This is a genomic window from Mucilaginibacter calamicampi, from assembly GCF_042676765.1.
GTDB classification, from domain to species: domain Bacteria; phylum Bacteroidota; class Bacteroidia; order Sphingobacteriales; family Sphingobacteriaceae; genus Mucilaginibacter; species Mucilaginibacter calamicampi.
The window spans coordinates 1-57,671 of record NZ_JBHTHU010000022.1 but is presented as its reverse complement, the minus strand read 5'-3'; the positions used below and the strand labels follow the sequence as shown (position 1 = coordinate 57,671).

General features: G+C 43.6%; 51 protein-coding genes (1 of these 51 running past the window's edge). 27 read left to right on the top strand and 24 right to left on the bottom strand.

Annotated elements, in window-relative coordinates:
* The 4 genes from ACFQZS_RS17740 to ypfJ all read right to left on the bottom strand — a co-directional run.
* Window positions 1-444: the start of an N-acetylmuramoyl-L-alanine amidase gene (locus ACFQZS_RS17740; RefSeq protein ID WP_377102318.1), read on the bottom strand. 450 nt of this gene lie to the left of the window's left edge; 444 of the gene's 894 nt are visible here — the first part of the coding sequence; its start codon is at window positions 442-444; its stop codon lies beyond the left edge, outside the window.
* Entirely contained in the window at window positions 441-1,283 is an 843-nt protein-coding gene (dinD, locus tag ACFQZS_RS17735) for a DNA damage-inducible protein D (protein ID WP_377102317.1), read from the bottom strand. The genes ACFQZS_RS17740 and dinD overlap by 4 nt, the downstream gene beginning before the upstream one ends.
* Before the next feature lie 56 nt (window positions 1,284-1,339).
* Entirely contained in the window at window positions 1,340-1,756 is a 417-nt protein-coding gene (locus tag ACFQZS_RS17730; protein WP_377102316.1) for a DUF4476 domain-containing protein, read from the bottom strand.
* A gap of 121 nt (window positions 1,757-1,877) precedes the next feature.
* Window positions 1,878-2,726: a KPN_02809 family neutral zinc metallopeptidase gene (gene ypfJ / locus ACFQZS_RS17725; RefSeq protein WP_449288898.1), complete on the bottom strand. Its 849-nt coding sequence runs from the start codon at window positions 2,724-2,726 to the stop codon at window positions 1,878-1,880.
* A 189-nt stretch (window positions 2,727-2,915) separates the two neighbouring features.
* Between ypfJ and ACFQZS_RS17720 the strand changes: the two genes are divergently transcribed.
* From ACFQZS_RS17720 to ACFQZS_RS17685, 8 genes are all read left to right on the top strand, one after another.
* Window positions 2,916-3,449, top strand: a complete 534-nt coding sequence (locus ACFQZS_RS17720; protein ID WP_377102314.1) for a 30S ribosomal protein S16 — start codon at window positions 2,916-2,918, stop codon at window positions 3,447-3,449.
* A gap of 176 nt (window positions 3,450-3,625) precedes the next feature.
* Window positions 3,626-4,150, top strand: coding sequence for a ribosome maturation factor RimM (rimM, locus tag ACFQZS_RS17715; protein WP_377102313.1), 525 nt, complete (start codon window positions 3,626-3,628; stop codon window positions 4,148-4,150).
* 71 nt (window positions 4,151-4,221) lie between these two features.
* The gene (locus ACFQZS_RS17710; protein WP_377102312.1) at window positions 4,222-4,668 is read left to right on the top strand and encodes a hypothetical protein; all 447 of its coding nucleotides are present in this window, start codon (window positions 4,222-4,224) and stop codon (window positions 4,666-4,668) included.
* A 5-nt stretch (window positions 4,669-4,673) separates the two neighbouring features.
* The gene (locus ACFQZS_RS17705) at window positions 4,674-4,874 is read left to right on the top strand and encodes a helix-turn-helix transcriptional regulator (RefSeq protein WP_377102311.1); all 201 of its coding nucleotides are present in this window, start codon (window positions 4,674-4,676) and stop codon (window positions 4,872-4,874) included.
* 102 nt (window positions 4,875-4,976) lie between these two features.
* On the top strand, window positions 4,977-5,654 hold the full coding sequence (trmD, locus tag ACFQZS_RS17700; RefSeq protein ID WP_377102310.1) for a tRNA (guanosine(37)-N1)-methyltransferase TrmD: 678 nt from the start codon (window positions 4,977-4,979) through the stop codon (window positions 5,652-5,654).
* Between the two features lie 154 nt (window positions 5,655-5,808).
* The gene (gene rplS, locus ACFQZS_RS17695) at window positions 5,809-6,162 is read left to right on the top strand and encodes a 50S ribosomal protein L19 (protein WP_377102309.1); all 354 of its coding nucleotides are present in this window, start codon (window positions 5,809-5,811) and stop codon (window positions 6,160-6,162) included.
* A 285-nt stretch (window positions 6,163-6,447) separates the two neighbouring features.
* Entirely contained in the window at window positions 6,448-7,467 is a 1,020-nt protein-coding gene (locus ACFQZS_RS17690; protein WP_377102308.1) for a ParM/StbA family protein, read from the top strand.
* A 1-nt stretch (window position 7,468) separates the two neighbouring features.
* On the top strand, window positions 7,469-8,098 hold the full coding sequence (locus tag ACFQZS_RS17685; RefSeq protein ID WP_377102307.1) for a bactofilin family protein: 630 nt from the start codon (window positions 7,469-7,471) through the stop codon (window positions 8,096-8,098).
* Window positions 8,099-8,104: 6 nt separating this feature from the next.
* Here ACFQZS_RS17685 and ACFQZS_RS17680 read toward each other — a convergent pair whose 3' ends face one another.
* Genes ACFQZS_RS17680 through ACFQZS_RS17665 form a run of 4 tightly spaced genes read right to left on the bottom strand, consistent with a single transcriptional unit; the run spans window position 8,105 to window position 10,736 of the window.
* A complete protein-coding gene (locus ACFQZS_RS17680) occupies window positions 8,105-8,767 on the bottom strand; it encodes a phosphatidylserine decarboxylase family protein (protein ID WP_377102306.1) in 663 nt (220 codons plus the stop codon).
* Between the two features lie 21 nt (window positions 8,768-8,788).
* Window positions 8,789-9,595 carry a phosphatidate cytidylyltransferase gene (locus tag ACFQZS_RS17675; protein ID WP_377102305.1) on the bottom strand — a complete coding sequence of 269 codons (807 nt, stop codon included), beginning with the start codon at window positions 9,593-9,595 and terminating at the stop codon, window positions 8,789-8,791.
* 6 nt (window positions 9,596-9,601) lie between these two features.
* Complete coding sequence (locus ACFQZS_RS17670) at window positions 9,602-9,808, bottom strand: hypothetical protein (protein ID WP_377102304.1); 207 nt, start codon at window positions 9,806-9,808, stop codon at window positions 9,602-9,604.
* Between the two features lie 7 nt (window positions 9,809-9,815).
* On the bottom strand, window positions 9,816-10,736 hold the full coding sequence (locus tag ACFQZS_RS17665; RefSeq protein WP_377102303.1) for a CPBP family intramembrane glutamic endopeptidase: 921 nt from the start codon (window positions 10,734-10,736) through the stop codon (window positions 9,816-9,818).
* A gap of 42 nt (window positions 10,737-10,778) precedes the next feature.
* Here ACFQZS_RS17665 and dusB point away from each other — a divergent pair, with 42 nt between their 5' ends.
* Entirely contained in the window at window positions 10,779-11,789 is a 1,011-nt protein-coding gene (dusB, locus tag ACFQZS_RS17660; RefSeq protein ID WP_377102302.1) for a tRNA dihydrouridine synthase DusB, read from the top strand.
* 113 nt (window positions 11,790-11,902) lie between these two features.
* Complete coding sequence (gene apaG, locus ACFQZS_RS17655) at window positions 11,903-12,289, top strand: Co2+/Mg2+ efflux protein ApaG (protein WP_377102301.1); 387 nt, start codon at window positions 11,903-11,905, stop codon at window positions 12,287-12,289.
* Between the two features lie 73 nt (window positions 12,290-12,362).
* On the opposite strand, the gene ACFQZS_RS17650 is transcribed toward apaG, so the two are convergent.
* On the bottom strand, window positions 12,363-13,958 hold the full coding sequence (locus ACFQZS_RS17650; protein ID WP_377102300.1) for a glucuronyl esterase domain-containing protein: 1,596 nt from the start codon (window positions 13,956-13,958) through the stop codon (window positions 12,363-12,365).
* Window positions 13,959-14,217: 259 nt separating this feature from the next.
* Complete coding sequence (locus tag ACFQZS_RS17645; protein WP_377102299.1) at window positions 14,218-14,946, bottom strand: zinc metallopeptidase; 729 nt, start codon at window positions 14,944-14,946, stop codon at window positions 14,218-14,220.
* Between the two features lie 93 nt (window positions 14,947-15,039).
* On the opposite strand from ACFQZS_RS17645, the gene ACFQZS_RS17640 reads away from it, so the two are divergent.
* Window positions 15,040-16,182, top strand: a complete 1,143-nt coding sequence (locus ACFQZS_RS17640) for an NAD(P)/FAD-dependent oxidoreductase (protein ID WP_377102298.1) — start codon at window positions 15,040-15,042, stop codon at window positions 16,180-16,182.
* Between the two features lie 489 nt (window positions 16,183-16,671).
* Here ACFQZS_RS17640 and ettA read toward each other — a convergent pair whose 3' ends face one another.
* Window positions 16,672-18,354, bottom strand: a complete 1,683-nt coding sequence (gene ettA, locus ACFQZS_RS17635; protein ID WP_377102297.1) for an energy-dependent translational throttle protein EttA — start codon at window positions 18,352-18,354, stop codon at window positions 16,672-16,674.
* 567 nt (window positions 18,355-18,921) lie between these two features.
* On the opposite strand from ettA, the gene ACFQZS_RS17630 reads away from it, so the two are divergent.
* Complete coding sequence (locus tag ACFQZS_RS17630; protein WP_377102296.1) at window positions 18,922-21,300, top strand: ABC transporter permease; 2,379 nt, start codon at window positions 18,922-18,924, stop codon at window positions 21,298-21,300.
* A gap of 387 nt (window positions 21,301-21,687) precedes the next feature.
* On the opposite strand, the gene ACFQZS_RS17625 is transcribed toward ACFQZS_RS17630, so the two are convergent.
* Window positions 21,688-23,424, bottom strand: a complete 1,737-nt coding sequence (locus ACFQZS_RS17625) for a phospho-sugar mutase (protein ID WP_377102295.1) — start codon at window positions 23,422-23,424, stop codon at window positions 21,688-21,690.
* Between the two features lie 238 nt (window positions 23,425-23,662).
* Here ACFQZS_RS17625 and ACFQZS_RS17620 point away from each other — a divergent pair, with 238 nt between their 5' ends.
* The 6 genes from ACFQZS_RS17620 to ACFQZS_RS17595 all read left to right on the top strand — a co-directional run bounded on the left by ACFQZS_RS17620 (window position 23,663) and on the right by ACFQZS_RS17595 (window position 31,660).
* The gene (locus ACFQZS_RS17620; protein WP_377102294.1) at window positions 23,663-24,622 is read left to right on the top strand and encodes a TIGR01212 family radical SAM protein; all 960 of its coding nucleotides are present in this window, start codon (window positions 23,663-23,665) and stop codon (window positions 24,620-24,622) included.
* Between the two features lie 126 nt (window positions 24,623-24,748).
* On the top strand, window positions 24,749-25,981 hold the full coding sequence (locus ACFQZS_RS17615; RefSeq protein WP_377102293.1) for an acyltransferase family protein: 1,233 nt from the start codon (window positions 24,749-24,751) through the stop codon (window positions 25,979-25,981).
* An 11-nt stretch (window positions 25,982-25,992) separates the two neighbouring features.
* The gene (locus tag ACFQZS_RS17610; protein WP_377102292.1) at window positions 25,993-27,324 is read left to right on the top strand and encodes an acetylxylan esterase; all 1,332 of its coding nucleotides are present in this window, start codon (window positions 25,993-25,995) and stop codon (window positions 27,322-27,324) included.
* A 10-nt stretch (window positions 27,325-27,334) separates the two neighbouring features.
* Complete coding sequence (locus tag ACFQZS_RS17605; protein WP_377102291.1) at window positions 27,335-28,648, top strand: alpha/beta fold hydrolase; 1,314 nt, start codon at window positions 27,335-27,337, stop codon at window positions 28,646-28,648.
* Between the two features lie 5 nt (window positions 28,649-28,653).
* The gene (locus tag ACFQZS_RS17600; protein WP_377102290.1) at window positions 28,654-29,502 is read left to right on the top strand and encodes a hypothetical protein; all 849 of its coding nucleotides are present in this window, start codon (window positions 28,654-28,656) and stop codon (window positions 29,500-29,502) included.
* Between the two features lie 22 nt (window positions 29,503-29,524).
* The gene (locus ACFQZS_RS17595) at window positions 29,525-31,660 is read left to right on the top strand and encodes a tetratricopeptide repeat protein (protein WP_377102289.1); all 2,136 of its coding nucleotides are present in this window, start codon (window positions 29,525-29,527) and stop codon (window positions 31,658-31,660) included.
* Window positions 31,661-31,664: 4 nt separating this feature from the next.
* Here ACFQZS_RS17595 and ACFQZS_RS17590 read toward each other — a convergent pair whose 3' ends face one another.
* The 3 genes from ACFQZS_RS17590 to ACFQZS_RS17580 all read right to left on the bottom strand — a co-directional run bounded on the left by ACFQZS_RS17590 (window position 31,665) and on the right by ACFQZS_RS17580 (window position 33,867).
* A complete protein-coding gene (locus ACFQZS_RS17590) occupies window positions 31,665-32,747 on the bottom strand; it encodes a hypothetical protein (protein ID WP_377102288.1) in 1,083 nt (360 codons plus the stop codon).
* A gap of 84 nt (window positions 32,748-32,831) precedes the next feature.
* Window positions 32,832-33,047 (bottom strand): DUF2442 domain-containing protein, encoded by a 216-nt coding sequence (locus tag ACFQZS_RS17585; protein WP_377102286.1) that lies wholly within the window; start codon window positions 33,045-33,047, stop codon window positions 32,832-32,834.
* A gap of 94 nt (window positions 33,048-33,141) precedes the next feature.
* Window positions 33,142-33,867 carry a YebC/PmpR family DNA-binding transcriptional regulator gene (locus ACFQZS_RS17580; protein WP_377102285.1) on the bottom strand — a complete coding sequence of 242 codons (726 nt, stop codon included), beginning with the start codon at window positions 33,865-33,867 and terminating at the stop codon, window positions 33,142-33,144.
* Between the two features lie 200 nt (window positions 33,868-34,067).
* Here ACFQZS_RS17580 and ACFQZS_RS17575 point away from each other — a divergent pair, with 200 nt between their 5' ends.
* On the top strand, window positions 34,068-34,898 hold the full coding sequence (locus ACFQZS_RS17575) for a hypothetical protein (RefSeq protein ID WP_377102284.1): 831 nt from the start codon (window positions 34,068-34,070) through the stop codon (window positions 34,896-34,898).
* A gap of 180 nt (window positions 34,899-35,078) precedes the next feature.
* Here ACFQZS_RS17575 and ACFQZS_RS17570 read toward each other — a convergent pair whose 3' ends face one another.
* Window positions 35,079-36,020, bottom strand: a complete 942-nt coding sequence (locus ACFQZS_RS17570) for an NAD-dependent epimerase/dehydratase family protein (RefSeq protein ID WP_377102283.1) — start codon at window positions 36,018-36,020, stop codon at window positions 35,079-35,081.
* Window positions 36,021-36,188: 168 nt separating this feature from the next.
* Between ACFQZS_RS17570 and ACFQZS_RS17565 the strand changes: the two genes are divergently transcribed.
* Window positions 36,189-37,196 carry an aspartate-semialdehyde dehydrogenase gene (locus ACFQZS_RS17565; RefSeq protein WP_377102282.1) on the top strand — a complete coding sequence of 336 codons (1,008 nt, stop codon included), beginning with the start codon at window positions 36,189-36,191 and terminating at the stop codon, window positions 37,194-37,196.
* Window positions 37,197-37,374: 178 nt separating this feature from the next.
* On the opposite strand, the gene ACFQZS_RS17560 is transcribed toward ACFQZS_RS17565, so the two are convergent.
* The 4 genes from ACFQZS_RS17560 to ACFQZS_RS17545 all read right to left on the bottom strand — a co-directional run bounded on the left by ACFQZS_RS17560 (window position 37,375) and on the right by ACFQZS_RS17545 (window position 43,865).
* Complete coding sequence (locus ACFQZS_RS17560) at window positions 37,375-38,490, bottom strand: glycoside hydrolase family 43 protein (RefSeq protein WP_377102281.1); 1,116 nt, start codon at window positions 38,488-38,490, stop codon at window positions 37,375-37,377.
* A 60-nt stretch (window positions 38,491-38,550) separates the two neighbouring features.
* Window positions 38,551-39,807, bottom strand: coding sequence for an alpha/beta hydrolase-fold protein (locus tag ACFQZS_RS17555; protein ID WP_377102280.1), 1,257 nt, complete (start codon window positions 39,805-39,807; stop codon window positions 38,551-38,553).
* Window positions 39,808-40,114: 307 nt separating this feature from the next.
* Window positions 40,115-43,015 (bottom strand): aminomethyl-transferring glycine dehydrogenase, encoded by a 2,901-nt coding sequence (gcvP, locus tag ACFQZS_RS17550; RefSeq protein WP_377102278.1) that lies wholly within the window; start codon window positions 43,013-43,015, stop codon window positions 40,115-40,117.
* Between the two features lie 133 nt (window positions 43,016-43,148).
* On the bottom strand, window positions 43,149-43,865 hold the full coding sequence (locus ACFQZS_RS17545; RefSeq protein ID WP_377102277.1) for a pyridoxine 5'-phosphate synthase: 717 nt from the start codon (window positions 43,863-43,865) through the stop codon (window positions 43,149-43,151).
* Between the two features lie 360 nt (window positions 43,866-44,225).
* Between ACFQZS_RS17545 and ACFQZS_RS17540 the strand changes: the two genes are divergently transcribed.
* Both ACFQZS_RS17540 and ACFQZS_RS17535 read left to right on the top strand, forming a co-directional pair.
* Window positions 44,226-47,252 (top strand): outer membrane beta-barrel protein, encoded by a 3,027-nt coding sequence (locus tag ACFQZS_RS17540; protein WP_377102276.1) that lies wholly within the window; start codon window positions 44,226-44,228, stop codon window positions 47,250-47,252.
* 108 nt (window positions 47,253-47,360) lie between these two features.
* The gene (locus tag ACFQZS_RS17535; protein ID WP_377102275.1) at window positions 47,361-47,843 is read left to right on the top strand and encodes a phosphatidylglycerophosphatase A family protein; all 483 of its coding nucleotides are present in this window, start codon (window positions 47,361-47,363) and stop codon (window positions 47,841-47,843) included.
* A 173-nt stretch (window positions 47,844-48,016) separates the two neighbouring features.
* On the opposite strand, the gene ACFQZS_RS17530 is transcribed toward ACFQZS_RS17535, so the two are convergent.
* Window positions 48,017-48,409 (bottom strand): VOC family protein, encoded by a 393-nt coding sequence (locus tag ACFQZS_RS17530; protein WP_377102274.1) that lies wholly within the window; start codon window positions 48,407-48,409, stop codon window positions 48,017-48,019.
* 107 nt (window positions 48,410-48,516) lie between these two features.
* Here ACFQZS_RS17530 and ACFQZS_RS17525 point away from each other — a divergent pair, with 107 nt between their 5' ends.
* From ACFQZS_RS17525 to ACFQZS_RS17515, 3 genes are all read left to right on the top strand, one after another.
* Window positions 48,517-49,680, top strand: a complete 1,164-nt coding sequence (locus ACFQZS_RS17525) for a helix-turn-helix domain-containing protein (RefSeq protein ID WP_377102273.1) — start codon at window positions 48,517-48,519, stop codon at window positions 49,678-49,680.
* Between the two features lie 69 nt (window positions 49,681-49,749).
* Window positions 49,750-50,109 carry a DUF3471 domain-containing protein gene (locus tag ACFQZS_RS17520; protein ID WP_377102272.1) on the top strand — a complete coding sequence of 120 codons (360 nt, stop codon included), beginning with the start codon at window positions 49,750-49,752 and terminating at the stop codon, window positions 50,107-50,109.
* A gap of 5 nt (window positions 50,110-50,114) precedes the next feature.
* Complete coding sequence (locus ACFQZS_RS17515) at window positions 50,115-50,852, top strand: hypothetical protein (RefSeq protein ID WP_377102271.1); 738 nt, start codon at window positions 50,115-50,117, stop codon at window positions 50,850-50,852.
* 74 nt (window positions 50,853-50,926) lie between these two features.
* On the opposite strand, the gene ACFQZS_RS17510 is transcribed toward ACFQZS_RS17515, so the two are convergent.
* The gene (locus ACFQZS_RS17510) at window positions 50,927-52,429 is read right to left on the bottom strand and encodes a carboxylesterase/lipase family protein (protein ID WP_377102270.1); all 1,503 of its coding nucleotides are present in this window, start codon (window positions 52,427-52,429) and stop codon (window positions 50,927-50,929) included.
* 38 nt (window positions 52,430-52,467) lie between these two features.
* On the bottom strand, window positions 52,468-53,394 hold the full coding sequence (locus tag ACFQZS_RS17505) for a helix-turn-helix domain-containing protein (RefSeq protein ID WP_377102269.1): 927 nt from the start codon (window positions 53,392-53,394) through the stop codon (window positions 52,468-52,470).
* 114 nt (window positions 53,395-53,508) lie between these two features.
* Here ACFQZS_RS17505 and ACFQZS_RS17500 point away from each other — a divergent pair, with 114 nt between their 5' ends.
* Together ACFQZS_RS17500 and ACFQZS_RS17495 are read left to right on the top strand one after the other, a co-directional pair.
* Complete coding sequence (locus ACFQZS_RS17500; protein ID WP_377102268.1) at window positions 53,509-54,327, top strand: SDR family NAD(P)-dependent oxidoreductase; 819 nt, start codon at window positions 53,509-53,511, stop codon at window positions 54,325-54,327.
* Window positions 54,328-54,545: 218 nt separating this feature from the next.
* On the top strand, window positions 54,546-54,935 hold the full coding sequence (locus ACFQZS_RS17495) for a hypothetical protein (RefSeq protein WP_377102267.1): 390 nt from the start codon (window positions 54,546-54,548) through the stop codon (window positions 54,933-54,935).
* Window positions 54,936-55,346: 411 nt separating this feature from the next.
* On the opposite strand, the gene ACFQZS_RS17490 is transcribed toward ACFQZS_RS17495, so the two are convergent.
* Window positions 55,347-57,494: a hypothetical protein gene (locus tag ACFQZS_RS17490; RefSeq protein ID WP_377102265.1), complete on the bottom strand. Its 2,148-nt coding sequence runs from the start codon at window positions 57,492-57,494 to the stop codon at window positions 55,347-55,349.
* Window positions 57,495-57,671: the final 177 nt, after the last annotated feature.

Here is a 57,671-nt window from a genome sequence, read left to right as displayed (position 1 = left end):
ATGGTTTGATCGCATATAATCATTCACCATATGAAATATTTTACCGTCTTTGCCAATAACATAATGCGCGCTTACCTCGGTGCGCAGCAGTGTAAAAGTGCGTAACGTTTGTTGTACAGAATCTTGAGCGGTGTAATGAAGAATAACAAAATTAGCTTTGCGGATACCAAAGTTTACGGATGCCACCCACTCAGAAGGAACGGCAATGGCTCCTGTACTATCATACAGCATAGCAGGGTTTTGCTGCTTAAGTATGCTTAGTAATGAGTCTGCTTTAGTTACGTAAAACTTGTCGGTAACGTCAAACTGTTTAGCAACCACCGGTACAGGTGGCGCGTCGGGCGGTTGCACAGCTTTGGGCGACTGTACAACTTTGGGCGAACAGGCATAGAAAAAGACGGACACAAATAAAAACGTAAAGTAGCGATGGTTTTGTCTCATCATTTTTTGCGGGTTTTTCCTGTCTTCACAATTTCCTTGCCATCATTCTCCAATCTCCGTTCCAACTTTTTAATGTCTTCGGCAGCAGGTAAAGCTTCTGGTTTTACACCTCGTTGCAGTAAAATATCGCGCACCGCTTTGTTGTTATCTATATGTTCCTTAGAAATAGATTGTTGGCCCAACAAGTCTTTATCAATAACATTGTGGCTTGTCAACTCATTAGCAAAGTCTTTCGCTTTTATAGTTAATGTTGGAAGGAAATCTGCTAAAGGCTTGGCGGACGAGACACCCAGCTTTTTCTTCATATCGCCGGTACTGAATCCACCAAACAAAGCTTGATCTCCTTTTGACCTGATTAGGGCAAAGCCGGTGTTATCAACACCACGCTCATATAAAATACCAGATAGTTTTTTTTCCGATTTAGATAGTTTTTCACGCGCGGTAATTCTCTCAACATCAATTAAACGTTGTTCAATTATTTCTTGTTTACGGGTTTGTACGGCAAAATACGTTTGGGCAAAAGCGATAGCTGGTTTTGCTGAATCGCCATTTTGTGCTATTAGATAGCATGCGTAACGGGTTAGGGCAATGTCATCAATTTCTCGCTGCGCTCCCTTTGCCAAAACTATCATTTTCTTGATATCACGAAAATGATCACTAACTACAGCATCGGAGTTTTCACAGGATTTTTTTGCTTTATTTAATGCGTTCAAAAAGTTTTCCCACCTTGAATAACCCAATATCTCTTGCAACTCGCGTGCGCTCCAACATTCAATATTGTTATAGATATAACAGGCTTGTTCAAACTTTCCAAATAACTCTAAAATGACTTCCTTTTTCACTTTGTTTTAAAAGAAGCAATATACTATATTAAAGGAAAAGTCACTACCAAACAATTCTACTTCCTATTCTTGTCGTAATATTCTTCCAGCCGCCATTTATAGCCCTCTTGTTGAAACAGATCCATTATTTTTAAAAAGGCTTTGTAGTTAGTAGTGTATGGAAATGCATATTGCGCGCATTCTATTTTAGCATCATCTGTTAAAAACTGGTTTAACAGTGTAATTAGCTGTTCAACTGTTATGCCTTTGTCTTTTACACCCTCCTTTAAAGCGGCTATTTTTTCAGCATCATTCTTTTTCTGACGCATGTTATTTAGAATAGCCGTGTGCTCTTCCTTGCTCATAGCTTCAGTAGGATGCTTGATCTTTTGTTGTTGAACCTTTTCCGCAAGAACAACCAGGGGTTTCGCTGCAAAGGCCGGCATAGTTGCACAAATTGCCAGGGCGGCAAAAGCGCTATATGATTTTATCATGTTATTTTAATTAAGGGTACGCAAAAATAGCTCGCACCATAGCATAATGCAAGCTGTTTTAGCTTAAGCGATAGATAAAACGTGAAAATGTTCTATAGATTAAAAAGCGGTAAAGTATTGGTTAATCTTCGGTTTCAAAAGTGTCACCTTTTCGCATATCGCCGGTATCAAAGCCTTTTTTAAACCAATACATGCGTTGCGCGCTACTGCCGTGCGTAAAGCTATCCGGGCTTACTCTGCCCTGGTATTGCTGTTGCAGGCGATCATCACCAATCTGGTTGGCAGCATTCAGCGCAGAGTCTATATCCGCCCGCTCAATAACAATGTTATTATGACGGTTAAGCGCCTGGTAATGCGCCCAAACACCGGCGTAAAAATCTGCCTGCAATTCAAGCTTAACCGAAAGTTTGTTGTATTCTGTTTCGCTTATTCTATTTCTTGCAGCATCCATTTTGGCGGATGTACCCATCAGGTTTTGCACATGGTGGCCAACTTCGTGCGCTATTACGTAAGCACTGGCGGCTTCGCCGGGTGCGCCAAATTTATTGCTCAACTCTTTAAAAAACGACAGGTCTAAATAAACCCTTCCGTTAGCCGGGCAATAAAACGGGCCTGTTGCGGCTGATGCGTAGCCACAACCTTCGGCGTTCACCTCGTCAGTAAAAACATGTAAAACGGGGTGTTGGTATTGCTCGCCCATGGCATTAAAAAGGCTATCCCAAACTATGGTGGTTCCTTCAAATATTACCCTGGCAAATTGCTTATCGCGGCTATCGCTGGCACCGGGTTGCGTTACAATCTGGTCTGAATTGCCAGATTGATTTAAGATCTGGCCGGGGTCAATCCCGGTGAACATATAAATAGCGGCACCTATTAAACCGAGTATACCGCCGCCAAATAACATTCCGCGACCGCCGCCGCCGCTGCTTTCTTCGTAATCGCTGCTTTGCTTACCGCCAAACCATTTCATATTTATTGTTTTGCTAATGATAACAGGAAGCGTATTCAAATGTTTCTGAAAATGAGCACCACCTAACGCATTCAGCATCAAATAAAATAAGCTGAACGTTAATTATAATATAAAATAAATTTTCTTACCTTTGCGTCCCCGCTGAAAGAAACTCCGGGGGAATGTTGGACACATAAAAAAGAATAAGAAATGGCAACTAAGATCAGATTGCAAAGACACGGTAAAAAAGGAAAACCGTTTTACTACATTGTAGTGGCAGACGCACGCGCACCTCGCGACGGTCGTTTTATTGAGCGTATAGGTTCATATAACCCAAATACTAACCCAGCTACTATTGACATTAATTTTGAAAAAACCCTTAGCTGGGTAAACAATGGTGCACAGCCAACTGATACTTGTCGTGCTATTTTGTCTTACAAAGGTGTTTTATACAAAAAACACTTAGAGGGCGGCGTTAAAAAAGGTGCTTTAACTCAGGAACAAGCTGACGAGAAATTTGCGGCATGGACCGATCAGAAAGACGGAAAGATAACCGGTAAAAAATCAGACTTAAGTTCTGCAAAAGAGGAAGCACGTAAAGCTGCTTTAGCTGCTGAGGCTAAGCGTAATGCTGATAAAGCTGCTGCTATTGCTGCTAAAAACACTCCGGTTGCCGAAGAAGTTGAAGAAGAAGCTCCGGTTGCTGAAGAAGCTGCACCAGAAGCTGAAGAAAGCGCAGAATAATTATTTGAATAGTATACAATGCAATGGCGAAGCATCCGAAAGGTTCTTCGCCATTGTTGTTTAAAAAAAAAGCGAGTGTCATTGCGAGGCACGAAGCAATCGCGAAATTGCATGGCGGCTTTTCTCCGTGCGATTGCTTCGTCCCTCGCAATGACATAAATTGTCAAAATAGTTTTATGAAGATAGAAGATCACTTCCGAATAGGTAGCGTGCTTAAAACCAAGGGCCTTAAAGGCGAAATGCAACTGTATGTTGATTTTGACGGGCTGGATGCTATTAACTTTAATGCTTTGTTTATTGAAGTTGGTGGTAAGCTGGCACCTTACTTTGTAGAGTCTATAAAATACAATCAAAAAAACTCGGCCTACCTGTACCTGGAGGATGTGGATACAATTGAAAAGGCGTCCATTTTAGTAAAGAAGGATATCTATTTGCCCAATAAGCTTAAGCCCAAAAAACGAAAAAGTGATTTTACCTTAAAAGATCTGATAGATTTTACCGCCGTTGACGAAAACGAAGGCGAACTGGGTGTTATAACTGCTATACACGAATATCCGCAGCAACTAATAGCTACAGTTACCTACAAAGGCTGCGAAGTGCTTTTCCCGTTAAATGAAGAGATAATTAAAGGGATAGATGTTGTTAAGGAGATCGTGATGGTAGATCTACCCGATGGTTTGCTGGAAATTTATCTAGATTAAGAAATTATTTGTCAAATATACTTGATATTTGTAAAGTTTGTTTTACATTTGGTAAATCAAACTTTACAAATATGAAATCACGTTTCTTATTTCCTTATCCCTGGCGCAAGTGGGGCGTTGCGCTTTTTATAATCGGACTTACCCTTTCCGCAGTACACATCGTTTTTGATGAATATTTCTCTGGTTTGCATCATGGCCAGATGCTGGCCGGCAAAGCAGATCTGCGCGAACTGGTGACCGACATTATTTTGCTGACACTGATCTGCGGCCTGTTGCTGATTGCATTTACCAAAGAAAAGGTAGAGGACGAGCACATCGCTCAGTTGCGACTCGATTCCCTGCAATGGTCCATCTATTTTAACTACATAGGTTTAATTATTTGTATTGTTTGTATAACTAACTGGCATATGTTTGTGGGTATTGCAGCACACTTTATATTTACACCCCTCCTGTTTTTTATAATACGTTTCAGGTGGGTGGTTTATCAATCCAATCGTTTACTACATTCTGAGGAGTAGGTTTCATGAAAAATTCACTGCGCGTTGAACGCGCTATAAAAAACATAACCCAGGGCGAACTGGCCGATCTGATAGGTGTATCCCGCCAAACCATCAATACCATAGAGAGTAATAAATATGTACCGTCTACCGTGCTGGCCTTAAAAATTGCCAAAGTGTTTAATAAACCGGTAGAAGAAATTTTTATGCTTGATGATGAAGATTAAACCCCCTAACCCCCTAAAGGAGGAATGGTCGTTTAGCAACGCGCTTCTAAACTCCCCCTTTAGGGGGTTGGGGGGCTAACGGATTTGCTTATCTTTGCTGCCATGCGTTTTGATATCATATCTGTATTGCCGGGTTTATTGGAAAGTCCTTTTGCTCATTCTATTTTGCTGCGTGCGCAGAAAAAGGGCATCAGCGAGATCCATGTACATAACCTGCGCGATTACGCTACCAACAAGCAAAAAAGTGTAGATGACTACCCCTATGGCGGCGGCAGTGGCATGGTAATGGGCATTGCTCCCTTTGCTGCCTGCATAGAGAAGTTAAAAAGCGAACGCGATTACGACGAAGTGATCTTTATGTCGCCTGATGGCGAAACGCTTAACCAGGCTATCGCCAATCAACTTTCTATCAAAAAAAACTTTATCATTCTTTGCGGGCATTATAAAGGCATTGATCAGCGTATCCGCGATATTTATGTTACCCGCGAGATATCGATTGGAGATTATGTACTATCAGGCGGTGAGCTGCCCGCTGCCGTTTTGGTTGACGCTGTTGTAAGGCTGATACCCGGCGTGTTAAACGACGAAACCTCGGCGCTTTCTGATTCATTTCAGGATAGTTTGCTGGATGCCCCTGTTTATACCCGCCCGGCAGACTGGAACGGCCATAAGGTGCCCGATGTGCTTTTAAGCGGCCATGAGGCGGAGATTAATAAATGGCGATTTGAGCAAGCTGTGGAGCGCACAAAACAGCGCCGGCCAGATCTGTTAGGAGATTAATGTTAGCCCTGATAATGATAGAAAACGCAAGCCATTTGTTAACAAAAAACAAATTGTGGAAATTTTTAAAATCGTTTTTTAATTCTCAAAAATAATCCCTATACTTGCAATCCGATTTTTAGGGGCTAAAAATCGCTTTTAAGAGCTTAAAATCATGGATTTAATAAAATTTGTAGAAGAGCAAACAGTAGTAGTTAACACTCTTCCATCTTTCAAAGCAGGTGATACTGTTAGCGTACATTATAAAATCAGAGAAGGTAACAAAGAACGTATCCAGGTTTACCAGGGCGTTGTTATCCAACGTAACAGCACAGGCGTTTCTGAAACTTTTACCGTGCGTAAAGTTTCAAACGGTATAGGTGTTGAGCGTATATTCCCTGCCAACTCTCCTAATATTGATAAAGTTGAGGTTAACAGCTATGGTAAAGTACGTCGCGCTAAATTGTTCTACCTGCGCGAGCTTACCGGCAAAGCAGCCCGTATCAAAGCAAAACGCGTAGCAAAGTAATTTTACTTTAAAAAAGTATATAAAGCCTTTCTGATCTATTCAGAAAGGCTTTTTTTATGCTCCAATATTCGGTTTCCTTAAAGTTTAAATAATTCTCAAAAGTTGTAAAACTAAAGCTATAGTAAAATATTTTCGCCTTTCTTAAAGTGAAATTTGCTTAATATATAATTAATTTTTTTTTATACAGGGGAGCAGCAATTGCGTTATATTGTACAAAAAATCAGTTAGTTACCTCAATTAATTTTAATACTAACCTTTAAACCCACAATAGGGAGACATACTATTATGCTACAATCACAGTCATTTTCAAGTCTTATTGAAGTAAACAATGCTTCATTAAATAACACCGCGCCCGATCTGCTGAATGGCTTGCGCGTGTTCCACAACAATCAATGGTACGTTTGCGGCAACCTTGCACTTAACGAAGGTAATGCACCACATAAGCTCATCAACTCATCGCCTGCCGATATGGATTATCAGTTATTGATAAAGGCCGCCATGCTGCAGGTTGCAGAAAAAGTGGAGCAGCCGGTATCTATTACTACCGGTTTCCCTTACGCTACCTATCGCATATATAAAGAAGCGGCCGTTGATTATATCAGAAAGACACACATAATTGAATATGATTCATCAACCTTCGGCGGATCAGGCAAAAAAACGGTTATGCTTGAAGTAAAGAATGTTGATGTTATCCCGGAAATTGTAGGCTGCTCAATAGCTTTACGTAAAGGCGAGCTTAAGGCAACCGGAAACTTTTTTATTTTAAGCTGTGGTTTTGGCACTTTCGAATCGGTTTTAAGTACAGATACAGGTGTTGTTGAACAATCAATGGTTAGTACACATGGCTTGCGCTATGCTATTAATTACATGATAAACGAGCTGTCAAAAAGCCATTACCTGGAGTTTAGAACCGCGCATACCTTAGATGAAGCTTTCCAACGCGGCTATATATTTCTTGACAGAAAGAACATCGACTTGAGAGAAATGCGTAAAAATGCGCTCAAGGCATATTATAACGAGGTTATTTCTCCGGCCCTGGCATCTGTAATCAATGATAAAAACCTATCTAAAGCCAACAAGGTATACTTGTGTGGCGGCGGTATGTACTACCAGGATCTGGTTGATTGCTTTAAAAACGAGTTTGGCGACATTGTACAAATGGAGATCGTTAATGATCCTGCTTCGTTGGCAAGTAAAGGTTATACACTTAACTCGCAACGTATATCAGGTGGGCTTACCAATGCTTCTGTAGGCATAGATATTGGCAATTCAACAACCGTAGTAACCAACTTTGAGGCTAACTAATATGCTGGGATTTTTTAAAAAAGAGGTTCCCCCGCCTATAGTAAGCAATATTGAAAACATATTAAGAGACGGCTCCGACCTGCTATCAAATGATAAGATCATTTTAACAGATAAGCTATCGGGAAACCTTTTTTGCAGTGGCGAGGTTTTGGTGTCAGACAGCGGTGTGCTTTCGGGCAATATAATTGCCGGCGTATGCATTATTGATGGTACTATCAATGGCCATATTTCATCAACAGAAAAACTGGAGTTGAAAAGTACAGCGGTAATTAACGGCAATATCTGTACACCTGTATTAGATATTGAAGAAGGTGCCGTTATAAATGGCGTTATAACCGTAAAGCAGGAAAATATTTCAACAAAGGTTGATCTGTTTAACAAACTGAACAGACATTCAGCCGCAGATCTACTGTCGCCGCAAATTAAACCTGTAGTGGCCGATGCAGAACCTACCCGCACGGTGGCAGAGCGCAAAGCCGAAATTAAGCCGGCATCAGGTACACTAAGAGCTGCAGAAAAACGCGAAGCAGCTGTTGCGGAGAAGCCAAAAACTGTTCAGAAAGAACTAGCCGCGGCTACACCGCAACCCAAAGTTGTTGAAGATACCGAAGTGAATAATCGGTGGTGGTAATGTAATTTAGGCGGGCAATTCGGCAAGTACGGTTGTTCCGCCTTTAACTACTTCACCAATTGCTACGTTTACCTTTGATCCCAAAGGCAAAAATACATCCACACGCGATCCAAATTTAATAAAGCCGAATTGGTCGCCCTGCTCAACTTTATCGCCCTCTTTTACATACCATACAATGCGGCGGGCAAGCGCCCCTGCAATTTGCCTGAATAATACCTGCTGGCCCAGTTTATTTTCGGTAACCACAGTGGTGCGTTCGTTCTCGGTTGATGATTTCGGATGCCAGGCAACTAAATATTTGCCCGGGTGATATTTAAAATATTTTACTACGCCGCTTATAGGGTTACGGTTAACATGCACATTAACCGGCGACATAAATACCGATACCTGTATGCGTTTGTCTTTTAAAAACTCCGGTTCGTCTGTTTCTTCAATTACTACCACTTTGCCATCAGCAGGGCAAAGCACCGCTTTTTCATTTTGGGTGATCAACAGCTTAGGGCTGCGGAAAAACTGAACTATAGTAACAAATAACAGGAACGAAAAGATATATATTATCCACCTGAACACAGTTGCCTGCGGGAAATAAAATTGTACGGCGGCATTCAAAACAAATATGAAAAGTATGCAAAGTGCCAGTGAGGTGTATCCTTCTTTATGAAAAGTCATAGAAATAAATTTTTTGCAAAATTAAGCATTTGTAACAAAGTAAAGGTATGCATATACAATTGGTGCTGCCATAAATAATCCGTCAAACCTGTCAAGCAGCCCACCATGGCCCGGGAGTATCCCGCCCGAGTCTTTTACATTCAGGCTGCGCTTCAGCATAGATTCTATCAGATCGCCAATGGTGCCAAATATGCTTATCAGCACGGCCATCCATATTAAGTGTTGCAGGGCCACCTCGGCATAAAAATTATTAAGTATAACTGCAACCCCAATTGTAATTATCATGCCACCAATAAAGCCCTCCCATGTTTTTTTAGGCGAGTGCCGCTCAAATAATTTGGTGCGGCCAAATTTGCTGCCCACGAGGTAAGCACCGGTATCATTACCCCACAACATCAGCAAAAAAGCTAAGGGTAAATGCGGATTAAAAACCCTGTCAAGATAGCCCAGGGCATGGAAAAAAGTAAACGGAACAATGGTAAACAGTAGCCCGAAATAGGTATAGGCTATATTGGTGAAAGGAGCATCGTTGTTTCTAAACAATTCTGCTATAGCAACTGCGCTTAAGGTAACGGGCAACAACAGCATAAGCTTATTGGCATCATCATAATAGGCTGTAAGTGCAAATATCAAATAAATAAAAGCGCCATTAATTAAGGCTGCCGGTAAATTGGGTTTTATTGCGCTGTCTTTTAATAAGCCGTAGAACTCCCATAGGCAAAAACCCGCCAGCAAAAAGTAAAATACATCAAAAACATACCGCCCGGTTAATACCGAAGCAAGCATTACTATTACAAAGAAAAAGCCGGTAATGGCACGGGTTTTCATAAAATTTTAAAGTTGGTTAAGCACCATTAGCTCAATGGCACTGCTGAAATTTTCCTGGTGAATATAAACCTCTATATTGCCAAAGCTGTTGTGGGAGGAGGCTTGTCTGTTAAGTAAAACGGCATCGATCTCGTGCGCGCAAAGCACCTGTTTCACAATTTCCGACTTATAAAAATCAGAGGAGGTAAAAATTTTTATCCAGTTTTTCTCCATTTTGCGCTTACGGGGCTGTTTTTGGTTTTTTTGCTACGTTATTATACAGGAACAGCAAAAATAATACAATTATAAAGCTAAACACATAAGCCGGATATTTAAAAATCTGCGTACTGTTTGGGTCAATTTTTACCAATTTATGCTGATAAAGGTAAACCGCTATAACAGCGCTACCGTTATTTATAAAGTGCGCCCAAATAGCCGGCCATATGCTGCCGCTCCAGGCGGTAAAATATCCGAACAATACACCTAAAAACAAGCGCGGCAAAAAGCCAAAAAACTCCATGTGGAAAGCGCTGAACAATATGCCGGTTATCCAAACAGCTGCATGCACATTGCCCGTCCACTTAACAAATATGGTTTGCACGCAGCCTCTGAACATTAGTTCTTCAACAATAGCGGTAAAAAGCCCTACGGCTATCACATTGGCTATTGCCCCGAAAACGGTATCCATTTTTAACAGTAGCGTTATCAGTTTTTCGGCTTTATCTTCGCTGTCGCGCATCCATTTTTGTACGCCACTCAAATACTCGGGGAAAACCATATGCTGGTTAATACGGCTTAAAAGCTCTATCAGGGGTGATGATATCATCATCACACAAAAAACAATGGCAAATAGTGTCCAGGGGATGTTAGATGACGGCTTTAAATACTCCTGCGGTTGCTTTACAACGAACCGGGCAAATACCAACGGAACGAAAAGCAGGGGTAGGGTGGTGCCCAGTATTTGCAGTATCCATAACGCGTTTGCGGTACCGGGTGCTGCCAGGTTAAGCTGCGCGATATTTAACACCATATCAAGCCCATAAAAGGCCATTACTAACCCGGCCCCAATTAAATTACCTACAAGCAAAACACCAATAGTGATAGCCACCAGAATGAGGAACTGCAGCGATGGCGAGAGGTGCTTAGCGGGGTGGGATGTCATTTAATTCAAATTTCGTATTTTTGCAACGGGTTAAAGATAAGCATGTCTGTACAAATTGGAAATATTGATTTAGGGGAGTTCCCGTTGTTGCTGGCGCCGATGGAGGATGTGAGCGATCCGCCGTTCCGTTATGTGTGCAAACAGCATGGGGCTGATATGATGTATACAGAGTTCATCTCGTCAGAAGGGTTGATACGGGATGCCGCCAAAAGCCTTAAAAAGCTGGATATTTTTGAGTATGAACGCCCCATTGGCATCCAGATCTTCGGCAGTGATATTGAGCACATGCGCGAAGCGTCTGAGATATCAACCAAAGCTAACCCCGATCTGATTGACATTAACTATGGCTGCCCGGTTAAAAACGTGGCTTGCCGTGGCGCGGGCGCAAGTTTGCTGCAGGATATTGATAAAATGGTAGCCATGACCAAGGCCGTTGTTGAGGGTACACACTTGCCGGTTACCGTTAAAACGCGTTTGGGTTGGGATGATAATACCAAAAACGTAGAGGAAGTGGCCATGCGCCTGCAGGATGTAGGTATAAAGGCGCTTACTATACATGGACGTACCCGCTCACAAATGTACAAGGGACAGGCAGACTGGTCGCTTATTAGTAAGATCAAAAAAAATCCGCTTATACAGATCCCCATTTTTGGCAACGGCGATATTGATTCGCCCGAAAAAGCTGCAGCGTGGCGGTTAGAATATGGTGTAGATGGGATGATGATAGGCCGGGCCGCTATTGGCTACCCCTGGATCTTCCGCGAGATAAAGCATTACTTTGCTACAGGTGAACACCTGGAAAAGCCAACATTTGCGGAGCGCATTGAAGCCTGCCGCACCCACCTTGTAAAATCAATTGAATGGAAGGGGCCAAAAACCGGCGTGTTTGAAATGCGCAGGCATTACTCCAACTATTTTAAGGGGATAGAAAATTTTAAAGAATACCGCGCCAAACTGGTTACTGCCGGTACTTTTGACGAACTTGACGACATTCTTAACGAGCTTGAACGCAACCCCCGCTTCGCTTCGCCGGCACCTGTAATGGAAGTTTGACAATTCCATTTGTTTTTTTAATGTTAAAAAATATATATTGCTGAAAATTATACCATTAGGATGGCCTGATTTTTGAACACCAGGTATATATTTGAATTAATTGATATTGCTTTATGGTTACTTTTACAACAGACGGGGTTAAGGTTTCGGTAGAAACCATTTACCAGCCGGAGTATTCCAATCCGGCTAATGACCATTTTATGTTTGCTTACCGGGTAAATATTGAAAATACCGGAAGTTATGCAGTGCGCCTGTTAAGCCGCCATTGGTATATTTTTGATTCGAACGGTGCTAAGCGCGAAGTAGAGGGTGAAGGCGTAGTAGGCATGCAACCCATAATTGAACCGGGCAGTTCGCACGAGTACGTATCAGGCTGTAACCTTAAAACAGATATGGGCAACATGAAGGGCCAGTACCGTATGATGCGTTTGCTGGATAATACCTTTTTTGATGTGCAGATACCGGAGTTTTATCTGATTGCTCCGTACAGGATGAATTAATAGACATTATTTAATATAAAAAGGAGCGATGGTTTAAATCATCGCTCCTTTTTTGTTAGTAAGACCGGTTAAATTATTGCCTCCGGCCTGTTGGCGCGGGCGTTGCGGCAGGTCTTCCCATTTTTTGATCTGCCCATTTAATGAACCATTTCATATTAGCCTGATCCTGGTGGCCCTGATCATGCTGGCGCCATGCCAGTTCACCATCAAGCATTGGCGTGTTTACAGGCGGCATTTTTTCTTTGTTATAATCATTTGATACACCAAGATCTTTAGCGCCCAGCAGTTTAAATACCGGACCGGCGGCAACCGCGGCCATGTAGCTGCCTTGCTGATCTAACCATTTAGCATCGCCTTTTTCGGGGATACCATAGCTTACAAAGGTTAAGCGCGGTGCGCACAATGCTAACAGTTCATGCGCGTCAACCGGCAGGTCGCCCGGAGTTTTTGATCCGAAAGTGGCGTCAGATGCGCCGTATTTTATAAAGTTTCCGGCCATCCAGTGGTATTCGCCGGTTGCGGTTAAGTTTTCAACGGCTTCGCCCCAGTTACGGCGATGCAACTTAGCGCCACCCTCGCCTGATGAACCTACCAAAGCCATAGAGAATTTTGGTTCAAAAGCCAAAGTTACCAAAGCTGCTTTACCGTAGCGCGATACGCCCTCAATACCAACATGCTTAGCATCAACAGCAGGTTCGTTTTTTTCAATGTAATCTAAAGCCCTGCCTGCACCCCAGGCCCACGCACGCAATGCTCCCCAATCATCGGGTTTGCGTGGCTGACCCTTGTTTACCAAACCTATTATGCCACGGGTTAAACCCGCGCCGTTGTCGGCTTGTATGCTTCCGGGATTTATGGTGCAATAACCCCAGCCTGCGGCCAGAAGCTGATCTGTTGAACCCGCATCATTGTTTACACCTGCCACACCCGGAACATCTGGTGTAGGTGGTTTTGGTGCCGGTTGAGGGCCGAAGCCGAAACCGCCAGTGCCAGCGGCCGCCGCGATAGGTTGATATGCCGGGTACTTATTTAAAGCCTCCTTAAGCTCGGGGCTTGAGTTAGCCAGCAATTTTCTTATGCCGTCATTAATCAGTTTTAAAGAAGCCGCGTCAGGCTGGGCAGGTGCAGGTAAACGCCCTCCGCCAAACATCATTAAAACAGGTACCGGGCCTTTTGCGTTGGCAGGCACCACAAGTACCATATCAATATCAACCTTAATACCCGGGTATGATGAATTGTCAACATGCCCTATTATGTGTTTAGCAATAACCGGTATGCGGTTTACCATTTCCCTGTCGGTAACTTCAACTTCCCAGTTAATTTTAGGCGCGTTTTTAGGTACGCGGCCAAGTACTTCCTTTTCAAAGTGTTCTACAATTTCAGGGCGGCGTTGGTTCCACCACTGATCTGCCGTAGTTACTTTTTTGCCATTATTTAACGTTAAAACATCCGGCAGATTAGGGTAAGGGTTGGCCGTGTTTTCATCATAATTAGCATGATTGGGAGCAGTTTCCTGGCCACTTGGGCCGGGCCTTAAAGCTTTAATTCCCAGCTGGTCCATCATGTTTTTGTGGTCCTGCTCGGCGGTGAAGGTCACCATCGGAGGTTTACTGTTTTGGGCCATTGCCGCTGTCGAGGCTAACAATAACAGGCCAAGGATTCTTTTCATTTTGGTATAATTGGTTTAATTGGGTTATTAGCGGTTTGTCTGCCGCGGCAAACGCTCATTTTGTGTATGAGCTTAATTGATCTGTAACAAATCTATATAAATACCGCAAAGAGCGCAATCAATAGAAAGGAAAATTTAGCGCTAACGTTTTCGTATATATAAAAGTTACATTATCAGGCACATAAGTGTTTTATATACACTTAAAACAAAAAAAGGGATGGCTGTAAGGCCACCCCTTTCAAAACGTAAATCCGATTTATTAATCCCGGCGGTTAAGCAGCATTGACGCGTAATATAACAGCGTGGCTAATGACGCCAGAGCAGCTACTACATAGGTCATAGCGGCCCACCAAAGGGCGTCTTTAGCTTGTTCGTGCTCGTCGCGGGTTTGCATAACGTTGTAGTTGTTGTTTAGCCAGGCCAGCGCGCGGTTACTGGCGTCAAACTCAACCGGCAATGTTATAAAGCTGAATACAGTAACTACCGCCAATGCCGCAACACCTATTGCCAAAACCAGGGGGTTATGCATAAAGAAGAACAGCATTACGCCAATAAACAAGGTTATTTGTACCAGCGTATTAGCCACATTGGTTACGGGCACAAGCGTTGTGCGTAAGCTTAGCCAGCTGTATCCTTTAGCGTGTTGCACGGCGTGCCCGCATTCGTGCGCGGCTACCGCGGCGGCCGCAACGCTCCGGCTGTTATAAACATCCGGGCTCAGGTTAACCGTACGCGTTTCGGGATTGTAGTGGTCGGTAAGCTGCCCTTCAACAGAAACTACCTGCACATCATAGATCCCATTATCGCGCAGCATTCTTTCTGCCACGTCTTTACCTGAAAGGCCGGAAGACAGGCCCATTTCTGAGTATTGTTTAAACTTACTTTTAAAACGCCACTGCACTATAAAGCTTATTACCGCTATGGCTATCATTAAAACCCACGCGGAGCCGTAGCTTATAAATCCTAATATAATTGATAATTGATTCATGGTTAATTCTATTTATTAACGGTATTTCAAAAAGCATTCCATTTATAATTGATTCTAAAGTATTTTGACTTTTGAATTTTTACTTTTGAATTAATGGAACATGCCTTTTCTTACTGGGAGCAAACGCAGTTTATTAATAACGCCGATGTTATTATTATAGGCAGCGGCATTGTTGGTTTAAGCGCGGCCCTCCATCTTAAAAAAAAGCAACCTGGCTTAAAGGTATTGGTATTAGAGCGCGGCTTTTTACCCAGCGGCGCAAGCACAAAAAACGCCGGTTTTGCCTGTTTTGGCACTGTTTCAGAGCAAATGGCCTATCTGAAGCAAACATCCGAAGAAGATGTGCTGCGCGTGGTTGATTACAAATGGCGCGGCCTGCAAAGGCTGCGCGAAAACCTGGGCGATGCTCATATTGATTTTTACCAACATGGGGGCTATGAACTTTTTAGAAATGATGAGCTAGAGAAAGCTGAGGAATGCTTTGATCAATTAACATACTTTAACAATTTGCTTGCGCAGGCTATTGGCCATACTGACATTTATGCAGGCGCGGATGCTAAAATTACCGATTTTGGCCTAAACGGTGTTAGCAACATGGTGTGCAATAAGTATGAGGGACAAATAGATACCGGTAAAATGATGCGGGCCTTGCTGCAAAAGGTTTACAGCACGGGCGCATTGGTATTGAACGATTGCGCCGTAACTAAAATTGAAAACACCGGCGGCCATATTGAAGTAAAAACCTCGCAAGGCGAGTTTAAAACACACCAGGTAATATTGGCAACCAACGCCTTTGCCGCGCAGCTTTACCCTGATCTGGATGTTATGCCAGGCAGAGGACAGGTTTTGGTTACTAAACCAATAGCCGGTTTAAAGCTAAAAGGAACTTTTCATTTTGATGAAGGCTATTACTATTTCAGAAATATTAACGACCGTGTGCTTTTTGGCGGCGGGCGTAATATTGATTTTAAAAGCGAACAAACCTACACGTTGGGCCATACCGACCAGGTTAAACAACAACTGCTACATTATCTGAATGAAATGATATTACCCGGCCAAAATGCTGAAGCTGATTATTGGTGGAGCGGCATTATGGGTTTTGGCGAGGAACTAAAGCCTATTATAAAAGAAGTGCAACCCGGCGTGTTTTGCGCTGTGCGTTGTAATGGTATGGGGGTAGCAATGGGGAGTTTGGTGGGGGAGGAAGTGGCGGAGATGGTGTTGAGCGACGCATAAAACGCGTCATTGCGAGGAACGAAGCAATCTCTACGCGATAGGTTGTGCACAATTACTTATAGCTTGGTAAGTCCTTCGCGCTTTGCTTGCCCCGCTAAGGCCGCGGAGGCCTTTGTTCTTTTTCTTGATAAAAAGAACCAAAAATCAAGTCAGCAGAGAGGCTTCATTGCCGCACGCGGCCTTTGCCCTGCAAATCAGGAAAAACCACGGGCTGTAAAATTTTGCCCTGCTGTCGCTCCCGCCATCCAACGCTTCAGCAAAAAATTACTATGCCCCTGCCAGCGCACAGTCCGGCAGTTTTACCCTGATTTCACCTGAAGCTTATCTGCTGACGAATTCGCCAAAATAATATAATTGCACAATAGAAAAGAGCGCTAAGGCCTGTCAAGGTGCGCGGCCGGGAGCACCTTGCAATTGTAAGTTGACTCGTGTAAGATAGGACAACTTCATAAAAGTTATCCTATCTACATGCTCAAAAGAAGAACGGTCTTACTCGGTCAACTTTTTATACTTTATCCTTTTCGGCCCAACATCGCCTAAACGTTTTTTGCGGTTCTCTTCGTAGTCGCTATAGTTGCCTTCAAAGAAGTACACCTGCGAGTTACCCTCAAATGCAAGTATGTGCGTGCAAATACGGTCAAGGAACCAGCGGTCGTGACTGATGATAACCGCGCAGCCGCCAAAGTTTTCCAGCGCTTCTTCCAAAGCACGTAAAGTGTTTACGTCAATATCATTGGTGGGCTCATCCAGCAGTAACACGTTGCTGCCTTTTTTCAGGGTGATAGATAAATGCACCCGGTTACGCTCACCGCCAGATAGTACACCTACCTTTTTCTGCTGATCCGCACCATTAAAGTTAAAGCGCGATACATAGGCGCGGGAGTTGAGCGGCTTGTTACCCACCATAATGGTTTCCAGTCCGCCGGTAACGTTTTCCCAAACAGATTTGTTGGGGTCAAGGTCATCATGCATCTGGTCAACGTAGCCTAAAGCCACGGTCTCGCCAACGCGGAAGGTACCTGCATCGGGTTTATCCTGCCCGGTAATTAAACGGAACAGTGTGGTTTTACCCGCGCCGTTTGGCCCTATAATACCCACAATACCCGCAGGCGGCAAACTAAAGCTCAGGTTATCAAATAACAATTTATCGCCATAGCTTTTGCTTACGCCGTTGGCCTCTATCACCACATTACCCAAACGCGGACCGGGCGGAATAAACAGCTCCAATTTTTCTTCGCGCTCTTTTGTTTCTTCGGAGGCAAGTTTTTCGTAATTGCCTAAACGGGCCTTTGATTTGGCGTGCCGACCCTTTGGCCCCATGCGCACCCATTCCAGCTCGCGCTCCAATGTTTTCTGGCGTTTGGTCTCGCCTTTTTCTTCCTGGGCTAATCGTTTAGACTTTTGATCTAACCATGACGAGTAGTTACCTTTCCACGGCAAGCCCTCGCCTCTGTCTAATTCCAATATCCATCCTGCAACGTTATCAAGGAAGTATCTATCGTGGGTAACGGCTATAACTGTTCCTTTGTATTGTTTAAGGTGTTGCTCCAGCCAATCAATAGATTCAGCATCCAGGTGGTTGGTAGGCTCATCAAGCAGTAAAACATCGGGTTCTTTTAGCAGCAAACGACACAGTGCCACCCGGCGGCGCTCACCGCCTGATAATACCGCTATTTTAGTTTCCGGCTCAGGGCAGCGCAGAGCATCCATAGCCCGCTCCAGTTTGGTGTCCAGTTCCCAGGCATTTACAGCATCAATCTGATCCTGTAATTCGCCTTGGCGGCTCATTAGCTTATCCATTTTATCGGCATCGCTGTAGTATTCTTCAAGGCCGAATTTCTCGTTTATTTCCTCGTACTCTTTTAATAAGGCGGTAGTTTCGGCAACGCCTTCTTCTACCACTTCCCGTACGGTTTTTTCAGGATCAAGTTCCGGCTCCTGGCTCAGGTAGCCTACGGTATAGCCCGGCGAAAATACTACCTCGCCAATATTGGTTTTATCTATACCCGCTATAATTTTAAGCAATGATGATTTACCTGAACCGTTTAGACCTATAACGCCAATTTTGGCGCCATAAAAGAAGCTGAGGTATATGTTTTTTAATACGGTTTTTTGCGGGGGATAAACTTTGCTCACCCCGGCCATTGAAAATATTATCTTTTCGTCTGCCATCTGGTTAATTAGTGAAGGACTGAATTATTGATTTATTGAATTTGCTTTTTCAATTGGTATTGTTGGGCAAATATGAGCAATAGCGTTGCTAAGTGCAAGGTGAAAGATATTTTAGTTTGCAGGGGGATAGCCTGCTATTTGTATGGGCTGGTTTGCATTCCATTTTTCGTGTCTTTTCGACTGAGCAGCCGTTGGGCTGTGCGTTTGCGCGATGGAGAAATCTTTTCGAAAAGATAAGCCTGCGGACACATCGCTTCGAAAAGATCTCTCTTTCGCTCCCTTTCGCTATCTCGCGCTTGCTCTATCGAGATGACAACCAGGTTGGGTGTAAAGGTTGCCTGTTAATTATACCGCATCCGCTGGCGCACACGTGCCGTGTGTTTCATTTCCGTTCGTATTGTGTCCCCCATCCGCACAACACCCTGTCCGTTTCCGAACAGTTTTTCAAAAGCAATGCAACATAATCAATTTATAATCAGCTGTTTATTATATTGGCCTTAACTATGCTGTAACCATTTATCATTTAATCAATCTTCACGGTATGTTTAAAACATATTTCAAGATAGCGTGGCGGGTTTTTTTAAAAGACCGCAATTTACTTTCCTTAACGTAATGGGCCTGGCTATTGGCCTTGCCTGTACGCTGCTCATGTACCTATGGGTTAGTGATGAGTTAAGCATTGATAGGTTCAACCAGAAAGACGGCCGCCTGTACCAGGTATTGAAGAACGCGCCAAATTCTGATGGCTCCATCAGCACTTACGAAACCACGCAGGGCCTGCTGGCCACCTCTATGCGTGCCGATCTGCCCGAAGTGGAAAACGCGGTTTCGGTAAGAAAAGACAGAGGCATGGGCGTGCTTACGTTGGGCGATAAACCTATTAAAGCCCAGGCGGAGTTTGTTGGTAATGAATTTTTTGATGTATTCTCTTATCCATTAATTGAGGGTAACGGCAACAAACCATTCGCCGGACACGACGGCATATTGCTGTCAGACAAACTTGCCCTAAAATTATTCAACACTACCAGCGGACTTGTTGGAAAAACCCTTACCTGGGATCATGGCGATCAATACAACGGTACCTACACTATAAACGGCGTTTTTCAGTCGCCGCCTGCCAATGCTACCGACCAATTTGATGTATTATTTAGCTATGATCTGTATGCCAGCAAAGAAGCAGGACGATCTGGAGATATTTCTAACTGGGGTAGTAGCAGTGTATACACCTATGTGGTGTTGAAGGATGGTGCCGATATAGCAGCATTTAATAGTAAGGTGAAGGACTACACTAAATTAAAAATGAAGGGATTGAGTGAAGGAATTATAAAATGGGAAGGCAATATATTTTTGCAGCGCTATTCAGACAGGCATTTGTACAACCAGTTTGAAAACGGGGTACTAACAGGGGGAAAAATTGAGTATGTAAGGTTATTCTCTATCATTGCCGTCTTTATCCTGATAATCGCTTGCATCAATTTCATGAACCTGTCTACCGCGCGGGCATCAAAAAGATTAAAGGAGGTTGGGATAAAGAAGGTTGCAGGTGCTACCCGGTGGACCTTAGCACTGCAGTACATTACAGAATCTTTTTTAATTGTGCTGCTTTCACTTGTAGTTGCCGGGGCACTTATTGTGCTTTCACTGCCCGCGTTTAAACAAATTACTGGTAAAGATATTTCCCTGATCGTTAATGCGAATCTCATTATCTCTGTTGTTTTGATAGGGATAATTACAAGTATAATAGCGGGCAGTTATCCGGCATTCTACCTTTCGGGCCTTAAGCCCTCGCTGGTTTTAAAAGGACAGCAAAAAACTTCTTTTAGCGAAATATTTGTACGTAAGGGCCTGGTGATCTTTCAGTTTAGTATTTCTATAATTTTAATAGTTGCAGTTTGCGTTGTGTACCAACAAATGAATTTGATACAGAACAAAAACCTGGGCTATAACAAAGACAATATTATACGTTTTGCCAGCGAGGGCAAACTGCGTGGCAATATTCCGGGATTTATAAGCGGCATTAAAAATATTCAGGGTGTAGTTTCCGCCTCGAGTATGGACGGCAATATGACCGGGCAATACAGCCAGGGGGGTGGCATGATAGATTGGGAGGGCAAAAGCCGGGGCGAGGGAGAAGGCATTAGGTTTGAGGGCCTGGATATGGATTATGGTATGATGGAACTGCTTGACCTGAAAATGGGTGATGGCCGCCGTTTTTCAAATGATTATGCCGACAGTTCGTCGGTTATTTTGAATGAGACCGCCGTTGCCGCCATGGGCCTTAAACACGCTGTTGGGCAAACCATAACGGTATGGGGTAAAAAGCGGCAGATAGTTGGCGTTATAAAAGATTTTCATTTTGAGTCATTGCACACAAAAATACCGCCTTTCTTTTTGAGACCCGCTCAGGATAACGCCAACATATTTGTTAAAATAAAAGCAGGCACCGAAAGAGAAACCCTTGCCCGACTGGGGAGCTTTTACAAGCAGTACAACATGGGCCTTCCTTTCAATTTTACGTTTATTGACGAGGATTACCAGGCGCTTTATGCTTCGGAAGAACGGATCCAAAGCTTATCAAAATACTTTGCGGGGGTAGGGATAATCATTTCCTGTCTTGGCCTTTTCGGGCTGGCTTCTTTCACCGCGCAAAAACGACGCAAAGAAATTGGTATCAGAAAAGTGATAGGCGCAACCGCAAACAGTGTGGTTATGATGCTTTCGAAAGATTTTTTAAAGCTGGTAACTATAGCCCTGTTGATTGCTTTTCCGTCGGCATGGTGGTTAATGAACAGTTGGTTAAATGGGTTTGCCTACCGTACACACATAGGTGCCGAAGTATTTTTAATTGTAGGTGCCCTGGTGGTTGTAATTGCATGGCTTACGGTTAGTTCGCAGGCTATAAAAGCCGCGCTAACTAATCCGGTTAATAGTTTAAGGTCCGAATAGATATTTCACACACTTATTGCTCCGTCGAAATGACAACCTGGTGTTTTTTAACGTCGTGTCATCTCGACCTAAGGAGAGATCTATACACAAGCCTATCTGTGACCATTACTGTTGAAAATACTGTAAAATTTGCTGTTGCAAAAGTGTTGCAAAAAAGTGTAAATCTTTAAGATTTGCAACTAATTGTTAATAAGCAATTTAAAGACATTTTACAGCTAAGCTTCCAGACGAATACGTCTGTTGCAAAGTGTTGCATGTTTAAACAAGCAATGTGGGTAATTTGTTGACGGTGAGTGCTTTGTAAAAAAGGGTGTTGCAAAGTGTTGCATCTGTTGCGTGTATTTCCTGCAACACCCTTTTATTTTAATGAGACGAACGGAGACTAACTTAAACCCCCAGATCTTTCATTATGGCTTCTATCTTCGCCTCCATTTGCTGGTCGGTTTCGGCATAAGCCTCTTTTGAGGCCAGCGTACCTTTTGCCGAGCAATAGAATTTTATCTTAGGCTCAGTACCCGACGGGCGGGCCGATATAATGGTGCCATCTTCGGTTACAAACTGTAATACATCGCTTTTTGGCAGTTCAATAGGTTTGGTGGTATTGGTAGATAAATCGGTTTCTACCTGCAACTCGTAATCTTTAAGCGTTATCACTTTTGATCCGCCCAGCGTAACCGGCGGATTGGTGCGGTATTGCTCCATCATGGCTTTGATCTCTTCTGCACCTGTTTTTCCTTTTTTGGTGATGGAGATCAGCTTCTCTTTATAGAAACCATATTTTATGTACAGATCCAACAAAGCCTCAAACAAGCTGCTGCCCTGGTCCTTGTAATAAGCCGTCATCTCCGCAATAAATGCCGACGATACAATAGCATCCTTATCACGTACCAACTCGCCTATCAGGTAACCATAGCTCTCTTCGCCGCCACCAATAAAGGTTTGTTTGCCTTCAAATTTGGTCATCAGCTCGCCTATGTATTTAAAGCCGGTAAGGGTATCGTAATAGGTAACGCTTTTATCTTTAGCAATATCTGCTATCAGGTTGGTGGTAACAATGGTTTTAACAATATACTGGTTACCATCCAGCTTGTTTTTAGCCTGCCACGCCGATAGCAGGTAGCTTATCAGCAAGCTGCCGGTTTGGTTACCGTTCAGTAAGACAAATTTGCCTTCGGTGTTTTTAACAGCGATGCCCACACGGTCGGCATCAGGGTCGGTAGCCACTACAAGGTCGGCATCGGTTTCTTCCGCTTTTTTAAGGGCCAGGGTAAGGGCCTCTTTTTCTTCGGGGTTAGGATAAACCACGGTAGGAAAGTTGCCATCAGGCGTGGCCTGTTCCTCAACAATTATCACGTTCTCAAAGCCAAAACGCTTTAAAGCCGGCGGTACTAAAGTAATACCTGTACCATGTATAGGCGAGTAAACTATTTTAAGGTCCTTCTGGCGTTTTATAGCCTCCGGCGATACCGACAACTCGGTTATTTTGCTTAGGTAAAGCTCGTCAATCTCTTCGCCTATCAGCTCTACATTGGCATCTATGCGGGTAAACTTAACTTCGTCTATGCTCTTTATAGCTGCTACCTCATCCATTACGGCCTTATCATGCGGGGCAACAAATTGCCCGCCGTCTGCACCGTACGCTTTGTATCCGTTGTACTCTTTCGGGTTGTGCGATGCGGTTAACATTACACCGCTCCGGCAACCCAAATGGCGCACCGCGAAAGAAAGCTCGGGTGTTGGGCGCAGGGCTTTAAAGAAGTACACATGTATACCATTAGCCGAAAACACATCAGCAGTTACGCCCGCCAGCAGGTCAGAATTGTTACGGCTATCATGCGCTATGGCCACCTTTATTTGTTCTGCCGGGTAGGTTTTCTTTAAAAAGTTAGCCAAACCCTGCGTAGCGGTACCAATGGTATACTTATTAACCCGGTTAGAGCCAGGACCCATCGTTCCGCGTAATCCGCCGGTACCAAATTCCAGGTCGCGGTAAAACGCGTCTGTAAGCTCGGTTGTGTTGCCTTCGTCAATAAGCTTTTGTATTTGTTGTTTTACCTCGTCGTCATAGCTACCGTTAAGCCATGCGTTAACTTTTTCCTGTATTTGCGGATCTAATGCGGACATAGTGATATTAATTTCAGTATAGATTGTTTATAACACCAAATATGATAAAAATGTGTTGAAATGGTTAAAGAATAAAGGGCGGGCGTAAAAAATAACCTTTAATTAATATCGAATGGCGACTGTCGATTATCGAGCACCAGATTAAACTATGGATAATAAAACCGCTGTCAATCATCATTCAGCGTTCCATATTTGGTGGTCCACACTATTAAGCCTGCAAAACCTTATCTTTGCCGCAATGCAAACAATAAGCACCACACCCGCTATTTGGGAAAAAGGCTATAACAATTACGGCCCATGGCTGCGCGAAAAGTACAATGGCGCGCGTGTGTTCAAGGTAATTGTTGATGGCGGCTTTACCTGCCCCAACCGCGATGGCTCAAAAGGTTATGGTGGCTGCACGTATTGTAATGTAGATTCGTTCACGCCATCTGTTAGCCGTAACGCCCCAACGGTAAAGCAACAGGTTATTGAGGGCATGGAACGGGCCCGTAAAGGCAATCGTGCCGATAAGTTTATTATTTACTTTCAGCCCAATACCAACACCTACGCCCCAGCGCATTACCTGAAAATGCTGTATGACGAAGCACTAAGTTACGGTACTGAAGACATTGTTGGCCTAAGCGTGGGCACCCGCCCCGACTGTATAGATGCCGAAAAAATAGCACTGTTAGAAAGCTACACCGACAGATTTGATGTGGACCTGGAAATGGGTATGGAATCTATTTACAACGATACCCTTGATCAAATCAACCGTGGTTGTAATCATGATGATCTGATAAAAGCACTAAAACTGGTTGAAAACAGCAAGCTGGATATTTGTGTGCATACCATTTTCGGCTTCCCATGGGAAACCAAAGAGATGATGCTGAAATATGCCGACGAGATAAACCGCCATCCGCAGATAAAATTTGTAAAGTTTCATCACCTGCATATTGTTGAGGGCTCTGTTATGGGCGTAAAATACAAACGTGAACCGTTCAAACTTTTTGAGCTGGATGAGTATGCTGATTTTTTATGTGATCTGCTGCCATTGGTTCGGCCTGATGTGGTTATTCAACGCCTCTTCGGCCTCAGCGATCGCGAGTTGCTGATAGCCCCCAACTGGGGTTTAAAAAAGTCAGAGATCCAATACCGCATAGACCAACGCATACTGGAGCGTGGGGTAGTGCAGGGTTCGTCAGTTGGCAGTTTTTAGTTTGCAGTTAGCAGCATGCTTTTAACCACTGCAAACTGCCTACTACCTACTGCAAACTGAACAAGCGGCATCCATTTTGCATTTAAGGGGATAACAATTATTTTAGGAACTTAAATATTTGCTCTGTTGTCACAAAAACCGCTTCAAAACTACATCCCTGCGTTAACAGGAGTTAGGGCCTTAGCTGCTTACCTGGTTTTTATATCGCATTACTTTTACGTTTTTGACGATGTTTTTCCCCACATTGTGCAACGCTTTTTAGGCGAGATGCATATTGGTGTGTCAATATTCTTTGTGCTGTCCGGGTTTTTAATAACCTTCAGGTATTATAATAACTTCCATTTAACTAAAGACTGGTTCAGGCAATACCTTAAAAACCGGGTAGCACGTATCTATCCAATGTACGCGCTGCTTACTACCTGCGCGTTTGCATACTACTTCATCACTAAAGACCCCGCAATTACCAGGGGGAACGATAATCCTATTTTGCTGTGGGTTATGAATATCACTTTTGTCAGGGGATTTTTCTATCAGTTTTGGGATACAGGTATAGCGCAGGGATGGTCGTTAACGGTTGAGGAGTGCTTTTACTTTTCGGCGCCAATTATCTTCCTTATTGCAAAAAAGTACAACAAATTTTATTTACAGCCCATTGTTTTAACGGCATTTGCTGTTGTAATGGTGCTTATATTTAGCAGGGTTAACTGGCACGGTTTCTTTGGCAATGTTCCGTTTGTAATGCTGTTTACGTTTTTCGGGCGTTGCTTTGAGTTTTTTGTAGGTGTGCAACTGGCGCGTATTGTGCTTAACAAAGGCTTTGAGCGTACCAACAAGATCACCTACACCTATATCGGCTTTATATTAATGATGCTTTGTGTGTTGGTAATGGCATTTCAACCCGTGCCTGCAGGCTGGGCCGCGGGGGTAGAAAGTACTACGGGTATTATAGTTAACAACTACTTTTTATGTATTGCGGTGGCCTTGTTTTTTTATGGCATATTAACAGAAAACACCTTATTTAAAAAAGTGCTGGCGCTGCCATTTGTTGAACTGCTGGGAAAAAGTTCCTACATATTTTACCTGATACATTTGGGTTGGATGTACACGTTAATGCATGGGTACTTTGATAGCTTAAACGATTATGCCTTTGAGTTGTATGATAAATGGGGAGTTGACTGGCGTTCGCCGTTTGAGTTTGATAAGCTTAACCTGCTGTACGCGTTTATTATCTTAAATGCCATATCAATACTATTGTTCACTAAAATAGAAGAGCCGTTGAATCACTACATCAGAAGATCAAATTTCCTGATAAAGAATAAATCGCGGAACCCTGAAAACGAATCAGTAAAAATCAATTAAGTAGCCTTAAAATGATAGGGTATAAAAATATTTACGGTGTTGTATGTCTGCTCCTGCTGCTGGGGGTTAAGCCGGCATTTGCCCATGTTGTGAGAGATACCGTACCTGCGCAAGCCGAAGCACCAGCGGCAGGCGAGGTGCTTGTTGAAGTAAATGCTACGGATAAAAATGCTGTTTTTGAAAAAACGGCTAAATTTATTTTTACGGTTAACAATACAACAGCTACAGACCAGGTGGGCAAAATTAGCTGGGTACTAACATCTGTTACCGGCGAAAAGCTGAAGCATGATGCTATTGATGTTAAGATAGCCAGGGGCACCCTGGGCAAGTATGATTTTAACATTGACCGGGACGACCCCGGTTTTTATAAGGTTGATTTTATGATCAACGTGAGCGAGTACGACGATACGCTGCACAAAGCTTTTGGCATAAAGCCCGAGCGCATTAAATCAGACCATAAACGACCGGTTGATTTTGATGCATTTTGGGAGACCGCTAAAGTGGAGCTTTCTAAGGTAAAACCCGAGTTTAAATGTATACTTAAGCCGGAGTTAAGCACGCCATCGCGTAATGTTTACCTTATAGAAATGAAATCTTTAGGCAATGTGCTTATACGGGGGTGGCTTACAGAGCCTACAGTTAAAAACAAGAAATTTGCCGTTATATTGGGTTTGCCGGGGTATCAAATTGAGCTGCCGCCTATTTTTGGCGAGGATAGGGATGTTGCATTTATTTCATTGAACGTACGGGGGCAGGGAAACAGCCGCACCAACGTTAACACCCGGGCAGAGGAGTATATCGTTCATCATATTGAAAAGAAGGATAAATACGTAATGCGTGGCGTAATAATGGATTGTATACGCGCCATTGACTTTATTTACTCGCGGGATGAGCTTAGGCACGATAAGATATTTGTTAAGGGCGGCAGTATGGGTGGGTTTTTAGCAATGGCCACCGCCAGTTTAGATAAGCGGGTAGGCTTATGCTCTGCACAAAGCCCCATTTTTTCTGACATACGCAGTGTGGTTAACGAAGTAGAGTTTCCTATCAAATCCATAAAAAAGTATATTACAACTCAGCCAGGATTAACAGTTGATAAAATACTGGACAATCTGGATTATTATGATGTTAAAAACTTTGCGCCTAATATAACCTGCAAAGTTTTAATGAGTATCGGGTTATTGGATACTTATATACCGCCAAGCAACGACTATACCGTATTCAATCTGTTAAAAACAAATAAACGTATATTGATATTTAGAGACCTGGGGCACGATGTTAGTCCGAAATACATTGATTTGGAACTGGCCTGGATGCACGATGAATTCGGCTTATTTCTATAAAGTATCAAACATGAATAAATTAAAGTGCTTTATTAAATACATACTTGTTTTAACCGCATTGGCTGGCGTACTAACCATCCCAACTTCGGCTGTAGCACAGGACGATGAGGGAGAAGTATCGGTAGAGCTAACCCCTGCTAACAAGAACGCTATTTTTGACGCGGTTGCTAAATATACTTTCGAAGTAAAAAACTCAACCACTGAAGATCAGCTGGGCAAAGTATCGTACATAGTTACCACACCGGACGGCGAAAAGGTGAAGGAAGACTCGATGCAGGTTAAGATAGTTAAAAAAGGTGCTGAGAAATATAACTTCAGTATCCCGCAATCAAAACCGGGTTTCTATAAAATAAACGTAATGATCAACGTATCATATTATGATGATACTGTAAAAAAAGCGTTTGGCATCCGCCCCGAACAAATTAAATCTGAACACGAAAGGCCGAAGGATTTTGACGAATTTTGGCAAAAAGTTAAAGACGAGCTTGCCGGAATAGACCCTGATTTCCAGGTAACGCCCATGCCTGAGATGGATAAAGATAACCGGCATGTGTACCTGATTGAAATGAAGTCGCTGGATAGCATGACTATCCGCGGGTGGATGACAGTGCCGATACTTAAAAATCCAAAAAAGAAGTTCTCCGTACTATTAGGTTTGCCGGGTTATCAGGTAAATCTGGACCCATTGATGGGTATTGATGATGATTTGGCCATTATAACCCTAAATGTGCGCGGGCAGGGTAACAGCCGGGGCCCGATAGATACCCGAAAGGATGAATTTATATTTTATCATGTTGAAAATAAAGATCGCTATGTAATGCGTGGTGTTATTGCCGATTGCCTGCGGGCCGTAGATTTTATTTTTTCGCGGCCGGAGCTTAAGCATGATAATATTTTAGTTTCGGGGGGTAGTATGGGCGGCTTTTTAGCGTTGGCTACCGCCAGCCTTGATAGCAGAATACGATTATGCTCTGCGCAGAACCCTATTTTATGTGATATTCGTAACTTAGTGGGCGCGGTAGATTGGCCCATAAGTAGTATACAAAAATATGTGGCTACCCAGCCGGGATTAACTATGGATAAAGTGTTAGGCAACCTGGATTATTTTGACGTAAAGAACTTTATGCCCAATATTACTTGTTCTGTGCTGATGGGGATAGGCTCGCTTGATCCGTTTGCGCCACCTGCTAATGAGTTTGCGGCATATAATAACATTAAATCAAATAAGAGGATGATGGTTTTTAAAGACCTGGCGCACGAGATAAGCCAGTCTTATAAAGACTTTGAGGGGCGTTGGATGCGTGATACATTTGCATTATTTTAAACGATATGAAATTAACCTACACCCTATTTAAGTATTTGCTGGCAACGGGCATCGTTTTAATTGTGTTACAACATAAAACCTATGCGGGGGGCTTCCCTGTGCGTCCAGGCAGCATCCTAATATCACCGTCGGTAAATTACTTTTTTGCCAACCGCAGCTGGGATGAGTACAAGGTAAATAAACCATTTGCCAACGGCGGTAAGTTTACATCGCTTAGTTACTCGCTTTATACAGAGTACGGCATAAGCAAACGTTTTGCGGTTTCTGCAGTGTTGCCTTACGCCATGAACCATTACAGGGATGCAACAGGTTATGACCAGGCAACCAGCGGTTTTACCGATCTGGAGGTTGGCGTAAAATATTATCTGGCTAACATTGATTATATCTATTATTTTTCTGTACAGGGCACCTTTATTCAGCCATTATACAACAATATAAACCTTGGCTATAAAGAAAACGGCGCCGAAGTAAAACTAATGTTTGCTGGCAGCGGTCACTTTTTAGGCAAAAACTATTATTTCACCGCAGAGAATGGGATAAGGCAATATTTTGGTGGGCAAGGACCTATACAAGACAGGTATAATGGCACCATCGGTATGACGCTTGACCGAAGGTTTAAACACCAAACTTCTATATCATTAAGCGGTTTTTATTCAACCAGCAGCCTTAGTACAGCATTTAATGCCGTACAGGTAGGTAACAACCGCAATTTTGCTTTTACCCAGGCGTCGTTAAGCTATGGCTATTCGTTTACCAAGAAATTCTCAATATTCTTAAATGCAGGTAAGTTTATTATGGGCCGTAATACGGGGCAGGGCACAAGCGCCTCGGCATCGCTTATTTTAAGGCCATAAATAAACAGGGATTAATTAATATATGATCAGGTTAATAATTTTATTTCTGTTTCTGCCCTTCTTCTGCATAGCGCAGTCGGCAGATGATTATATCCAGAACGGTAACGCCAAGGCAGGTGCAAAGGATTACAAAGGCGCTATAGCTGAATTTACCAAAGCGATACAGCGGGATGGCAGAAGTGCTAAAGCATACCTGTATCGTGCAAACGCGCACAGCAACCTGAAAGACCAGCCCGCCGCTATTGCTGACTTTACAAGATCAATAGAGATTGACCCATCTGCAGCTAACGTTGAAGCCTATTTTTACCGTGGCAATGCCAACAACGCGAACGGAACTTATGCCGCCGCGGTAGAAGATTTTAATAAAGCTATTTCCATAAGCCCGCGTAATGCGGATATGTACCATTACCGTGCAAATGCCAAAGCGGAATTAAAAGACTACGCAGGTGCCGTTGCAGATTTTACTAAGGCCATAGAAATTACGCCCAAAGACCCATCGCTGTTTGAATACCGGGGCGTGGCTAAAGCCAATTTGGAAGATCATGCCGGTGCCGTTGCTGATTATGACGTTGCGGCTAAACTTGATCCTAAAAACGCCGATCTGATTTTTTACCGTGCCAACTCAAAAGTAAGCATGGCTAATTTTAAGGGTGCAATTGCCGATTATAAGGTGGTAATGGACCTTGACCCTAAAAACATTGAAGCCATTTTTTATACCGCCAATGCCCAAGCCAATGTAGGGCAGTATGCAGAAGCGGTAGAAAATTACAAGAAAACCATTGAGTTAAAGCCGGATATGCCCAATGTATTTAAATATCTGGCCAACGCCTACTCTAACGTAAACGACAATAAAGCAGCGCTTGAGTACTTTAGCGGTCTGGTAAAGAAATATCCCGAAAAGGCCGAGTTGTATGTTTACGAAGGTGTGCTGAAGAACTATTTGAATGATCAGATTGGTGCTATAGCAGATTTTGATAAGGCAATTGAATTGGATAGTAAAAATGCCGAAGCCTACCAATACCGGGCTGATTCTAAATATAACATAAAGCACTTTGAAGAAGCGAAAGACGATGTTAATACCGCGCTTAGGCTTGATGCAAAAAACAGCAGCGCATATGTAATACGTGCACGCATACATATAATGCTTAAAGATACCACGGCTGCACTGGCAGATCTGAATAAAGGTATTGAGATCAACCCAAAGAACGACTTTGCTTACGCGGTACGCGGCGACTTAAATATTGCGCAAAAGAGATTTAGGGAAGCTATGGTAAGCTATGATAAAGCGATTGCCCTTAACCCCGGTAATACCGAGAACTACTTAAAGCGAGCTACAGCACGCATTAAAACCAACGATAGTGCGGGCGCGCTGCAGGATATAAACAAGATCATTGCTACGGATGCTAAGGACGACAATTTATATATACGCCTTGGCGCCGTAATGGCAGAAGGCGGATTTTATAAAGAGATGCTCGCGCTTTTTAATTCGCTTTCGGGCAAAAATCCTCAACAGCCTAAATTTTACGTTCAGCGGGGTATTGCAAAACAGGGTTTAGTCGAGCTTTTAGCCGCTATGGAAGATTATAATATCGCCATAAAACTTGATTCTACTTATGCAGCGGCTTACTATAATTTGGGTAACGCCAAGCTGACCCTCAAAGATTACGACGGCGCATTTAAAGAGATAAACAAGGCGATTAAATTGCAGGAAAACGACGATGCAGCCTATTTTATCAGGGCACAGGTTAAACTGGCTTTAAAAGATTACCAGGGCGCGGTTGACGACTATAACAGCGTTTTATTTATTAACCTGGACAATACAAAAACCTTCGCCTACCGGGGTGTTGCACAAAGTTTATTGCCTGATGCAGAGAGAATGAACGCGGATATAGGAGAGGCAATTAGAATAGAACCCCAGAATGAGCTTTATTACATGCTTTGGGGCGATGCGAAAATGAATGTTAAGGATTACATAGGAGCCATGAATAACTACGATATGGCAGTTAAGTTGAATCCTAAAAACGCGCTTAGTTATTTGCACCGGGGGCTTGCGCGACTAATTACTTTAACAAAAGAAAGCGCTTGCGAGGACCTGAACACCTCGGCACGGTTAGGCTCGGCAGAGGCTAAAGAAGCTGTAGCTAAATATTGTAAATAGTTTCCTAATCCTCCAAAGGCGGATCTTGCTGTTTTGGGGGAGATGATGCTTTAAAACGTGGGGTAAATCCTATTTTGGGTTTGTCAACCGCTGCAGATTCTTCTGCCTTCTTTTCTTCCGCTGAGTCAGAAGTTGGTTCTGCAGATTTTGTTACTCCGGCTTTAAAACGTCGCGTAAAACCTATATTGGGTTTAGTCTCAACAGGCGTTTCTTCTGGCTTTATTTCTTCCGGTGATAGAGCAGGTTCGGCGGGCTTTGTAACTCCGGCCTTAAAGCGTGGCGTAAAGCCAACCTTTGGTTTGGCGGGCTCTTCTGCTTTGGTTTCTTCGGCTGGGGCAGCGGCGTTATCCTCCGCCGGTTTTGTAACTCCGGCCTTAAAGCGGGGTGTAAAACCAACCTTTGGTTTAGCAGGTTCTTCAGCTTTATTTTCTTCGGCTGGAGCAGGGGCGGTATCCTCGGTCGGTTTCGTAATCCCGGCCTTAAAACGCGGTGTAAAACCAACTTTTGGTTTAGCAGGTTCTTCGGCTTTATTTTCTTCGATTGGAGCAACGGCGTTATCCTCCGCCGGTTTTGTAACTCCGGCCTTAAAGCGCGGGGTAAAACCAACTTTCGGTTTAGCAGGTTCTTCAGCTTTATTTTCTTCGGTTGGAGCAGCGGTGTTATCCTCCGTCGGCTTCGTAATCCCTGCCTTAAAACGTGGCGTGAAACCAACTTTCGGCGTGTCTGCGGCTGGTACTTCTTGTGTTTTGTTTTCTTCAGCAGCGGGCGTTTCGGCAGGTTTCTGGGCAGCGGCTTTAAAACGCGGTGTAAATCCCGCCTTAGAAGCTGCTTTTATTGGCTCGGATAAGGAATCTGTTATGGTTTGTTCAGCCAGCCTGTTTTCTATATGCGTCTTCTCTGTTTTTATCTCGGGGGCAAGGTGGTATTGCAAGCGCAGTTTATTGAACCAGTATTTTTTAGTGTGGTCAAAGCTTTTTTCGCCCATCTGTTCAAAGTGGCTTTTAAATTCAAAAAGCAATGCCGGGTTGCCTTTTTCTAAGGCATCCAGATCAATTCTTTTCTTTTTAAAAAACTCTTCGAAAGTCATTTTTATTTAGAATCAAGAAACAAGATGCAAGAATCAAGACGATGAATTTTTTAACTCCTGCCTCTTGATCCTTAACTCTTGTTGCTATAAAGATACATCAACATTTAATCGGTTGAAGTGAATGCCCTTATCGGTCTGCGTCCAGTCTTCCCGTTCCTCATCGGTAGCATTAGCCAGTTGGGGGAACCATTCCAGCGGGAAAACCTGCTGCTTGCCATCATCTTTTTCAATCAGCAGCAAACCATCGCTAAAGGTAACTTTAACTTTTTTTTCCTGTCTGCGTGTGTTTAATAGTGGCATGGTCTGAACTAAGATTTATAGGATTAATTGATTTTAGGATTACCTGCCCAAAGGCAACTAATCACCATTCAACTAATCTCTAATTAACTAACGCTTACTCCGCCATATTATGATAAACCGCCTGCACATCGTCGTCCTCTTCCAGCCTGTCAATCAGTTTTAATACATCGGCAGCCTGCTCTTCACTTACTTCATGGAATGATTGCGGAATACGCTCCAACTTGGCCGATTTTGTTTCAATACCCAATGCTTCCAACGCTTTTTGCATCTTGCCAAAATCCTCAAACGCTGTGTGAATAACAGCTATATCATTCCCTTCTTCATCGGCCTCAACAAACAGATCCTCTAATCCGGCATCTATCAATTCAAACTCAAGTTCTTCCAGATCACGGTCGCCGGGCACAAAATTAAACACCGCTTTGCGCGTAAATATAAAATCCAAAGATCCTGTTTTACCCAGCGCGCCGCCCGTTTTTGTAAAGTAGCTGCGTACGTTGGCAACCGTGCGGTTGGTATTATCAGTAGCCGTTTCAACCAATACGGCAACGCCATGCGGCGCATAGCCTTCGTAAACCAGCTCCTCGTAATCTTTTTCATCCCGGCTGCTGGCGCGTTTTATAGCCGCTTCAACACGATCTTTGGGCATGTTAACGGCTTTGGCGTTTTGCACGGCAGTACGCAAGCGCGAGTTGGTGTTAACATCGCCGCCGCCCGCCTTTACGGCCATTACTATTTCTTTACCTAAACGGGTAAACTGTATGGCCATTTTGGCCCAACGCTTAAATTTTCTCTCTTTACGGAATTCAAATGCTCTTCCCATATTTATTAGTTCATGGATTATGGTCCATATCTTGCGAAGATAACAGGTTTCTTTTAAATTTTTGAGCGCCGTTGTATATCCTTTAATTGTTTGGATCTATTTGCCTTTGGTACAGCCTACCGCTAACCTATCAGTTAGCCAACAATTTTGAAATTCTTCTCTACCTTTGGTATAAACCCGATTATAATAAAACCAACACCATGAAATTCTGTCAGATAAAAATCACCAGAAGCATTTTATTGCCTGCATGTATACTAGCGGCCGCTACACAGTTGGCCAACGCGCAAACCCCGGCTGCTACTAATCCCGCTGTGCCTGATTGGGCGCTACCGGCCTCTGCTACCCACAAGCAGGTTTCGCCACCTGCTGATTTTCACCGGGAAACAAAAACCACCATGACACCCATAGGGATCTTTGATGGACAAAGCGACGTGGGTGCTGCCATTATTCCGGGCAGTTCAAGTTATGATGCAGCTACAAAAAAATATACTATTACTTCTGCCGGGTACAACATTTGGTATGTAAGGGATGAGTTTCGTTATCTGTGGAAAAAGGTTTCTGGCGATGTATCAATGGCTACCGAGATAAGCTACCCTAATCCCACAGGCTATGGCGACCGCAAAGCCTGTATCGTTATTCGCCAAAGCCTGGATGATGATGCAAAGGAGGTTGTGGTGGCATTGCATGGCGAAGGAATGTTTCACTTAGCCTGGAGGCCCGAAAAAGGGGTTAAGGTTAGAGATTTTGAATACCGCGTTACCAGTCGTGGCGCGCTGCCGGGCGGCAAATCCATGGATGAAGGTATTATTGCCCACGCAAAACGCATCGGTATTGAAAAACGGGGCAATAAGTTTGCCCTGTTTGTGAGCATGTTTGGCGAACCTATGACCCAATATGGCGCACCTATTGAACTTAAATTGGATGGCCCTTTTTATGTTGGTATTGGCTTCTGTTCGCACGAGCCGGATAAGGCAGATACAGCAGTTCTTTCAAATGTTGTTTTTGTAAATAGTGCAGGGAAAGTGAAGTAAAGGATTTGAATATCGAACACTCAAGTAACGGTATTTAAAGAACAGTTTGTCATATTGAGCGGTAGCGAAATATCTAATACGCCGTACAATCTCGCAGACTGTCAATATTTTACTTATAAGTTTTATAAGATTCTTCGCTATCGCTCAGAATGACAATGGCGCTTATTCGATATTACCGTTTTATTTCAAGTTCGCCAGCATATCCTCCGTCATGGCTACCAGATCATATTTTATTTTCCAGCCCCAGTCTTCCTGCGCTTTTTTGTCATCAATTGATTTTGGCCAGCTCTCTGCAATGGCCTGTCGAGGGTCATTATTGGCATAAGTTATTTCAAATCCGGGCAGGTGTTTTTTTATTTCTGCGGATAGCTGTTCGGGTGTAAAGCTGATGCCGGCTAAATTATAGGAGGAGCGGATGCTGAGTTTATAAGCAGGCGCATCCATAAGTTCAAGTGTCGCGCGTATGGCATCATGCATGTACATCATCGGTAATGCAGTACCTGCTGACAAGAAGCTTTCGTATTTATTATGGGCCAACGCTTCGTGGAATATATTTACAGCATAATCTGTAGTGCCGCCGCCCGGGTCGCTGCGCCACCCAATCAAACCGGGATAACGCAGGCTGCGCACATCCAGGCCGTGTTTAAGGTAGTAATATTCGCACCAGCGCTCTCCGGCTAACTTACTAAAGCCATATACCGTGTTTGGGTCCATTATGCAAAATTGCGGCGTATTTTCCCGGGGCGAGTGCGGGCCGAATACCGCGATGGAGCTAGGCCAGAAAACCTTATTGGTTTTATATTTTACAGCCAGATCAAGCACATTCAGCAAACCTGTCATATTCAGGTCCCAAGCCATTTTTGGATGCTTTTCGCCGGTGGCGGATAGGATAGCGGCTAACAGGTAAACCTGTGTGGGAGAATGCTTTTCGAAAACAGCCTCCAATGCATTTTTATCTAAAACATTTATCAGTTCAAAGGGGCCATCCTTTATTAAATGATGATCAGAAGCATGAATGTCAGAAGCAATTACGGCTTCTTCGCCAAACCTGCCGCGCAGGTTAACTACCAGTTCGGTACCAATTTGCCCGTTGGCTCCAATCACCAATATTTTTTCGCTCATAGCATTATCAGATGTGTTGCAAAGGTAGAATGTTTAACGCCAATAGGGCCAGTTTCAGTTACATACAAGCAAAATATGAGCCACCATTTACAATAAATTTACCGCCCATGGCAAAAAAATACGATATTTGCCGCTCGCAATAAATTATTAATTAACAAATTAAAAAAAATGAAGATCGCAGTTGTAGGTGCCACAGGCTTGGTTGGCACTAAAATGTTGCAGGTTCTAGAAGAACGCAACTTCCCGGTAACAGAATTAATTCCCGTTGCTTCCGAAAAAAGTGTTGGTAAAGAGATCACTTTTAAGGGTAAGCAGTTTAAGGTTGTTTCTGCCGAGGATGCGATAAAGCAGAAGCCCGAGATTGCCTTGTTTTCGGCAGGTGGCAGTACTTCATTAAGCCAGGCACCGCTTTTTGCAGCAGCAGGTATTACTGTTATTGACAATTCATCGGCATGGCGTATGGATCCTACCAAAAAACTGGTAGTGCCCGAGGTAAATGCTGATGTGCTTACCGCTGAAGATAAAATTATAGCTAACCCTAACTGCTCAACCATACAAATGGTGGTAGCTTTAAAACCGTTGCACGATAAGTATAAAATTAAACGTGTGGTAGTATCAACCTATCAATCAGTAACCGGCACAGGCGTTAAAGCTGTTGATCAGTTAATGAATGAGCGTAACGGCGTGGATGGCCCTATGGCGTATCCGTATAAAATAGACTTGAACGTATTGCCTCATATTGATGTGTTTACCGAGAACGGTTACACCAAAGAGGAAATGAAAATGGTTAAAGAGACCAACAAAATTATGGGCGACGACAGTATCCGCGTAACGGCAACTACTGTTCGGATCCCGGTAATGGGCGGTCACTCAGAATCAGTAAATATTGAGTTTGAAAACGATTTTGACTTAACTGAATTACGCGATTTATTAAGCAAAGCACCGGGCGTTATTGTTACCGATGATGTAGCTAACCTTAAATACCCAATGCCGCTTGACGCGCATGATAAGGACGAAGTTTTTGTTGGCCGCATCCGCCGTGATGAGAGCCAGCCTAACACTTTAAACTGCTGGATAGTTAGCGATAACCTGCGTAAAGGCGCTGCTACCAATGCTATTCAGATAGCTGAGTATCTGGTTGCTAAAAATTTAGTGGGACATGCTGTAGAGGCGTAGCCCCCCGGCCCCCTAAAGGGGGAGTATAAACAAAAAAGGGATAGCCATTGGTTATCCCTTTTTTGTTTATAACGATCAACTGTCATTGCGAGGAACGAAGCAATCGCGAACTGTGCATCACGGCTTTTCTCCGTGTCATTGCTTCGTTCCCCGTAATGACAGAAATCTATTCTGACAATTACTTTATCTCCACCTTCCAATGCTCAGCAATGGCTTTAAGCTCCGCTTTAGTAAGGTAAGTTACCGCGCCATGTTTAGGGCTTGTAAAGTTGGTGGTTTTCATTGCGCCTTCATTAAAGTGGCCCAGATCGGTAAAGTTTACAAAGTCAGTTGTTTCACTAAAGCCCATGTTACTGGGGCGTAAACCGTAAACATCATACATCAGCACATATTTATCAGTGCCAAGGCGTTTGAAAACGTTGGGCGCTTCGGTTGATACTTTTTCAGGATCTATCCTTTTATCGCGTGTAGCGGGAAAGCCTCCGTTTATTTTATCAGATACCGAATGCCAGATCTTAGCGTCGCCCACATAAAACATCTGGTACTTATCGCCCACTTTGGTAATGTCGGCATCTATACCTCCAATTTCGGTAACGCGCTGCGGCACTGCTTCCAATTTGGTAAAATCATCGTTGGCGTAGGCCCAATAAATGCCCGCGTTTTTATTGTTATAACGGATGGTAAAGTACACCATCATTTTCTTTTTGTCAGCATCATAAATAGTTTCGGGTGCCCAGGAGCAATCAATATCACCCAATTCAGGGAATGCCTTATCTATTCGCAGGTCAGAATGCGTCCAATGGATCAGGTCGTATGATTTCATCAATACCAGGGCACGGTTATTACCCCAGCCATATTTTTCCTGCGGGCGCTCCCATTCTGTATCTCTGAAACCGGCGCGTTTGCCGGAAATATGCAGATCCGTCATCGCTAAATAAAAGGCACCGTCCGGTCCCCGGGTAATATGCGGATCGCGAACGCCTTTTTGCTCGGCCAGCTGCGAGCCGATAAAAATTGGCTGACCGCCATTTAAGTCAGTAAATGTATAACCATCAGCACTGGCGGCGAAATAAGCCGAGTGCGTTTGATCTTTAAAATAAACCAGCAGATACCCGCTTAGGTCTTTCTCGTTAAATTTCTTTTTAGGCTTATCAAGTTTTGATACCAGCTCTATGCCGGTTGGCGCTGGTGCCACCGCCTGCACAGGGGCTTGCGAAAAAGCACTTGGGAGATTACAAATAGCGAAAACGCCGGTTAACGCGGTAACTAATTTTATTTTACTACTATACTTCATAAAATAAAAGTGGGGATAATTTTCATTATCCCCACCTTAAAATATGTAATAATTTTGAGCTTATTTAAACAGCTTTGGAGCCATTTCAAGTAAGCTGCGACGCCAGGTTTGGAACTCGTGCGCTGTTTCCGGAGAAACGTAAGTGCTTACGCTATAGCCTGCACCTTTAAGGTCCGCTTCCATTTTAGCCAATGCTGCAGAACCACCTTCTTTGCTGCCGTAGCTAACAAAAATATGTTTTGGTTTTTCTTTGCCTTGTAGTTCAGTAAGGTTGTAGTTGCCACCGCTTAACAAACCCCAATATGCAAATACGTCTGGTCTGTTTAATGTAATGCTGTGTGTTTCCATACCACCCATTGAAAGGCCTGCCATTGCGCGGCTGTCTCTTTTTGCAATAGTGCGGAAATGAGAATCAACATAAGGAATAAGATCATTAATTAAAACTTCCTGGAATGCAGCAGGGCCGGTAACTTCGCCTTTAGTAATACCATTTAGCACGGTACCACCACCCATTATACCACCACCGGCAGGACGTGCAGCAGGGGCAGCGCCGGCAGCAGGAGCACCAGCAGGAGCAGCACCAGCAGCAGGAGGAGGACCAGCAGGACGACGAGCGCCACCCGGGCCATTGCCACCAACGTTAGTCATACCATAAGTCATTACAACGATGAAAGGTTTTATTTTGCCTTCAGCAATCATGTTGTCCATGATGATACCGGCTTTACCTTGAATGCTCCATGATGTTTCATTCTCGCCCCAACCGTGTTGTAAGTATAACACAGGATATTTGGTTGAGCCTTTTTCGTAACCCGGTGGCGTATAAACGATAGCCGGGCGCGAGCCAAAAGTTGAGCTCTTTGATGGGAAAATAATATTTTGCAATATACCATGCGGAACGTCTTTTAAGGCATAAAAATCCTGGTCATGAGCAGGTACTTCTACGCCGCTTTCCCAACGCTGTGAACCGTAGAAATTGCCGGTTCCCGGATCGTTAAGCGTAGCCCCATCAACAGTTAAGTGATAATAGTGGAAGCCTTCATCCAATGGCGTGCTTGTGCCGGTAAAATAACCGTCAGCACCTTTCACAAGCTTGGTGCCTTTTGATCTATCGCCACCTAAACCCAGGCCAACGCTGATGCTGTCTGCTTTAGGAGCTAAAACGCGGAAACGTACACGTCCTTCAGAGTTTACCATTGGGTAATCCTGAAGAGGTTGGTTAAATGAGGAAGGCTTAAAGTCTTCTTTTATTGTCTGGGCCTGAGCGAAGCTACCTACAAAGGTGGCGGCCAAAACAATAGCTAATGATTTTGATTTCATTGTAATTGTTGGTTAATGTTTAATATATCGGTTTGTTTTTTATTGGTTTGTACTACATCGATGTAGCCGTGCACACAAACTTATATATTTTTATGTGTTGTTTTCACAATAAAAAATGATTTTAAAGCCAAATATTGACACATTGTTGTTACAATATGACTAAGAAAATAGTTATTGAATAAAGGTATCACGGTAATATTCCTTACCTTATTAAGGTATTATGCCGCAATAAGAAGTATCACGCAAAAAAAATGTGCAGACAGCTAAGCCATCTGCACATCTTCAAATTTGCATATCTGCACATTCATCACGTTCCGTACTCCGGCGTGGTAACTTCGCTTTCTTCAAATTCGTAATCGGTTAACGGCGGGCAAGAGCAGATCAACGTCCGGTCGCCATAAGTATCGTTAACACGGCCAACTGATGGCCAGAATTTATGAGCCGCAACATAAGGCAGCGGGAACGCAGCTGTTTTGCGGCTGTAAGAATGCTCCCACTCATCCGCAGAAATTACCGTCATGGTATGCGGCGCATTTTTTAAAGGATTGTCGGTTTTATCCGCAACGCCTTGTTCAACTGCGGCAATTTCCTTGCGGATGGCTATCATCGCATCGCAAAAGCGGTCCAGTTCATGTTTGGGCTCTGATTCGGTAGGCTCAACCATTACCGTGCCTGCAACCGGGAAAGATACTGTTGGCGCGTGGAAACCATAATCCATTAAACGTTTGGCTATATCAACCACCTCAATACCTGCGGCTTTGAAGGAGCGGCAATCCAATATCATCTCGTGCGCGCAGCGGCCGTGGCTGCCTGTGTATAGCACGGGATAATAGTTTTCTAAACGGGTTTTAATATAGTTAGCATTCAATATGGCGTAACGGGTAGCATTGGTTAAACCATCAGGCCCCATCATGGCTATATAAGCATGAGAAATGATCAATATAGAAGCCGAACCCCACGGAGCTGCAGAAACAGCGTGTATAGCTTTGCCATTATCAATATCAACAACAGCATGGCCCGGTAAGTAAGGCACAAGGTGTTTGGCTACGCCGATAGGGCCCATGCCCGGCCCACCACCGCCATGCGGAATACAAAATGTTTTATGCAGGTTAAGGTGGCAAACATCGGCACCAATATTAGCCGGACTGGTTAAGCCCACCTGCGCGTTCATGTTGGCACCATCCATATAAACTTGTCCGCCGTTTTGGTGAATGATCTCGCAGATATCAATAATTGATTCCTCAAACACACCATGAGTTGACGGGTAGGTAACCATCAGGCAGGAAAGCTCGTCTTTATATTGCTCGGCGCGCGCCTGCAAGTCGGCTACATCAATATTGCCATTATCGTCGCATTTTACCACCACTATCTTCATGCCGGCCATAGCTGCCGAAGCAGGGTTAGTGCCATGTGCAGATGAGGGTATTAGCGCGATATTGCGGTGATGGTCACCACGATCATGATGATAGGCGCGGATAACCATTAAACCGGCATATTCGCCTTGCGCGCCGGCGTTGGGTTGCAGGCTCATGGCCGCAAAACCGGTTATCTCGCTCAACCAGCGGTTCAGTTCATCAAATAACTGCATATATCCACCGGTTTGATCAACAGGTGCAAAGGGATGCATGCGGCTAAACTCTGCCCAGGTAACGGGCACCATTTCCGTAGTAGCGTTCAACTTCATGGTGCACGAGCCCAGGGCTATCATAGAATGGCAAAGAGAAAGGTCTTTGGTTTCTAATGATTTGATATAGCGCAGCATTTCGTGCTCAGAATGGTGTGTGTTAAATACCGGGTGAGCAAGGTAAGCAGATGTCCTCTGCAATTCGGTTGGGATAACCGTTTCAACAGGGGCATCAACAATGGTATCATTCAGGGTTTTGCCCTTAACTTTCGCAAATATTTTTACCAGGGTTTTAATATCCTCCGGTAAGGTAGTTTCATCAACAGCAATTGTAATAACCGAGCCCTGGTAGTTAAGGTTAAGGTCGTTGTTTAATGCTTCTGAGTGAATGGCGTTAACCAGATCACCCGCATCAACAGCAATGGTATCAAAATAGCTTTGGTTAAGTTGCTTATAGCCTAAACCGGTTAGCGCATTGCTTAATGTTACAGCTAATCCATGAGTTCTTTCGGCAATCAGTTTTAAACCCTGAGGCCCGTGGTACACAGCATACATCCCTGCCATAATAGCCAGGAGCGCCTGCGCGGTACAAATGTTAGAAGTAGCTTTATCCCTGCGGATGTGCTGCTCGCGCGTTTGCAGTGCCATGCGCAAAGCATAATCGCCTGCGCTGTCAATGGTTACACCAATTATCCTACCCGGCATTGAACGCTTATACTCCTCTTTAGTGGCAAAAAAAGCAGCATGCGGACCACCAAAACCCATAGGTACGCCAAAGCGCTGGGTTGAGCCTACCACTATATCAGCGCCCCACTCGCCCGGAGGGGTAAGCAACAGCAAACTCATTATATCGGCAACAACAGTTAGTTTTATGCCTTTTTCATGTCCGCGTAAAGCAAAATCAGTATAATTATATACGGCACCGTTGGCGGCCGGATATTGCACAATGGCACCGAACATGGCATCACTCAACTCAACTGTTTGGTGGTCGCCTATCAACAATTCAATGCCGTAAGGCTCGGCGCGGGTTTTTAAAATATCTATAGTTTGCGGAAACAGCTCTTTTGATACAAAGAACGTTTTTGCCGCCTGATTTTTACGCAGGCTGTATTGCATAAACATGGCCTCGGCAGCGGCGGTACCTTCATCCAGCAGGGAAGCATTGGCTATCTCCATACCGGTAAGGTCAATCACCATGGTTTGGAAGTTAAGTAAAGCCTGCAATCTGCCCTGCGCTATCTCTGCCTGGTAAGGGGTGTATTGGGTGTACCATCCGGGGTTTTCCAGAATGTTCCTTTGTATAACACCCGGCACTATCACATCATAATACCCCTGCCCAATAAAGCTTTTAAATACCTTGTTTTTTGATGCCGTTTGCTTTAGATCACGCAGATAAGCGTATTCGCTTTTGGCCGCCGGAAGATTTAAAGGGGCCTTTAAGCGTATTTTTTGCGGGATGGTTTGTTCTATAAGTTCATCAAGCGTGGCCGCGCCGGTAACCTTTAGCATGCTGGCTGTGTCGGCTTCGCCGGGGGCAATGTGCCTTCCTTCAAACCGCTCCTGGTAGGATGTATTTAAGATCATTTAATGGTAATGTAATGTTGCCACAAAGGTACATTTTAATTAATTGTGAGCCAATTGTTACGCCAATTGTTGACAATTCACCTACCCGGGAAATAGTATTTGGTAAACAGGTGTCTGAGGCCAATTATATTGCTCACACAAGCTGTCGCAAATACATTTGTATGGTATTTTCCAAGCCGTAATACAAGGCATCGCAAATAAGCGCGTGGCCAATGCTTACTTCTAACAGGCCCGGTATGTTTTGAGCAAAGTATTGCAGGTTATGCAGGTCAAGATCGTGCCCGGCGTTTATACCTAAGCCCACTTTGTTGGCCGCCTCGGCAGCTTTTATGTAAGGTGTAATTGCCTGCTCTCTATTGTTATGATATTGATGTGCATAGGCTTCGGTGTACAATTCTATCCTATCGGTGCCTGTTTCGGCAGCAGCTTCAACCATTTCAACAACCGGATCAACAAAAACAGAAACCCTTATACCTTCATTTTTAAAAACCCGGATGATATCGCGGAGGTATTGCCGGTGTTTTATGGTATCCCAACCGTGGTTTGAGGTGATCTGGCCAAGCGCGTCGGGTACTAAAGTAACCTGCGCGGGTTTGTTGGCCAGTACCAGGTCAACAAACTTTTGCTCGGTGCAATTGCCCTCAATATTAAACTCTGTAGCTATAGTTTTCTTCAGATCAAAGACATCCTGATAGCGGATATGCCGCTCATCAGGCCGTGGGTGTACGGTAATTCCTTGTGCACCAAACCGCTCGCAATCTAATGCTGTTTTAACCAGGTTGGGGTTGTTGCCGCCGCGCGAATTACGCAGCGTTGCTATCTTGTTAATGTTGACAGATAAATGTGTCATAAATAATACTTGAAATGCAAATATCAAATTACTTCAGCAATAACCATATCAGTAGCTGTTAAAATTATTAATAGCCTATGTAACTATTTATTAGCATAAAGAACAATTTATTAATTTAAACGTTGCCGCCTTAGAAAACAGGTGTATATTTGCGCTTGTGTTATTTTTACACGCAAACGTTTGAAATTATTAAAAAAATTAGTGCATTATCATTGAAATGTAACAATTATAATGATAACTCAAGGAGTGTGTAACAATCGTATTGTTGTTTTCAGTTAAACGTAATTTAAGTTGAACCTTTGCATCTGATACGATAAAATATAATATCGACCAACTCTTTTTAACGAGCATAAAACCTGTATGAAATATCTTTTTTTACCTTTTATTTTAGCCTTCTTAATTGTTAACAGCGCTTTGGCGCAAAACGGGAGGCAGGTATCGGGAATGATAATTGACAGCACCAAATTATCTGTTCCGGGAACTACCGTAAAATACGTATCAAACGCCGGCGATAGCACTACTACCGTTACCGGTTTAGACGGAAAGTTTACCTTTACCAATGTTGGCGGCACCGGCATGACCTTAACTGTAACCTCTTTAGGCTATGAGGGCATCCGCAAGCGCTTTACTTTTGCTGATGGAGATTTTAAACCGCTTGACCTGGGGTCAATTACATTAAAAGCGGAATCAAAAGAACTTGGCGTGGTAACAATTAGGGGCGTAGTACCTGTAAGAATAAAAGAAGATACTGTTGCTTACAGTATTTCTGCTTACCCGGTACGCGAGAATGCCCCGGTTGAGGATGTGATAAAAAAACTTCCCGGCGTTGAAGTTGATGCGGCGGGTAACGTTACCACACAAGGTAAATCTGTAACTAAAATTCGTATAAACGGTAAAGATTATATGGGCGGCGACTTGCAAGCTGCAACCCGTAACCTGCCTGCCGATATATTAGAGAGCATACAGTTAATTGACGATTATGGCGACCAGGCTAACTTAACAGGTGTTAGAACCGGTGAACCGGATAAGATCATTAACCTTACCATACGTGCCGACAGAAATAACGGCTACTCATTACAGGCTACTGCCGGTGGTGGCCGGGATGTGTTACCAAAAGGCATAGATGGTGCCGATGTTAATGATAATAGATACAACGGTTCTGTTAACTACTATAACTTTAAAGGCAACAGGCAAATTACTGTTTTAGCTAACGCTAATAACACCAACACCAACCTGTTTAACTTTAATCGCGGCGGCGGCGGTGGTGGCGGTAACTTTGGCGGCGGCGGTGGCGGCGGCAACTTCGGCGGCGGTGGTGGCGGCGGCAACTTCGGTGGCGGCGGCGGTGGCGGCGGTGCCCGTGGTGGTGGTGGCGGCGCTGGTGGCGCAGGCGTAAGCAACCAAAGCGGTATAACGGTAGCCCGTTCTATTGGTATTAACTATCGCGATCAATGGGGCGAGAAAGTTGCTACTTATGGCAGCTATAGCTTTAATGATAATACAACTACTACAAATTCAACATCTGCAACTTTGCCGGGCGCTTCAACTATTCTTACCAATACACAATCGCTTTCAAAGAGCAGTCCTACCAACCACAGGTTCCAATATAATCTGGAGTGGAGACCTGACACTGTAAATTATTTAAAAGTAGTACCATCTTTCAGTAATTCTGTGTCTAATACCTACAGCGAAACCAATACCTTGATCACTAATACCGATCCAACCATTGGCAAAACAAGGTACAAGCAAGTTTCTACCGGTACATCAAGCTCTCCAACTTTTGGTATTACAGCATTATTCAACCACCGTTTCTCTGCAAAGGGGCGTAACCTGAGCATGTTCTTAAGTGCCAATTCATCAACAAGCAAATCAAATTCTCTTTCTGATCTGACGTTGTTTGAAGGGACTTTGCCTAACCCAACTGCTCCGCGTAAACAGCAGATAGATCAGGACAATAAATCAACTTCTCTTAGTGGTAACATCTCGTACATGGAGCCATTGAGTACCGTATCGTTTATAGATTTAAACTATACCCTTACCCGGTCAACTACAAGTAACGACAGAAGAGTGGTTGGTTTAGACAGTGGCAGCCCGTTGTTAGATGCCAATTTGAGTAATAACTACACATTTAACTTTACAACGCACAGGTTTGCATTAAACTACCGTTTAATTGAAACTAAATATAATTTAACCCTGGGTGTGGGTGTTCAACCTTCTGTATTAGAAGGTCAGTCTTCACGTAGCGCGGCTGCTAATTTCCCGGCTACCAGAAAAACCCAGACCAATGTTGTTCCAACAGCGCGGTTTATATACCAGTTCTCACGTAACGAATCATTAACGGCTAACTATAATGGTAGCGCAAGCCAGCCTTCATTTGATCAGCTACAGCCGGTTCTTGACAACTCTAATCAATTTAGTAAAGTACAAGGTAACCCTGATCTGAAACAACAGTTTAATAACAATTTCTCATTAAGATATAACACTTTTGGTGTATCATCAGGTAATTTGTTTTTTGTTAACTTAAATTACTCTAATACAAAGGGCGCAGTTGTTACCCGCACTACTTACGACGGAAACAGCACGTTGATCCGTTACGTTAATGCTGACGGTAACTACTCATACGGTGGTAACATTACTTACTCAAAACCTTGGGCCGAGCGTAAGTATACCTTAACAGTTAACGCCCGTACTAACTATTCAAACACTGTTGGTTTTGTAGATGAGATTATAAATAATGTGCAGACCGCGACGCAAAAGAATATAGCTAAAAACTTAAGCTTTACGCCGGGTACGCGCTTTAGACTTGATTTGACCGATATTATTGATGCCCAGTTAAGTGCTAACTATAGCATTAATAAAACAACCAATAGTGTTAGCCTTCGTAATGCAAACCAGAACGTTAATACACGTAATCTTGATCTGGGATTCCAGGGAAAAAATTATTTTGGCGATTGGACGGTTAGCTACGATATAACCAAGCAATACAACTATGGTTATAACACTACTTCAGGCTTTAGTGTGCCTAACCCTAATATCATCAGCGCTTATGTTGAGCGTCGTTTTCTTCAGGGTAATAAAGCCACTATCCGCCTTGCGGCGTTTGACTTGCTTAACCAGAATACCGGTGTTACCACTTCCGGAAACACGCTATCACAAGTTAATCGTTTAGGCCGTTATGTAATGTTATCATTTACGCTGCGCTTACAGAAATTTGCAGGCAGATCTGCTACGCAACAGAATGACAGAGACAGAAGAGGCGGACGTGACGGCTTTGGTGGTGGTCCTGGTGGTGGTGGTCGTGGCCCTGGCGGCGGCGGTGGCGGCAACTTTGGCGGTGGCCCGGGCGGCGGCGGCGGCAACTTCAATGGCGGCGGCGGCGGTTTTTAATCCAAACCATACCCAATCATAAAAATATACAAACCCTGTGGCTTATGTCACGGGGTTTTTTATTGGCGCTTATTCTGATGCGTGTAAGCAATTTTGTAATTTGGCGCTGTGAATAAAATCATTGCTTCAATATTTGGCATAGGCTACATTAAAGGCGGCGGTACCATAGCGGCGGCGGTAACGTGCGTGGTTATATGGCTGCTTTGGGCCAAAGGTGTTTCGCCATATTTGTTTTTAGCCGAGGGCCTGGCCGTAACTCTTATTGGCGTATACGTTGGCAATAAAGTTGAACGTTTTTGGGGTAAAGACAGCTACAGGGTGGTTATTGATGAAGTAGCCGGCATGTGGATAAGCGTACTTTTTTTACCCCAAACGCTACCTGTTCTTATTACAGGCTTAATTCTTTTCCGTTTTTTTGATATCGTAAAACCACTGTATATCCGCAAGATGGAGGATTTTAAAGGCGGATGGGGCGTTATGCTGGATGATGTGCTGGCCGGTATTTATGCCAATATCATTTTACAGGCGATAGTATATCTTCATCTGCTGCCTTTTACGGGAGGAGGCGCTTTGGATATCCATTTCAGGTAATTTTGGGGCGTTCAGGTGTATACAACCGCAGGTTGTATTGTGCATTTTCACATGTTTTTTGTATGGATCAACACCTCAAATTGATGCGATAAGGCGCTAAATGTAAGCTAATTGTGCATTTAGGTGTATACAATATTAAGTGAGTGTATACCTATATACGGCTACACCTGTAATCAGCTTATTATCCGTTCCACCACCTGCCACATATTACCTTCCGGGTCGGCAAAGGCACGCACACGGCCGCCGCCAATGGCATCGATCAGATCGCTGGTCCAGGTAATGTTATGGTTATCTAAATGAACAATAGCCTGCTCCATATCATTTACCCGCAAAGCCAGGTGCGACCAACCCGGTGTCCACGTTGTCCGGTCAGGGCGGGCGGTGTCGTCAATGGGCATTACTTCCAGCAGAGAGCCGTCGGGTGCACGTAGCATCCATACGGGTTTTTCATGGCGATAGTATTTCACATATCCCAACACATCGCAATACCATGCGGCCATTTTATCTACGTTAGCCACCGCAATGGCGGGATGATCAATTCCTGTTAAACCCAGATCGCTTATCATACTAAGTTCTTTTTTGCAAGATAATTATTTAAAGCCTTTGGCTGCAAATGCCAATAATAGCTGCTTGTTATAAGCTAAATCTTGCCGCTAATCGCTAATTTGCATCAATGAACATTTCTATCGGGATAATTGATTTTTTGATGCTGGCATTGGTTGTACAGGGATTAATACTAGCCATTGTGTTAGCTTTTTCATCCGGGAGGATCCATAGCAACCGCTACATAGCCGCCTTTATTTTTGTTGTAGCAGAATCAACCTTACTGATGGAACTTGATTATTTGGGGCTTGTGCAAAAATATCCCTGGCTGCTTACGGCAGTAGTGCCTTTAAATATGGCATTGGGCCCCCTTGTTTATTTGTATGCACGCAGCCTTGCATTTGGTGCCGTAACGCCGCGCCGGAAGATCCTGATCCATTTTGTACCGACGGTACTTTACGCGAAACATCAGGTCATTTTTATCCTTTATGTACTGGGTGTTTTATCTGTTCCGCTGGTAAGCAACCTTTACGTTTTGCCAATAACACAAAAAATATTGTTTGGCTTTAATAGCCTGTCGCTCATTCCGGCCTTTCTGTCGCTGGTGATTTATTCGCTGGTTACCTATAACATGGTGTCGGGCGGTATCAATAGCGAAGACCTGTCAGCCTATAGAAAGGCCGACCTTAAATGGATAAAAATGCTGGTCCAGATAGTGTTTGTTTTAATATCCATCTGGTTTGTATCTATAGTTGCAGGTTACCTCTTCCCTATACCTGACCTGGAGCCCTGGTTCCATTACTGTTTATATATCCCGGCGATAGTATTTGTGTATTGGTTAGGGATGATGGTTTACAAACGGCAACGGATTATGAGCAGGGATGAAATGCAAGAGTACATTAAGCAACCTGTAAAAACTCATTTTAAAGACGACGAAGCATCAGATTACTATGATCAGCTTAAAAAACTAATGATAGCTGACAACCTTTACATGAACCCGGTATTAAAGGTTGATATGCTGGCCGCGCGCCTGTCTATTCCTGAAAAAGGGCTGTCCAACTTACTAAACCAATATGTGGGAAAGAACTTTAATGATTTTGTAAACGAATTTAGGGTGGAGGAAGCAAAAAGAAAATTGATTGATCCGCGCTATGGCAATTTTACCATTGCTGCTATTGCATTAGAGTGCGGGTTTAACTCGCTGGCAACTTTTCAGCGTGTGTTTAAGCAGATAACAGGAGTAACGCCCAGCCAATATCAAACGAACGCGAAAAAATCATTTGTCGAAAAATAATACTCAAATCCCGATTTGAGTGGACGCGAGGCAGGTTATTGGCCTTCTTTGCTTCAAAAAACATAACAAATGAAAAAGCTTTTTACCTCAGTACTACTAAGTGCATTTATATGCACAGCTACTTTTCCGGCCGTTGTTAGCAGCGGTGGTTCTACTCATCTTCATCAATCTTCATTATCGGCCTATCAGGGTAAGTATCAAATGATGGTTAAAGGGCAGGCGGCCTACATAGAGATCAAGCTAACCGGCGATCAACTAACGCTTACTTCGCTGTGGGATAAACAAGCCAACAAGATCAAGCAATTATCCGGTGATAGCTTTATTATGCCCGGTCACGACTGGTCGGTAAAGTTTGTCCGTGATGCCAAAGGCAAAGTAACCGAAGTGATAGTAATGGGCACTGATCGCTGGAAAAAGGTAAACGGATAACCCGAATGAAAGACACATCATTATTGAAGAAGGCCATTACCAGCGTAATGGTCGGCTTTATTGTTGCGGCGGCATTGTTAGTGCTGGGCCATAGCGGTGCTATTCCGTGGTTCCCTCCGCCGGTGGTATTTTCATTGGTTGGCCTTACCCTGCTGGTGTCAATAGTTTTTCCGTTTGTATGGCAGTATAAGGAAAACAGACAGCGCTGGAACTCAACCAGGATATACGTATGGTTTTATAATGTTATTCGTTATGGCATTGCTTTTAACCTGAGCACTTTCGCATTTAAAAAGTTTTTTGGTTTGCAGCTAACAGCGGCAAAGGATATATCAAACACGCCATTAAATATGCAAAGTGGTGAAACACTTACCTGGTATTACTTTAGCTACTCGCATACCTTCGCGTTTATTTTGGCCTTACTACAATTAGGTGGCGCTATACTGCTGCTGTTCCGCAGAACGCTTTTGTTAGGATCAGTTATCCTGTTTTCGCTGATGTTGAATATTACGTTGATAGATATTTTCTATCATTTAAACCTGGGCGCTTTGTTTCAGGCCCTAATTGTTACTGCTGGAGTATTGTTTATACTGCTGCTACATTACGAAAGATTGCTGGCGTTCTTTATAAAACCGCAGCCCGATTCATTCTCGCCGACGGAAGGTAGCGTCAAAACCAAAAACCTGATAAGGCTTTCAATGATGGCATTTGCATTATTATATACGTATTATTTAACGTTTATATAGTGTGTGTATCAGCAGGGTTTTATAAAGCGCAAAACCCTGCTGAGCGCATAGAAGTTGCTTATATAGCGGTAAAACTACTGCTTGAATACCATCACGGTAGATGGGAAATGCGGATCGTCAAATACGGTTTTCAGGTTGGTTATCCGGCTGGTGGTATTGAATACCATTACAGGCTTGATAGTTGTTTTGTAAAGCGGCCATTGCGGCAGGCCGGCAACGTTAGGGTTGCCGGTTTTGATGAATGATACCCAGGCTTTATGCATGTTTATGGCTAAAAGGCGTTTCTCTGCATTTTCCATGGCTTTTGATGTGGGATCAAACCAAACAAATGGCATTTCGCGCGCATGTGCCGCACCTAACGCATCATCACTATAATCAAAACGGTACACATAGGTTGGTATACCCGCGTTAACCATAGCTTTAGCCCAGCGGTAATTATGTATGGTGTACATGTATTCGGTAATGGTTTTGGCTGCGGCATCATAAGGCTGCAGAGTTTCCCGGTTTTTTAATAGTGTATTATGTACCATAGGTGCCAGATCAGCAAACAGTGCTCTTAAAACAGTAGTATCAGGCGCTTTTAGTGCCGGGTATCTGTCCATAAAAAGCGTGGCTTCGGTAGCATTGGTGCCTATTAAAGCCTTTACTGCGGGCAGTTTTTTATTCGCTGCATATTTATAAGGGTCATTCGTTATTACCACCCCGTCATTCACCGGCCCCCAGAATAATAAGCCTGTTACCCCGGCACTCACTGCTGCCTGTGCTTTCATCAAAGAATCGGCAGACATGGTTAATAATCTGGCCGCATCATTTTTACTTAAATGGAGCTGCTGTAATATCCTGTCGCGCTCGGCTTTGGCGGTGTTAATATCGCGTACACATTGTACCGAACCACTCTCTGCAATGTATTGTTGATACAAACCTTTTGAAGACGGAGCAACCAAAACAGCGCTTACCAGTTTAGCTCCTGCCGATTCGCCCATTATGGTAACCCGGTTTGGGTCGCCGCCAAATACTGCAATATTTTCTTTTACCCAGCGCAGCGCCATAATACAATCCAGTACCCCGTTATTTCCCGATCCGGCATAGGCCTTGTTTACATCATCTAAATAAGTAAAGCCAAAAATGCCCAGGCGATAATTTATGGTAACAGTAACAATGCCGTCATCGTTAGAAAACACGTGCCCGTTTTGCCCTTTACCGCTTCCTGATGTCATGCTGCCGCCATGCACCCAAACCATAACCGGCCGTTTGGCATTATCAGCTTTGGGCGTATATACGTTAAGCGTTAAACAGTCTTCTGCTCCGCCTGATGCCTGGGTGGCGTTGCTGCCAAATTCGGTAGCGGCTAAGGTATCGCGCCAGGCCTGATGTGGTTGGGTGGCTTTAAACCGTAGCTGGCCAATCGGCGGCGCGGCATAGGGCACTCCTTTAAACACAGTTATACCTCCTTCGCTCACGCCGCGTATGTAGCCTTTAATGGTTTTAACCACATTTTGTGCATTAGCAAAATAGCTGCAGCATAAAAAGGCAATTGATAAAGCAATGGCGAGTTTAGTTTTAAAGGAAGGATACATAAGTGTATTTAAGAATTAAATAGTAAGTATCAATTAAATCAACTTAAAGAATACCCACGCCTGAACTCAGCGGGTGTAATACCCGCATTCTTTTTAAAAAACTGACTAAAATTGGGCTGATCTGCAAAACCGATGGCGTAGCCTATATCCTGTAACGTCCAGTCGGTTTGTAATAACAGCGCTTTACTTTCTTCTAATAGCCTGTGTTTAATGTGCGCACTTACGTTTTGCCCGGTGTGTTTTTTTAACAATACATTGAGATGGTTAGGATGCACTGCCAGATTATCGGCAAACTCCTGGGCCGTTTTAATGCGTATAGGGTTGTCGTGATTAATAAGCGACGTTTCTTTTTCTAATAATCTGAAGAAATCATGGATATGTTTAAACTCATCAGATACAGCATCGGGTTTAGGGTAGTTGGCTGTTTTTGCTGCCGCGATCATTATAAGCTGCATATAAGCGCCAAGTGAATCCTCGGCGAGATCGCCGCCTATCAGCGCTTCTTCATGCATGCGCCTGAATAGCTCTTCTATTGTAGCAACCGTTTGCGGCGACATCCGGATAACACTTTTGTGATTATCTGAGAATAGTTCGTATTTATCTATTGCGCTTTTCAGAACAGGATGGTCTGCTATAAAATTCCTTTTGAACAAACAGTAATGTCCGGCAGATTCTTCTGCCAGGTTTTTCCACGAAATGATCTCGTTAGGATGAAGAAACAGGATAGTAGGCTCATCAATGTAATATGTGTTCATTCCCAGGGTAAACACACCAACGCCTTTGGTAATAAAAAGAATCTTGTAAAAGTCGCGCCGGTTGGGCGATAGGTAGCTTTTGCAGCTATGCGTTTCGCGGTTAAACACTTTAATGGTCCAGGTTTCATAATACCGGCGTAGTACCGGTATTATATCCGGGATATCCCGCAGCAGTTCAATGGCTTTTGTATCTAAGGTTTCAACAGACATAAGTTAAAATTAGATTTTTTTCGGCATTGTTTGAAATTCATATAAACGTCTTTGATTTCACTATAAGGCAGGCCGGCGTTTCTGCGGAAATTTGAGGTATCAAAACAAAAGAAAATGAAAAAGATAATTTTTATAACCGGAGCCTCAAGGGGGCTTGGTAAAATTTGGGCCGAGGCCTTTTTAAAACGCGGTGATCAGGTTATTGCAACCGCAAGGAATATAGAAAGCCTTGAGGGGTTGAAAGCAATTTATGGTGAAAACATTTTACCCCTGCAAGTGGATGTAAATAGCAGGGCAGCAAGTTTTGCAGCCATTGAGCAGGGCGCAGCTCAGTTTGGAAAGATAGATGTGGTTATTAACAATGCGGGGTACGGCCATTTCGGTACAATTGAAGAGCTGAGTGAACAGGAAGCCCGCGACCAGATAGAAACCAATGTATTCGGCCTTTTGTGGGTAACACAAGCCGCAGTTAAATTAATGCGTGCGCAGGGGCACGGCCATATCGTGCAGATCTCAAGCGCGCTTGGTCAGGCGGTAATGCCTACCCTTGGTATTTACAATGCGTCAAAATTTGCGGTAGAAGGATTAAGCGAAACACTGGCTGCCGAAGTTGCCTCATTTGGTATAAAGGTTACCATAGTTGAACCTAATGGTTTTACTACAGAGTGGGGTGGTGTATCAGCATCTGCAAGCGAGCCTATTGAGGCCTACAGTAAGTTGAAAGAGGATTTTCAGGCCGGACTTAGCCCGGATAGTTTCGGTAAACCCGAAGCCACCGCAGCGGCTATGGAATTATTGATAGACAGCGAAAATCCTCCGCTTCGCTTGTTTTTGGGTAAGGTAGGTTTCCCATGGGTTAAACAGGTTTATGCTGACAGGTTAGCCACCTGGGAAGAGTGGGCCGACGTTGCAACCGCAGCACATGGGTTTTAATTAAAATTTTAAATATACAATAATGAAAAAGACAATTTTAGCAGCTTTAGCCTTTGTGCTGATGGCTGCAAGTGCCGGGGCGCAAACCGGTTCACTTAAAGAACACGAAACACAAGTAAAAAAAACTTAAACCCCAAGCTAGTTTAAGCGCAACTAATACCAACGATGTAAGACGGTTTGTTTACGATTGGTTTACACATTTTGAGCATGCCGCGCCGGTGGCTTATTACTTAGATCATCTGGCTGGTAAAGACCTGTACGCGTCGTTTCCGGGTGGTGGGAAACCGCTTGCGAGCCATGCTGATTTCACCCAATGGTACAATAATCTGTTAACGCAAACAAAATGGAATTTCCACGATATTGGCAATATTCAGGTTAAACGCACAGCTAACAATGAGTTTCTGGTTACTTTCATCGTTAACTGGTACGGCGAGGTGAAAGCTGATAGCCCGCAATTGGCGGGTTGGCAAAGCCGCAAAGACAGTTACCTGTATCATTATACCTTACGCCAGGTTTGGAATGTCAGCAGTGACGAATCTACTCACAATATCGTGATAAAAAGATTGGTGGTTAGTAGCGGTGATACGCCTTCGCCGATTAATGATTAAAGGTTACTTATTGTAGTATTTTGAAATTTAGAGCATTGACAACTTTTTAAAAAAAGTTGTCAATGCTCTAAATTTTTAAATTTCGCTTCAAATCTTATTTAGTTTATGTTTTTTATAAAGAATGAAAAATATAACTATAGATGAATTTATATAGCAAAACAACATAAGCAATATTAGCTCAAGGCTTGCATGACCAAAATCTATATTTAATATTTTACTATTTCGTAGATACTGATGAAGTTGATTGATTGCTTCAAACAAAAAATAAATGCCAACGAAATATAAGAGCATGAACGCTAGCAACACAAGCCCATTTAGCTTAATTCCTACTACATACACAGTATATGATATTGCGATAAACAATAAATAGATGACCGCTAAAATCAAGTATTCATTCATTAATAAATGGGGCTAATAATACTTCGACGTTATCTTCCACAAAATATTATCCTTAGCCACTTTAACCGGCTCGCCTTGTTTGGCGGTTTTGGCTATCTCTATATCCTTTTCAACATCCGGAATGAAGGATACCCAATCAAACACCTTGCGAGGGATGCGGCCAAATACCTGCGGCTTGTAACGCGGGGTTGATACGGCGCAATAGTTTTTCCAATCGGCCAGCGCGGTGGTAAGGGCGGCAACCGCTTTTTCGCGGTATTCTTCCTTGCCGGTTTTACGCAGCAGCGCGGTGTAAGTGGCACCCCTAAATTTAGCGGCATAGTACCGCGCCATATATCCCCATGACTTAAAGTCGGCAATGGTTTCGTCAAGGTCTGCATCCTTTGTGTGCGGCACGGTTTCCGAACCGTTCAACAATATCGCTGCGGCAGCATCCAGCTTATCGGCAATTTCAAATGGCGTTATCTTGCTGGTCTTCCCTTCAGCATTGGCAAAATCAGCAATGGATATTACGTTTTGCACCGGTAATTCTGCCGACGCTATCATGCTGTTCAGGTCAAAAAAGCCCTGCCTGTTGTAGCTGCCTTCCATATGCATTTCAAAATCGTTAGGTTTAAAGCACAGCTTATCAATCCACGATATCACATCAGCCGTTGCCGACCAGGTAGTATACAGCTTATCAACATCCGTCCCGGGGAAGCGCAGCCTAAGTTGGTCCTTATAAAAGCTGACAGGTAAGTTAGGATTATATCCCGCACGACCCCAGATCATAAAGCTGTACCAGTTTTTTTCTATCTCGGTTTTGCCGTAAACATCGGCGTTTTTGCTGCTAAAATCCCTGCCATACATATAACCATCAGGCCCGATAACGTAGCCCGGCGAAATATCGGTGGGGAAGTTTTTCATAAACTGTTCGGCATACTCCGGCGCGCCCCAGCGGTAGATAAAAATATCATCGTTACGCACATTCTGCCATATTTTTAGCTTGTATTTTTCAGCATCGGCGCGGTAAATACTGTCAAACCACGGCGGACTAACCGTTGAGTACATCCTGGCCCTTGAATACTTAAACTCACTCTCAAACGGACCGGTATAGCCCTTAAAGGCCTCTTTAACCAGGTCCATCTTAGTATAATGCTGTCTGAAAATGAATTTTACCTTTTTTAAAGCAGGGTTAGCTTTTTGCGCATCCATCATCCCTTGTCCAAAGGTTTGGGCCAGCCAGTTCTCAATGGTGTATTTGCCGGTTAATTTAGTGTCCAGGTTCTCGCCCGCGGTAACACCCATGGCGGTTACATTAGGGTAGGTTAGCAAAAATTGCTTAACGCTTTTACGGGTGTAATCAATAGCAACCGGGTCGTCCTGTTTTTCCTTAATGTTGTGCTTGCCTTCGGCGCCGTTTACAAATACGCTCCAGTTGTACCATTGAATCTCAATACCACGGTCGTTAGCGTATTTAAATACCTTTTTCCAAAAGGCAATTTTTTCGTCGATAGTGATCTTTTTAACTACGTGCATTGTTTTACCTTTCAGGTCATCCAGTACATACACATCATCCAGCGCTACGTCCGGGTACTCAGGCACTTTAACCATTGACGGAAACTGGTGCAAGCTCCAAAACGAAAGCACATTGTAGCGGTATCGCGCCAGGTTATCAAGGTAGTTTTGCCAGTAGGTAAAATCCCACATGGTAATTATATTGTTTTGCGCGGCCGTACCCTCGTCTGCATAACTTGGGGTGCGGGCATCCAGTGGGATATTGAACTTAATGCCGCGTTTGGCTATGTAAGGCTTATCAGCAAAAGGCTTTATAGCAGCTATTGATTTATGTAAAGATAGCTGATCGGCCAGCTCGGTCAGGCCATACATTACGCCGGTGGCATCGCCACCGCTTACAACGTAATTAGCACCCTGCTTTTTAAAGCTGTAGGCTTGTGGCTTTAGGGATGATGTAACAACTGTTTTAACCACAATAGCTCCTGTGGCGCTTTTTGCCAGCGAAATATTTTGTGTTGCTACTGCCTTTTCCAATTGAGCAACCCCAAATGCCTGCTGGGGCTGGGCTTTATTGTAGCTTATAAATATGGCTTGTTTTTGCTGCGCGATGACGTAACAGCTACTCAGCAAACATAGTGCTATGAATGGCAGGGACTTCTTCATGGTATTATTGGTTTACCCGCAAGTTAGCAATAATTGGTTGCGCTGTATTATAAAAACATCGCTATCAAATTTGGAAGTGAGCGCGAAAAAACTCTGTCATTGCTGTAAAGGTCAGATAATTCGGTAACAGATTAGCTTTACAAACCAAAGCTAAGAGTTATGCGCATTAACACGAAT

Coding starts and splice junctions, on each gene's coding strand:
- ACFQZS_RS17530 (WP_377102274.1), bottom strand. CDS start 48,409: ATGATAAGCGATCTGGGTTTAACAGGAATTGATCATCCCGCCATTGCG.
- ACFQZS_RS17500 (WP_377102268.1), top strand. CDS start 53,509: ATGAAAAAGATAATTTTTATAACCGGAGCCTCAAGGGGGCTTGGTAAA.
- apaG (WP_377102301.1), top strand. CDS start 11,903: ATGGTTACTTTTACAACAGACGGGGTTAAGGTTTCGGTAGAAACCATT.
- ACFQZS_RS17640 (WP_377102298.1), top strand. CDS start 15,040: ATGGAACATGCCTTTTCTTACTGGGAGCAAACGCAGTTTATTAATAAC.
- ACFQZS_RS17540 (WP_377102276.1), top strand. CDS start 44,226: ATGAAATATCTTTTTTTACCTTTTATTTTAGCCTTCTTAATTGTTAAC.
- ACFQZS_RS17510 (WP_377102270.1), bottom strand. CDS start 52,429: ATGTATCCTTCCTTTAAAACTAAACTCGCCATTGCTTTATCAATTGCC.
- gcvP (WP_377102278.1), bottom strand. CDS start 43,015: ATGATCTTAAATACATCCTACCAGGAGCGGTTTGAAGGAAGGCACATT.
- ACFQZS_RS17670 (WP_377102304.1), bottom strand. CDS start 9,808: ATGGAGAAAAACTGGATAAAAATTTTTACCTCCTCTGATTTTTATAAG.
- ACFQZS_RS17730 (WP_377102316.1), bottom strand. CDS start 1,756: ATGATAAAATCATATAGCGCTTTTGCCGCCCTGGCAATTTGTGCAACT.
- ACFQZS_RS17720 (WP_377102314.1), top strand. CDS start 2,916: ATGGCAACTAAGATCAGATTGCAAAGACACGGTAAAAAAGGAAAACCG.
- ACFQZS_RS17490 (WP_377102265.1), bottom strand. CDS start 57,494: ATGAAGAAGTCCCTGCCATTCATAGCACTATGTTTGCTGAGTAGCTGT.
- ACFQZS_RS17610 (WP_377102292.1), top strand. CDS start 25,993: ATGATAGGGTATAAAAATATTTACGGTGTTGTATGTCTGCTCCTGCTG.
- trmD (WP_377102310.1), top strand. CDS start 4,977: ATGCGTTTTGATATCATATCTGTATTGCCGGGTTTATTGGAAAGTCCT.
- ACFQZS_RS17685 (WP_377102307.1), top strand. CDS start 7,469: ATGCTGGGATTTTTTAAAAAAGAGGTTCCCCCGCCTATAGTAAGCAAT.
- ACFQZS_RS17705 (WP_377102311.1), top strand. CDS start 4,674: ATGAAAAATTCACTGCGCGTTGAACGCGCTATAAAAAACATAACCCAG.
- ACFQZS_RS17605 (WP_377102291.1), top strand. CDS start 27,335: ATGAATAAATTAAAGTGCTTTATTAAATACATACTTGTTTTAACCGCA.
- ACFQZS_RS17585 (WP_377102286.1), bottom strand. CDS start 33,047: ATGCCACTATTAAACACACGCAGACAGGAAAAAAAAGTTAAAGTTACC.
- ACFQZS_RS17680 (WP_377102306.1), bottom strand. CDS start 8,767: ATGACTTTTCATAAAGAAGGATACACCTCACTGGCACTTTGCATACTT.
- ACFQZS_RS17595 (WP_377102289.1), top strand. CDS start 29,525: ATGATCAGGTTAATAATTTTATTTCTGTTTCTGCCCTTCTTCTGCATA.
- ACFQZS_RS17665 (WP_377102303.1), bottom strand. CDS start 10,736: ATGACATCCCACCCCGCTAAGCACCTCTCGCCATCGCTGCAGTTCCTC.
- ACFQZS_RS17565 (WP_377102282.1), top strand. CDS start 36,189: ATGAAGATCGCAGTTGTAGGTGCCACAGGCTTGGTTGGCACTAAAATG.
- ettA (WP_377102297.1), bottom strand. CDS start 18,354: ATGGCAGACGAAAAGATAATATTTTCAATGGCCGGGGTGAGCAAAGTT.
- ACFQZS_RS17675 (WP_377102305.1), bottom strand. CDS start 9,595: ATGAAAACCCGTGCCATTACCGGCTTTTTCTTTGTAATAGTAATGCTT.
- ACFQZS_RS17650 (WP_377102300.1), bottom strand. CDS start 13,958: ATGAAAAGAATCCTTGGCCTGTTATTGTTAGCCTCGACAGCGGCAATG.
- ACFQZS_RS17690 (WP_377102308.1), top strand. CDS start 6,448: ATGCTACAATCACAGTCATTTTCAAGTCTTATTGAAGTAAACAATGCT.
- ACFQZS_RS17590 (WP_377102288.1), bottom strand. CDS start 32,747: ATGACTTTCGAAGAGTTTTTTAAAAAGAAAAGAATTGATCTGGATGCC.
- rplS (WP_377102309.1), top strand. CDS start 5,809: ATGGATTTAATAAAATTTGTAGAAGAGCAAACAGTAGTAGTTAACACT.
- rimM (WP_377102313.1), top strand. CDS start 3,626: ATGAAGATAGAAGATCACTTCCGAATAGGTAGCGTGCTTAAAACCAAG.
- ACFQZS_RS17575 (WP_377102284.1), top strand. CDS start 34,068: ATGAAATTCTGTCAGATAAAAATCACCAGAAGCATTTTATTGCCTGCA.
- ACFQZS_RS17570 (WP_377102283.1), bottom strand. CDS start 36,020: ATGAGCGAAAAAATATTGGTGATTGGAGCCAACGGGCAAATTGGTACC.
- ACFQZS_RS17515 (WP_377102271.1), top strand. CDS start 50,115: ATGAAAGACACATCATTATTGAAGAAGGCCATTACCAGCGTAATGGTC.
- ACFQZS_RS17525 (WP_377102273.1), top strand. CDS start 48,517: ATGAACATTTCTATCGGGATAATTGATTTTTTGATGCTGGCATTGGTT.
- ACFQZS_RS17645 (WP_377102299.1), bottom strand. CDS start 14,946: ATGAATCAATTATCAATTATATTAGGATTTATAAGCTACGGCTCCGCG.
- ACFQZS_RS17560 (WP_377102281.1), bottom strand. CDS start 38,490: ATGAAGTATAGTAGTAAAATAAAATTAGTTACCGCGTTAACCGGCGTT.
- ACFQZS_RS17520 (WP_377102272.1), top strand. CDS start 49,750: ATGAAAAAGCTTTTTACCTCAGTACTACTAAGTGCATTTATATGCACA.
- ACFQZS_RS17505 (WP_377102269.1), bottom strand. CDS start 53,394: ATGTCTGTTGAAACCTTAGATACAAAAGCCATTGAACTGCTGCGGGAT.
- ACFQZS_RS17620 (WP_377102294.1), top strand. CDS start 23,663: ATGCAAACAATAAGCACCACACCCGCTATTTGGGAAAAAGGCTATAAC.
- ACFQZS_RS17710 (WP_377102312.1), top strand. CDS start 4,222: ATGAAATCACGTTTCTTATTTCCTTATCCCTGGCGCAAGTGGGGCGTT.
- ACFQZS_RS17625 (WP_377102295.1), bottom strand. CDS start 23,424: ATGTCCGCATTAGATCCGCAAATACAGGAAAAAGTTAACGCATGGCTT.
- ACFQZS_RS17580 (WP_377102285.1), bottom strand. CDS start 33,867: ATGGGAAGAGCATTTGAATTCCGTAAAGAGAGAAAATTTAAGCGTTGG.
- ypfJ (WP_449288898.1), bottom strand. CDS start 2,726: ATGAAATGGTTTGGCGGTAAGCAAAGCAGCGATTACGAAGAAAGCAGC.
- ACFQZS_RS17545 (WP_377102277.1), bottom strand. CDS start 43,865: ATGACACATTTATCTGTCAACATTAACAAGATAGCAACGCTGCGTAAT.
- dusB (WP_377102302.1), top strand. CDS start 10,779: ATGTCTGTACAAATTGGAAATATTGATTTAGGGGAGTTCCCGTTGTTG.
- ACFQZS_RS17600 (WP_377102290.1), top strand. CDS start 28,654: ATGAAATTAACCTACACCCTATTTAAGTATTTGCTGGCAACGGGCATC.
- ACFQZS_RS17555 (WP_377102280.1), bottom strand. CDS start 39,807: ATGAAATCAAAATCATTAGCTATTGTTTTGGCCGCCACCTTTGTAGGT.